We start from the raw sequence: 49,539 nt of genomic DNA on the forward strand, positions 1-49,539 counted from the left end.
CGAGGTCGATCACCTTGGCAACCCCGTCATCGACGATGACGCGATCCATCAGCTGCATCTTGCCATAGGTGTCGATCACGTCGGCGGTCTCCGTGATCTTCGGCAGATAGTCGAGCAGCGACGGCTCCTTCAGGTTGACGTCGAAGGCCACGACGTTGCCGTTCTTGAGCAGCAAAAATTCGCTCAAAAGCCGCGCCAGCAGGGTCTTGCCGACCTGCGGGCGGGGCGAGCAAATGATGTAGAGGGGCGTCGCGGACATCGATAGCTATATCAGTCGAACTCGGCGACCAATCCAGCCGTATCCGCCCGGCTTGCGCAACTATTTTTCGCTGTTGCGGGCCCCGGATTTCGTCGAGCCGACGATATCGGTCAGCCGGATCCGGTCGAACTCACTCCAGACGTTCGCAAGCCAGTGTCGGACATAACCGCGCAGCACGAACGAGTAGTTCGCGGCCTCGTCGTTGATGCCCTTGTTGGCGACGAATTTCAGGAATGGGACGGAGGACACCTCGACCTGCTCATAGGCCATTTCGTTGAGCTTGGGGATGGTCAGCTCGGTCGCGTCCTTGATGCGGTTGAAATACGATTGGTATGTCGCCTGATCCCACTGGAAGAACTGGGTATCGTTGATGAAGTTCTTCACCAGGAAGTATTTGGCGCCCCCCATGAAGCCCGCGGTCTCGGCGATCTCGTCCAGCGAGGCGATCGAGGGTCCGAGGATGTGAAACACGGCAAAGGTGATCTGGCCGGCCTTGGCGGCGTCGAGGAAACCGATGTCGCGCAAGGAGGCGAGCGCCGGCGAGAGCAGGCCGGCGCGGACGTCGATCACGGTGACCGACGGGCTCGTCGCGTTGAGCGTATCGAATATCTTCATCTGATCCGACGTCGTCGTCATGTCGACGATCTCGGTGATGTCAGGGTGGAAGCGCTTCAGGGTTCCGCGCGGCGATTCGGTGTCGAAGGCACGCGTCGGCACGTTGTTGGCGGAAAAATAATCGAGCAAGGTGCGCGACACGGTGGTCTTGCCGACCCCGCCCTTGTCCGCGCCCACCACAACCACTGCCGGCTTTGCCATTGCTGTCCCCTAACGCGCCCCCCCGATCGCGAAGTCGCAATCGGCCGGGCCCCAAATCGATGTCGCAAAGATGTCCCAAGTCTGCTGTTGGGCGCGAACATGGCAGAAACAAGGGAGAATTCAATTCCGCAGGCCCCAGTTACGGCAATTCCCGAGGTTTTTCCCAATCGCGACGAATCCTGCCGCGCGTGGCGTCAAATCGCCTCAATGGCGGCCCCAAGGACCCATGGGATTGCCCAAGGATTTGCCTATCGGGTTGCCGTTGCCGGTTCCGGCGGAGCTGGGTGCGGGCACTGGCGGCGGACCGGCCGCGCCGCCTGCGTCGTTCCGAGGACCTTGCCAAGGACCCTGGCGCAGCGGCGGTGGGGTGTTCTGCCGGTCGGCTTGCGTGTCCGGCTCCTCGGTCTCGTCGGCGGAAGGCGGCAGCGGGCCAGGATCATGGCCGCCGGCGAACTTGACCAACGCATCGACCCGCGACTGCACCGAGGGGTGGGTCGCGAACAAATCGGCGAAGCCCTCGCGCGGATTGTCGACGCAGAGCTCCATCACCGCCGATGTTGCGCCCGGCAGCTCGCCGCGGTTCTCGATCTTACGCAGCGCCGAGATCATGGCGTCCGGGTTTTTCGTCAGCTCGACGGAGCCCGCGTCCGCAAGATATTCGCGAGAGCGCGACAGCGCGAGCTTCACCACCTGCGACAACAGCCAGGCCACCACGATCAGCACGACCGCGATGATGATCACGATCACCGCGCCGCCCCCGGAACTCTTGCTGTCGCTCGACGACGAGGACGATCGTGACGACGAGGAGGAACCCGACGACCACGAGCCGCCGGAGCTCCAGCTGAAATTCGTGAACAGGCGGAAGAACAATTCGCCGAAGAACCCGACCACGCCCGCGATGATGACGGCGACCACCATGAGCTGCACATCGCCATTCTTGATGTGGGTCAGCTCGTGGCCGAGCACCGCCTCGATCTCCTTGTCATCAAGCGCATTGAGAAGACCGGTGGTGACGGTGACCGAATATTGCCGCGGGTTGAGGCCGGTCGCGAACGCATTCAGCGCCGGGCTCTCCATGATCTTCAGCTTCGGCATCGTGATGCCGCGCGAGATGCAGAGATTTTCAAGCAGATTATAGAGCCGCGGCTCTTCCTGCCGGGTGACGTCGTGGCCACCGGTCACCGCATCGATCATCGACTGGTGGAAGAAATAGGCGATCACGATCCAGGCCGCTGCCACGACGGTCGCAACCGGTGCGGCGACTTTCAGATCATAGAAGGCGCGTCTCAGATAATGGACGACGGTCTCGTCGCCATTGATGACGACTTCGGCGATCAGCGCGCCGGCATAGACCAGCACATAGACCAGCGCGAACAGGCCGGCGAGCAGCAGCATCGAACGCAACTTGTTCGAGGCGATGTGCGTGTAGAGACCATACGCGGCCATGACGCGATGCCCTGCCGGCCTATCGGCTCAACTCAGAACTTCACCTGTGGCGTGGCCTCGACCTCGGTACGGCTGGCGCCGAGATCGAAGAAGTCCTTCCTGGTGAAGCCGAACATGCCGGCGAACAGGGCGGCCGGCATCTGCTGGATGCCGGTGTTGTATTCCTGGACCGCGCTGTTGAAGAAGCGGCGGCTGGCCGCGATCTTGTTCTCGAGATCGGACAGCTCGCTGGCGAGTTGCTGGAAATTGGCGTTGGCCTTGAGGTCGGGATAGGCCTCCGACAGCGCGATCAGCCGGCCGAGCGCACCGGAGAGCTGGGTCTCGGCCGCAGACACCTGCGCCGGTCCCTGCGCCGACATCGCCGAATTGCGCGCCTTGATGACGTCGTCGAGCGTGCCACGCTCATGCGAGGCATAGCCCTTCACGGTCTCGACCAGGTTCGGGATCAGATCGTGGCGCTGCTTGAGCTGCACGTCGATATCGGCAAAGGCCTGGCCGACGCGCTGGCCCAGCGCCACCAGCCGGTTGTAGGCGGCGAAGGCAAAGAACACGAGGACGACGATAACGCCGAGAACGATCCAGCCGGTCGACATGGAGAACTCCTGAAGGGGGAAGAAGGCGGGCGCTAGGGTAGACCAAATTGGCGCGGAGCGAGAGCCCGGCGCAGAGGGGAGCTAGGATTGGTCGGATGAGGGACTATCCGAGTTCAAGGCGAAAGCGGCGGAGGAGGTTAACTTTCGGACAGGTCGGCATCACCCCAGCGCCAGCGGCGGGCGCTTGCATAGGCGGCCTTGTCGCGACGTGGGACCTTGGCGAGTTCGACGCCTTGCTCGCTGCAGAGCTTTGCCGTGATCTCGGCCTTGCCGACCTCCGGCGGCGCCAGCACGCGCGCGGCGCGGGTTGCGGGCGGCGTACGGGTCAGCGCCACGTAGATGTATCGCTCGTCCTCGAACGGCACCTCGGCACCCTTGATCTGGCGATGAGCCTGCGAGCGCGGCAAGCGCTGTGAGAAATGGCACCAGTCGGGAGCCGCCAGCGGACACGGCTTTTCGTGCGGGCAGGGTGCGGCGACATAGGCCCCCGCCGCGATCAGTTGCTGGCGCAAAGCGAGGATGCGCGCGTAGCCGGCGGGCGTGCCGGGCTCGATCACGACCAGCGCGTGGCGCGCTTTCGCCCACATCGTTTCCGCGAGCTTGCGTCGATCGCCCTCTCTGAGCTCGCCAATGACATAACTCGCGACGACGAGATCCGCTGGCGAAACTTCGGCGAGGTTCGCGCCGGCATCGCCGGGCAGGTAGCGGCAATCCGCCAGACGCGTGCTGTCGCGCGCCAGGTCGAGCGCGAGACGGCTCAGCGTGGCGTTGGCGTCGAGCAGGGTGAAATCTTGCAGCGATGAAAACGCCTCTGCCGCGGCCCAGCTCGCGGTGCCCGGACCTGCGCCGACGTCGAGCAGCGTTTCCGGAGCGAGGTCCGGTACGATCTCAGTCAGCGCATTCAGACTTGCCGCCACCGCCGCGTAGGTCGCCGGCATGCGCGCGAGCGCATAGGCGAGCGCGTCGGCATCGGACTTGATCGTGCCGGAGCCGCCGCCTGCGCGATAGGTGGTGGAGATTTTCTGCGATCGCTGCGCAGCGTCGGTGCGCGAGAAGCCCTGGAGCTTGCCGTCGAGGGCCGCCTTTAGCTCAGCGGGAAGCGTGGGCGAGATCATCTTAATTCGCCGTCATTCCGGGCGGGCGTAGCGCGAACCCGGAATCTCGAAATGGTGGCGCGAGATTCCGGGTTCGATGCTGCGCACCGCCCCGGAATGACGGCCAAAAAATCACGCCACGTTCTGGTCGAGAATGTCCACCGCCTCTTGCAGGTTCACCGACACCAGTTGCGAGACGCCGCGTTCCGCCATGGTGACGCCGAACAGGCGGTTCATCCGCGCCATCGTGATCGGGTTGTGGGTGATGATGATGAAGCGCGTGTCGGTCGAGGCGGTCATCTCGTGCAACAGATTGCAATAGCGCTCGACGTTGTGGTCGTCGAGCGGCGCGTCGACTTCGTCCAGCACACAGATCGGCGAGGGATTGGTGAGGAACACCGCGAAGATCAGCGCCATCGCCGTCAGCGCCTGCTCACCGCCCGAGAGCAGCGACAGCGTCTGCGGCTTCTTGCCCGGTGGCTTGGCGATGATTTCGAGGCCGGCTTCGAGCGGATCATCGCTCTCGATCAAATGCAGCGCGGCTTCGCCGCCGCCGAACAGCTCGACGAACAGACGCTTGAAGTGGTTGTTGACGACCTCGAACGAGGTCAGGAGCCGCTCGCGCGCCTCCTTGTTGAGGCTCTGGATGCCCTGGCGCAGCCGCTTGATGGCTTCGACGAGGTCATCGCGCTCGGTGACCAGGCCGTTGTGCTGGGTCTCGACCTCGCGCAGCTCTTCCTCGGCGCGCAAATTGACCGCACCCAGGCGCTCGCGATCGCGGCGCATTTTTTCGAGGTCTTCCTCGATATCGTGCAGCGGCGGCAGCTCCGTGCCGGGTTCGATCTCGGCGAGGCCGGCAACGGCCTGCGGTTCGACTTCCAGCATGTCGCGGATCTCGCGCTCGATGTCCTCGAGCCGGCGTCGCGCGCCTTCCATGCGCTCCTCGGCGCGGGCGGTGGCCTCGCGCGAGCTCGAGAGCGCCTCCAGCGTCAGCTTGGCGACGCGATCGGTTTCGGCCATCGCGGTCTCCGCGCTGGCGAGCGCGTCGGCGGCCATGCGGCGGTCGTTTTCGGCGTATTCGATCTCGGTGATCAGCGCGCTGCGCTTCTCCGCGAACACGGCCGGCGCGTTCTCGAGATCGCTGCGCTCGATCGAGACTTCGGTGATGCGGGTCTGGATGGTGTCGATGTGGGAGGCTGCGCTCTCCTTGCGGTTCTGCCACTCGGTGCGTTCGGCGAGGATCGCCTGCACGCGGCGGTCGGCCAGCTCGGCTTCGCGCGCCAGCGCCTGGGCCTCGGCGCGGACCTGCGCGGCCATGCGGCGATGGCCTTCGATGTCGCTGCGGACGGCGGCGAGACGGGTTTCGGTGTCCTCGCTCGACGGCAACTCGGAGATCCCGGCTTCGGCGTATTCGTAGGCGGCTTCGGCCTCGGCGCGGTCGGCGGCCAGACGGCTGTGCGCTTCCGACAGCGTCGCCTTGCGCGCGGCGTGGCGGCTGATCTCGCGCTCGACCGTGGCGTGGCGCTCGCGCGCGACGTTGAGCTCGCGCTGCGCGGCGCGCCAGGCTTCGCGGCTCGCGCCTTCGGTGCTGGCGGCCATCTGCAGCTCGGCCTCGGCGTTCTCCAGCGCCTGACGCTTGATCTGCGCGTCGATGCGGGCCTGCTCCAGCTCGTTCTCGATGTCGATCAGGCGGGCGCGCTCGGCAAGCCGCCGTGCTGCGCCGGTCGGCGCGTGGGCGGCTGCGACAAAACCGTCCCAGCGCCAGACGTCGCCTTCGGGCGAGACCAGCCGCTGGCCGGTCTTGAGCTGCGAGATCAGCTCGGCGCCGCGCTCACGCGGCACCACGCCGATCTGCGCCAAGCGGCGGGTCAGCTCGGCCGGGGCCTGCACGTGGCTGGCGAGCGGCACGACGCCTTCGGGCAGTTCCGGATCGCCGTCGGTGACGCCAGCGTTGGTCCAGCGCATCGGCGCGGACGGATCGACCGGCGCGTCGAGATCGTCGCCGAGGGCTGCGCCGATCGCCTTTTCAAACCCCTTGTCGACCGTGATGCCGTCGATGATCGGCGGCCACAGATTCTTGGTCTCGCCGTTGAGGATCTTGGAGATCGTGCGCGCCTCGGTATCGAGCCGCTGCACGCGCTTGTCGGCTTCGACGAGCGGCGAGCGCGAGGATTCCAGCGTCTGCCGCGCGGCGACGTGCGCGGCTTCGCTGGCCTGAGCGGCGGCTTCCGAGGCTGCCAGCGTCTGCTCGGCGTTCTCGACCGTCGCGGTCAGCTCGTCGAGATCGCCGAAGCCGCCGGTCTCCTGGGTGAGCTTCTGCTCTTCCGTCGCGACATTCGAAATCTCCTGGTCGAGCCGGGCGAGCTTGTCGCGGTGGGTCCGAACGTTGGCTTCGAGCTGATTGCGCTTGGCGGTGAGATCGGCGAGCGCGGTGGTGAGCTCGGCGAACTGCTGCTCGGTCTCGGTCAGAACCGCCTCGGCTTCGGCGACACGCTCGTCAACGCCGGAGCGCTTCTCGACGCGCGACTTGATCTCTTCCTTCAGCTCGGCATCTTCGGCGTCGAGGCGCTGCAGCGCGACATCGGCGTCCATGGTCTGCTGCTGGGCACGCGAGATGTCGCCTTCGAACTGGGCAAGGCGCCGCTCGAGTTCCGCGACGCGCTCCTTGGCGCGCTCTTCCTCGCGATCGAGCAGCTCGCGGGCGTTTGTCAGGCGCTGCAGCCCCGCCGCGGCGCGCGCTTCGGCATCGCGCAGCGCCGGCATTTCGGCAGCGCGAATCGCCTGGATGCGTGCGGCTTCGGCCTGGTGCTGAGTACGCTCAGCCATCTCGCGGACGGCGAGATCGTGGGTGTGGCCGGATTCGTTGACGTCGGCATGGGCGCCGATCCAGCGCAGATGGAACAAGGTCGCTTCGGCCTTGCGCACCTTGGCCGCAACTTCGCGATAGCGCACGGCCTGGCGCGCCTGCTTCTTCAGGCCTTCCATCTGCCCTGCGAGCTGGCCGATCACGTCCTCGACGCGGGTGAGATTGGTTTCGGCCGCCTTGAGCCGCAGCTCGGCTTCGTGGCGTCGGGCGTGCAGGCCGGCGACGCCGGCGGCGTCTTCCAGCACGCGGCGGCGCTGCTCGGGCTTGGCCTGAATGATCTCGCCGATCTTGCCCTGGTGGACGAGGGCCGGCGAGCGCGCGCCGGTGGCAGCGTCGGCGAAGAGAATCTGCACGTCGCGGGCGCGCACATCGCGGCCGTTGATGCGGTAGACCGAGCCGGCCTCGCGCTCGATGCGGCGGGAGATTTCAAGCAGCTGGCTGTCGTTCATTGCCGCCGGCGCGGTGCGATCGGAATTGTCGATCGTCATCGTCACTTCGGCGTGGTTGCGCGCGGGGCGATTGCCGGAGCCGGCGAAGATCACCGCATCCATGTCGGCGGCGCGCAACGACTTGTAGGAGGTCTCGCCCATCGCCCAGCGCAGCGCCTCGACGAGATTCGACTTGCCGCAGCCGTTGGGGCCGACCACGCCGGTCAGGCCGGGCTCGATGACGAAGTCGGTGGCCTCAACGAAGGACTTGAAGCCGTGAAGGCGCAGGCGGGTGATTTTCATAAGCACGCATCTCTGTTGGCAGGCGCGAATCCCCCTGCCGGGACAATACCATGAAAGGCAATGTCGCTATCCGGGCGAGTCGCGCGAGGCGCCTCATGCGGTCGGACAATGGCCGCGGTGCGCCGCGAGGGCAACCGGCGAAAGCCGCTTTTCCCAAGGGATTTATGTCGGGAAAGATACGGTTATCGAGATGCGAATCAGGATTGTGCCGTGCGAATCAGCTCTTGAGCAGCGGATTGATCTTCTTGGCGAATTCCTCGAACGAGGTCTCGCCCTTGATCTTCTCGCCGTTGACGAAGAATGTCGGCGTCGAATCGACCTTCAGAACGTCGCTGGCATATTTCTGGTCGGCGGCGATCTTGTCGAGTAGCGCCTGGTCCTTCAGGCAAGCCTCGACCTGCTGCTGGGTGAGACCGGCCTGCTTGCCGATCCGGGTCAGGGTCTCCGTGGTGTTCTTCACCACCCAGTCGTTCTGCTGGCGGAACAGCATGTCGGTGACGGCAAAGTATTTCGGCGCGTCGCCATTGGCGATGCAGCGTGACAGCATCGAGCCGGCGGCGGCTTTGATGTCGAGCGGGAACTCGCGGAAGACGTAACGCACCTTGCCGGTGTCGATGTATTCCGACTTGATCTTGGGAAACACCTGCTCGTTGAAGGCCGCGCAATGTGGGCAGGTCATCGAGGCGTATTCGGTGATAGTGACGGCGGCGTCCTTCGGGCCCAGCGCCATGTCGGGCAGCGACACCGGCTTGGCGACGTCGCCAGCGGCCTGCGCGATAGCTTCCGAGATGAACCGCAGCGGTGAGAGCCCGGCGACCGCGGCAAGCCCGGTCAGCGACAGCATCGTGTTGAAGGCGCGGCGGGTGATGATCAAGGTCGGCTCCCGGATTGGCGTGGTGTCGCCCGAAATTCCTATTCAGACGGCCTGTCGCTAGCTTGAAACGTCGTTTGAGGCAATGGCGAGCGGCAAGGACAGGTCCAGTTTGGCCGCAGAATAAGGCTCAATTTCGCTTGATGGCGGCCCCGAGGCGCGCCAGCGCCGACCTCAATTGTTCATCTTCGATGTCGCCCAGGCGCTCAGCCACCTCGGCCACCGATTTGGCGTCCGGCGGGCTGGGCCGGGTTGGCCGTCGGGCGCGCGAAAGCGGAGCCTGGCGGAAGGCCAGCTTGCCGACCGCGCTCCAGCCGAAGAAGCGGTTGACCCGTTGCAGGATCACATCGGCGGAGTGCTGGATCTCCAGCGCCATCGGACCTTCGACCCGCAGCACCAGCGTGGCCGGCTCCTGCGGCTGACCCTCGACCGGCCGCGGCCATTGCATCTTGAGCGGCTCGGCATGGGCCGCGATCTCCGGCCCGGCAATCTGCGCCCACCGCGTTACCAGCTCGCGCGCGGCAAAACCCTGCTTGGCGTAGGCCTCGGCAAAGACGTCGTTGAGCAGGAGCGACAGCGGCTTGGCGCTGATGGGACCGGGTTTGATGGGGCGAAGCTTGGACATGGGACCTTATAGCACTCCGGAGCGTCGGCCACAGGCTCTTGGCCGCGAAGAAAGACGTGGACGCCCGCGCCCAGCGTGGGCATGACGTGGAGAGATCGGTGCATTGCCGCTACAGTGCGAGCATGAGCCCCAAATCCGCCCTCAGGGCGAAATCGGAACCAGTTCCGCCGGAGACCTCGTCGCGCCCGCTCGCGCTGCTCGATTGGTACGACCGCCATCGCCGCCGATTGCCCTGGCGCGCTGCGCCCGGCGCGGCATCCGACCCTTACCGCGTCTGGCTGTCCGAGATCATGCTGCAGCAGACCACGGTGAAGGCGGTCGGGCCCTATTTCGAAAAATTCGTCTCGCGCTGGTCTGACGTCACCGCGCTCGGGCGGGCCTCGCAGGAGGACGTGCTGCGGATGTGGGCCGGGCTCGGCTATTATTCTCGCGCCCGTAATCTCCATGCCTGCGCGGTCGCGGTGACGCACGAGCATGGCGGCACCTTTCCGGACACCGAAGCGGGCCTGCGCGCGCTGCCGGGCATCGGGCCCTATACGGCGGCAGCGATCGCCGCGATCGCGTTCGACCGCCGCACCATGCCGGTCGACGGCAATATCGAACGCGTGGTCTCGCGGCTCTTTGCAGTTGAAGAAGAGCTCCCGCAGGCAAAACCGCTGATCCAGCAGCTGGCGGCGACGCTACTCGCCGATTCTCGCGCCGGCGACAGCGCGCAGGCGCTGATGGATCTGGGTGCCTCGATCTGCACGCCGAAGAAGCCGGCCTGCTCGCTGTGCCCGCTGAACGAGGATTGCACGGCGCGCGCGCTGGGAACGCAGGACACGTTTCCGCGCAAGGCGCCGAAGAAGAGCGGCGCGCTACGGCGCGGCGCCGCCTTCGTCGTCACGCGCGGCGACGAGCTTCTCGTCCGCAGCCGCCCCGAAAAGGGCCTGCTCGGCGGCATGACCGAGGTGCCGGGCTCGGACTGGCTGGCCGGACAGGACGATGCCAAGGCCAAACAGCAGGCGCCCGAGTTGAAGGGGCTGTCGCGCTGGCAACGCAAGGTCGGCGTGGTCGCCCACGTCTTCACGCATTTCCCGTTGGAACTGGTGGTCTACACGGCGAGGGTGGAAGCGCGGACGCGGGCACCCGCCAGCATGCGCTGGGTGCCCATCGCCACCCTCGCCGACGAAGCATTGCCCAACGTCATGCGTAAGGTGATTGCGCATGGATTGGACCCCTAGCAGCCCATCCTGCTGACAACATGCTGGCAGCAGGCCTGCGTTAGCTGTGGCTGGCAACGGAGGGTCGCATGATCAAGACCGCGCTCGACAACTTTCCAAGGCCACCCTGTGCCGAGCTGCTCGGGTGGCGCCTGCTCGACGCCCGCCCCGGGGAAGGCTGGATCAAGCTCGCCTTCGACGGCAAGCCAGAGTTCTGCAATCCGGCCGGCTTCATCCAGGGCGGCATGCTCTCGGCCATGCTCGACGACACGATGGGCCCCGCCGTGCTGGTGATGAGCGAGGGCCGGCTCTACACCACCACCATCAGCATGACCGTGAATTTCCTGGCTCCCGCAAAGCCCGGACCGATCATCGGCGAGGCCAAGGTGACGCAGCTCGGCAGGACGATTGCGTTCGTCGAGGCCAGGCTGACGGCGGAAGACGGGACGCTGCTGGCGACGGCAAGCGCGAGCGAGCGGCTGCTCGAAGCGGCGAGGGTGGTGAAGTGAGGCGGGCACCTCCCTCTCGCTCCCTCGCCCCGTTCTTACGGGGAGAGGGTGGGGTGAGGGGCCTCTCTCCCCGGATGCGATTGTTGTGAGACCTGTACCCCCTCACCCGGATCGCAAGAGCGATCCGACCTCTCCCCGCAAGCGGGGCGAGGTGAAAGAAGACCGTGCGGCTCGATGACGAGCTAACTTTCAACCAACTTCGCGCGCGCACCCGCGCTCACGATCGGCGGCTTCGCGTTCAGCGCTTCCACCTGGAAGCCGGCGACGCGCTTGTAGTTGGCGGCAACATCCTCCAGCTCCCGTTGCGACAGCACGTCAGTGACGACCTTGTAGCCGTCGGGCGCGCGCTCCTCGACCAGCTGCATCACCTGCTCAGGGCCATTCTTGCGGTTGAGCAGGACGAGACTGGTGGTTGCAGGCCGCCGCTCCGCCTCATAGGCGAGCAGGGCCGCTTGCGTCGGGCCGTGCGCCAGGATCTCGCGGGTGATGGTGCGGGCATCGAGGATCGCCTGCGAGGCGCCGTTGGACCCGATCGGATACATCGGATGTGCTGCGTCGCCCATCAGCGTGACGCGGCCGAAAGTCCATTGTGACACCGGATCGCGATCGACCAGCGGATATTCATAGGCGTGCGGGCAGTTCTTGATCAGGCCGGGCACGTCGAGCCAGTCGAACTGCCAGCTCTCGAACCAGGGCAAGAACTCTTCCAGCCGGGCGGTGCGGTTATAGTCCTCGCGCCGCCATTGATAGGTTGGCGGCATGTGGCGCTCGGCAACCCAGTTGATCAGATGGTTGCCCGCGGCGTCCGGTTCCTTCGAGATCGGATAGCAGACGAATTTCAGGATCTCGTGGCCGGCCATGATCATGGTACGGCCGGTGAGGAACGCCTTTGCAGGCGTGACGCCGCGCCAGAGGATGCGGCCGTTCCAGATCGGCGGGCCTTCGTCGGGATAAAGTTTTTCTCGCGCGGCGGAATGGATGCCGTCGGCGGCGATGAGGAGCGCGCCGTCGTAAGTCCCCGCGGCCTTGCCGGTGGCCTTGTCGATGAAATCGGCGCGCACGCCATCGGCGGTTTTGCTCCAGCCGGTCAGATGATGGCTGGTGAGGATGTTGTCGCGGCCGAGGCGTTCGATCGCGGTGTCGAGCAGCAATTGCTGGAGCGTGCCGCGATGGATCGAAAACTGCGGCCATTTATAGCCGGCCTCCAGCCCACGCGGCTCGCTCCAGATCGGTTTGCCGTGCTTGGAGAAATAGGCAAGCTCGCGGGTGCGCACGCCGGCGGCATCGAGCTTGTCCATCAGGCCGAGCTCGATCAGCTCGCGCACCGCATGCGGCAGCACGTTGATGCCGACACCGAGCGGCCGCAGTTCGGCGACGCTCTCGAACACTTTCACGGGAATGCCGATTCCGTGCAGGCTGAGCGCAAGCGTCAGCCCGCCGATGCCGCCACCGGCGATGAGTACGGTCATGGGAAAGCCCCTCCAACTAGGGCGTCTTGGCACAGCCGGGCGCCGGTGGGCAACTGCGAAGAGCAAGAGCACTGGGAAGGCCGTGCTATGGACCTCGGGGCCGGCAGCCGTTACCTTCCGGCTTTCCCATGAGGTCCGACATGCTCAAGCTCTACTACGCCACCGGCACCTGCGCGCTCGCCACCTACATCACCCTGGAAGAAGCCGGCGCCGACTACGCGGCCGAGCGGCTGAGCTTCAAGACCAACCAGCAGAACAGCGCGGAGTATCTCGCGATCAACCCGAAAGGCCGCGTGCCCGCGCTGGTGACCGATCGCGGCGTCCTGACCGAGACCCCGGCGATGCTTGCCTATCTCGCGCAGACCTTCCCCAAGGCGAAGCTCGCGCCGCTCGACGATCCCTTCGACTTCGCCCAGGTGCAGTCGTTCAACTCCTATCTCTGCTCGACCGTGCACATCAACCATGCCCACAAGATGCGCGGCGCGCGCTGGGCGAGCGAAGAGAGCTCGTTTGCCGACATGAAGGCGATGATCCCGAAGACCATGGGCGCCTGCTTCTCCCTGATCGAGCAGAAGATGTACAAGGGGCCCTGGGTGATGGGCGAGCAGTTCACAATCTGCGATCCTTATCTCTACACCCTGTCGACTTGGCTCGACGGCGACAGCGTCGACATCAACGCGACGCCAAAAATCGCTGATCATTTCAAGCGCATGTCCGACCGCCCCGCCGTGCGCAAGGTGATGGACGCGCAGAAGGCGTAGGAGCGCGGCAACATATTCCCCTGTTGTCCCGGGCAAGCGTCAGCGCAGACCCGGGACCCGTAACCCCAGGGGGAAGTTGTGACGCAAGCTGACAATCGCGAGCCTTCGCCAAACCACGTCCTGTGGTTATGGGTCCCGGCCTTCGCCGGGACGACCCGTTTGTTTTGAAGCAGCGTCCTACCCAGCGCGCCCTTTCTTCTCCAATTGCCGTCCCGTCTCCAGCATCAGCCGCCTGAGCCAGATCGAGCCCGGATCCATCTGTGCGCGGGTCGGGTAGAACATGAACTGCTCGTCGATGCCGGGGTCGAGCGGTGGCGTCACCGTGACGAGGCCGAGCTGCTTGGACAGCGCCGCGATCAGCCGGCGCGGCACGAAGGCGACGAGGTCGGTGCGGGCGGCGACGTGCAGCGCTTCGAGATAACCCGGGACGACGAGAGCGATGTGCCGGTCGATGCCCTTGGTGCGTAGCCAGGTGTCGATCAGGTCCTCCGGCTGGCCGCGGATGATGACGCCGACATGGCGTGCGGCCAGGAACGTCTCGCGCTGCTTCAGCTTCGTAGCCATGGGGTGGCCGCGCCGCACGGCCAGCGCGTCGCTGTCGGTGTAGAGCAACTGGCGGTGAAACCCCTTGAAGGCGTTGCCGATCGAGATCACGAGATCGATTGTGCGGGCGAACTCGGCGTGGAAGATCGCAGGCCCCCGCCACGGCACCACGTCGATTCGGACATTGGGCGCGGCCTGCGTCACCTTTTCCATCAAGGGCGGCATCAACAGCTCGACCGCGAGATCCGGCATCATCAGGCGGAATTGCCGCTCGCTGCGCGCCGCGTCGAATTCATCCGATAGGAACAGCCCGCGCACCTGATCGAGCGCCTGCGCCAACGGCGCGCGCAAGGCTTGCGCCCGCGGCGTCAGCTCCATCCGCGCGCCAGTGCGTACCAAGAGCGGATCGCCAAGGATGTCGCGCAGACGCTGGAGCGCATGACTGGCCGCCGGCTGCGACAGCCCGATCCGCAAGGCGGCGCGGCTGACGCTGACCTCGCGCAACAGTGCGTCGAGCGCGGTCAGGAGATTGAGGTCGAGCGAATTCAAATTCATGAGGCGAATAGATATCATACCCACTATCGATTTGAAGAATTTAGAGCCGGCGGCGATGATCTCGATTGTTCTCACCAAGGGAGATGCCGCCATGAACGCGAGCGCCAACAAGAAGCTGATGCAGGATATCTTTGCAGCCGCCGCCAGTCCCGATCCGGCTGTGCGCGACCGCGCCTTGTTCACCGAAAGTCTTGCCGACGACGCCAAATGGATCGTGACCGGCCAGTACTCCTGGTCGCGCACGTTTTCGGGCAAACATGCGATCCTCAACGATCTGCACGGCTATGTGCGGACCCGCCTTGTCGATCGGACGCGGACGGTCGCCCATCGCTTCATTGCCGACGGCGATGTCGTCGTCGTCGAAGCGAAGGGCGACAACGTCACGCCCGAGGGCGTGCGCTACGACAACGAGTATTGTCTCGTGTTTCGTCTCGAGGACGGCAAGATCAAGGAGATCCGGGAATATTGCGACTCGGTGCTGACCGAGAAGGCCCTCGGTCCGTTTCCGCAAACGCTCGTGAGGGCCGCGAGCTGAGCGGATCGAGCGACGTCGCGTCGACCGGTGCCGTCCGCCGCGGCCGGCGATGCTCGTGTCGGTGGCGCTGGCCGGACAAGCTGCAGCGGCCTGCATGGCGCTGCGGGCTTCTCGCCAAAACCTTGCTCACCTGCTGATAAAATCAGCAGATGTTGTGCCATCTGACGCGTGCGCGCGCGAACAATTTGAAGGTTCAATTAACGAGTGTCCCCCATTGTGTCGCGGTGCAGCGTGGGTCGCGAACAACGCGACGCGCGGCTGCCAGGGTGGCCGGTGACGATCGCCGGATTAGGCCGGCCGCTCGAATTGACATGCATCTGGGTGGACAGTGGGAATGCCGAGTTTTCGTTTGCGGATCAGGGGACGCCTGTACGCAGGTTTCATGGCCTTGGTGGCGGTTGGTCTTGTGATGGCGGTGGTCGCCATCTGGAATTTGCGGTCCGTCCAGGATCAGGTCGCAAAACTCTCCAAATTGTCGGACAGCACGGCGCGCGTCCTGGAGATATCGACCCATCTTCAGGCCATCCAGCGGGCCAATCTGCGCTACATTTACGACGCCAACGAGCCTGCGATGCGGGAGGCTGCCGAGCGAGAGACCGCGGCGACCGGGCTGTTGCAACTCGGAGCAAAAGGCACCCTCTCGGAGGAGCGGCGGAAGCTCTACAACGATCTGATCGCCGACATCGCCAAAATGAAAAGCCTGCGTGACAATCTCGGCGACGCCGTCAACGAGGCGCGGACGGGCAAGGCGACGTTGTTGCCGAGTGGCGAAGAGCTGACCGTCAAGATGGCCAAGCTGGTCGATGTGGCCCGCGCCGCCGCCGACGACGACACGGTGTCGCTCGTCGCGGACCTCGAGTCCCGGGTCCTGCTGGTTCGAATCGCGAACTGGCGCTTCCTCGCCCTGCGCGACACCAACGGGCCCACCGCCTTCAGAACCAATGTCGACAGAGCGGTGCAGCGCCTGGCGGCCGTCGAAAGGAGCCCGCAGGCGGGGGACCTTCGCTCGTCTCTGACGCCTGTGAAGACCGCCCTCGGCATCTACAAATCCGCGTTCGAAACGACCTCCGCCGCGATGCTGCGGTCCGACGAGATCTACCACAAGGATCTCGCACCGCTTATCTCCGCGAGCATCGCCAAGCTCAAGGTCGCGGAAACCGCCTTGAAGGCGGATTACAAGGATTCGCGCACCGCGGCCGATGTTGTGATCGACGGCACGACGTCGCTACAGGGTATCGCGGGCGGCCTCGCCGTCCTGTTCGGACTGATCGTCGCCTTCCTGACCGCCCGCAGCATCGTGGGGCCGCTGACCTCGATGACGCGCGCAATGGGGTTGCTTGCCGGGGGCAATCTGGCCGTCGAGATCCCCTCGCGCGGCAAAGCCGACGAGATCGGCGACATGGCCAAGGCGATCGACGTCTTCAAGACCAACATGATCGACACCGAAAGGCTGCGCCATGAGCAGACCGCAACCGAGGCCCGGCAGGCCGAGAGCCGCAAGGCCGATATGGCCCGGCTCGCCAGCCAGTTCGAGCAGGCGGTGGGCGAGATCGTCGACACCGTATCCTCGGCATCGCACGAGCTCGAGGGCTCGGCCGGCACCCTGACCGCGACCGCGAGGCGCGCTCAGGATCTCTCCACCGAAGTGCAATCCGCCTCCCAGGAAGCCTCGGCCAATGTGCAGGCGGTCGCCTCCGCGACCGAGGAGCTGTCCTCCTCGGTGACGGAGATCGCGCGCCAGTTGCAGGAATCGGCGCGCATCGCGGGCGAAGCCGTCGGTCAGGTGAGCAAGACCAACGCGCGCGTCAGCGAGCTCTCCAAGGCTGCTGCCCGCATCGGCGACGTGGTCGAGTTGATCAGCACCATCGCCGGCCAGACCAACCTCCTGGCGCTGAACGCCACCATCGAGGCGGCGCGCGCGGGTGAAGCCGGCCGCGGTTTTGCCGTGGTGGCCTCGGAGGTCAAGGCGCTTGCCGAGCAGACCGCGCGGGCCACCGGTGAGATCGCCCAGCAGGTCTCGGGGATCCAGGCTGCGACGGAGGAGTCGGTCGGCTCGATCAGGGAGATCAGCGGCACCATCGAGCGGCTGTCGGAGATCTCGTCGACGGTCGCCGCTGCCGTGGAGGAGCAGGGTGCTGCGACGCAGGAGATCTCCCGCAACGTGCAGCAGGCCGCCCAGGGAACGCAGCTTGTGTCGTCCAACATCGGCGACGTGCAGCGCGGGGCGTCCGAGACCGGCTCGGCCTCCTCGCAGGTGCTCTCGGCGGCACGCTCGCTGTCGGCCGACAGCCACCGCCTGAAGCAGGAAGTCGCCAACTTCCTGAACTCGGTCCACGCCGCCTGAGCCTCGAAAGCAAAGGCCACGCGCATGCGCGTGGCCTTGCGTTGTGACCTGACGCGATCAGGCGACTTTCGTCGTCATGTGCCTGAACATGTTGCTGCGGGCCTCGTCGTCCATCTCCGCCTTGAAGGTGAACTTGTCCTTCAGCGCGATCGCGCGCGTCGCCGCGGGCCGCGCCGAGATCTCGTCCACCAGCCGCTTCACGTTCGGATATCGCGCGAAGGCGTCGTCGCCGAGCTTGAACGGCACCATCCGCGCCCAACCCCACAGCGCCATGTCGACGATCGAATAGCTGTCGCCGACCATGTAGCGGCGGCCTTCGAGGTGACCGTCGAGAATCTTGTAATGGCGATCGGTCTCGAACTGGTAGCGGTTATGCGCGTAGTCGTGGTTCTGGTCTTTCGGCGCAAAGTGCTTGAAGTGCACGGCCTGACCCGAATACGGCCCAACGCCGGTGGCGACGAACATCAGCCATGACAGCATCTCGCCGCGAACATTGCCGGCGGGCAGGAATTTGCCGGTCTTCTCGGCGAGATACAGCAGGATGGCGTTGGAATCGAACACGATGGCGCCGTTGTCGTCGATCGCCGGCACCTTTCCGTTCGGATTGATCTTCAGATAGTCCGGCGTGAACTGCTCGCCCTTGCGGGTGTCGATCTTCACCGGCTCGAAGGGCAGGCCGGCCTCTTCGAGATAAAGCGCGACCTTGGTCGGGTTCGGCGAACCGTTGAAATAGAATTTGAGCATCGGGCATCTCCCCTGTGTTTGTTGGCTGAGAGTGGAGGCAGCAACATGTCCGCAAGCGGCCTTGTCTTGCCTGAACCTTATCGGGGAGGGCAACCGGCGAGTTTGCCGGGCGGTATCTGCGCGTCACGCAGATCAGCCGGCGTAACAAAGGCCGATCGCCGCCGTAGTGACCATGGCCGCGCCCACGAGCTCCAGGCGCAGCCCGAGCCGGGTGGCGATATGCATGTCGGAGGCCCGCGCCGCGCGCTCCGATCCGCGCGCGTAGCCGTGAACGATGACGTCGTGATTGAAGCTGTCATGGGCCTCGTTGCTGCTGGCGAGCCCGACACAGACCACGAGCACGCCGAACAAGGCGAGGCCGAAAAATCCCAGCAGCGCGATCAGGAACATCGGAAACATGCCGACCAGAAAGATCGGCAGCAGCGGCACCAGCAGCAATGTCTCGGACTGTCGTCGCATGGCTCGACCGGTCAAGACGGGGCGTAGGCGGTCAATCTAGTCCCGCCGGCCGCTGTGTTCAACCAGTCTCGTCATTCCGGGGGCGCGCCTGAAATGACAGGGCGGCTACCCCGCCGCCATGCCGGCGCGAATCTCGGCGCGGAGCTCGTCGATCAGCTTGAGACCCTTCTTGGTCTCGATGTGCCAGAAGGTCCATCCGTTGCAGGCTTGCGCGCCTTGCGCCACCGCGCCCATGCGGTGGATGGAGCCGACCTTGTCGCCGAACATGATGGCCCCGTCGGCGCGGACCAGCGCGCCGAGCTTCTTCTTGGCGTCGAACAGCTTGGTGCCGGGCATGATCATGCCACGCTCGATCAATTCCGAGAACGCAACCCGCGGCGCCTCGCGCGCCGTCATGAACGGGGCGAGGCTTGCCTCCGGCAACGGCTCGACCGCGGCGATGCGCGCTTGTGCCGCTTTCGCATAGGTCTTGTCGCGCTCGAAGCCGATATAGGAGCGGCCGAGGCGCTTTGCGACCGCGCCGGTGGTGCCGGTGCCGTTGAAGGGATCGATCACGAGGTCGCCGGGTTTGGAGGACGACAGCAGCACGCGCGCGAGCAGGCCTTCCGGCTTCTGCGTCGGGTGCACTTTCTTGCCGTCGGCGCCCTTGAGGCGCTCTTCGCCGGTGCAGAGCGGGATCAGCCAGTCGGACCGTGCCTGCACGTCCTCGTTGGCGGCCTTCAAGGCTTCGTAGTTGAAGGTGTAGCCCTTGGCCTTTTCGTCGCGCGCGGCCCAGATCATGGTCTCGTGCGCGTTGGTGAAGCGGCGGCCGCGGAAATTCGGCATCGGATTGGTCTTGCGCCAGACGATGTCGTTCAGGAGCCAGAAGCCGAGGTCCTGCATGATCGCGCCGACGCGGAAGATGTTGTGATAGGAGCCGATCACCCAGATCGTCGCCGACGGCTTCATCGCGCGGCGGGCGGCAAGCAGCCAGGCGCGGGTGAAATCATCGTAGGCGGAGAACGAATCGAACTTGTCCCAATCGTCGTCGACCGCGTCGACATGGGATTCGTCGGGGCGCTTGAGATCGCCCTTGAGCTGAAGATTGTAGGGTGGATCGGCGAACACCAGGTCGACCGAACCAGCCTGAAGCTTCGACATCTCGGCGACGCAATCGCCAAGGACGATGCTGTGCGAAGGAGACTCAAAATTTGTGCGGGGCGCCCTTGCAGACGCCCCGCGACGCGACTCTACCATGACTCAAGAACTCTGACTCAGGCGACGCTGTCGGCGACGCGGGACCAAACAACCGACTGACCGTTACATTGAAGCGGCAAAGTAAAAATCGACTTAACCCGCCGCTTTCGTGAGCAGCCCTCACGTCGCACCTTGCACGCGGTTCGCTCCGCGCATTCTCCATGTTTTGCAGTGTATTTCGTGTTTCTTCCCGTTGCGGCTGTGATCGGAGCGCAAAAAGAATCGAAATTCCTCTCGGAAAAAATTGCTCGATGCCCGGAAAAAATTGCTGGCATTGCCATGCTGTCGCACTAGGCAATAATTGCCGAGCGGGATATTGATTAACGCAATGGAAATTTTAGGTATGTGGCGCGTTGAGCTTTCGCGCTCTTGCGCCGAGTTGAGCCAGGACCGAGGGAAGCCGCCATGCGCTACGATGATTTCCGCCGCAGCGACGACATCGAGGATCGTCGCGACGATGGTGGCGGCGGCGGTGGAGGAGGCGGGTTCGGCCTCCCCATAGGCGGCGGCGGGCTCGGGATCGGCACCATCATCGTGCTCGGCCTGGTCGGCTACGCCTTCGGCATCGATCCGCGCATCCTGATCGGCGGCGCCGAGATCCTCACCGGTGGCGGCCAGGCGCCGTCCTACCAGACCGATCGCCAATCGTCCTCCAACGCCAAGCGCGGCGCGCCGACCGACGAGATGGGCAGCATGATCTCCGGCATCCTCGGCGAGATCGACGATCGCTGGAGCGAGATCTTCCAGGCCTCGGGCCAGTCCTTTACCGGTCCGAAAGTCGTGCTGTTCCGCAACGTCACCAATGGCGGGCGCTGCGGCCGGGCGGAGTCGGCGATGGGACCGTTCTATTGTCCGCCCGACAAGACGATCTTTCTCGACACCGGTTTCTTCCGCGAGGTCGAGACGCGTTTTCGCGGCTGCTCCGGCAAGTCCGCTTGTAACTTCACCACCGCCTACATCATCGCCCACGAGGCCGGCCATCACATCCAGAACCTGCTCGGCATCATTCCGCGCGTGACGCGGCTGCAGCAGCAGGCCGGCAGCAAGGCGGAATCGAATGCGCTCCAGGTGAAGGTCGAATTGCAGGCCGACTGCCTGTCCGGTGTCTGGGTCAATCGCGAGGCGAAGAAGCGGCCGAACTTCCTGGAGCCGGGCGACATCGACGCCGCACTCACCACGGCGAGCGCGATCGGCGACGACACGCTGCAGCGCCAGTCGACTGGCCGGGTCGTGCCGGATTCCTTCACCCACGGCTCGGCGGCGCAACGCAAACAGTGGTTCATGACCGGCTACCAGCAGGGCACCGTCCAGGCCTGCAACACGTTTGGTGGCGGACAGTAGGGGTTATCCGTCATCCTGAGGTGCTCGCCGATTGGCGAGCCTCGAAGGATGGCGAGCCCGTGGCGCATCCTTCGAGGCGCGCAAGTGCGCGCACCTCAGGATGACGTCAGTGGTCTGTGAAGAAGGTGTGTTGCAATGACCTCCATCGACGAAGCAAAGCAGTTCGTCCCGCTCAACATCGCGGTGCTCACCGTGTCTGACACGCGCGCGCTGGCGGATGATAAATCCGGCCAGACGCTCGCCGACCGTCTCCTTGCGGCCGGCCATCATCTCGCCGCGCGCGAGATCGTCACCGACGACGTCGAGGCGATCCGCACCGTCATCCGCCGCTGGATTGCGGACGCGGGCGTCGACGTCGTCATCACCACCGGCGGCACCGGCTTCACGGGGCGCGACGTCACGCCGGAGGCGATCGAGCCCTTGTTCGAGAAGCGCATGGACGGTTTCTCGATCGCATTCCACATGCTGAGCCATGCCAAGATCGGCACGTCGACGATCCAGAGCCGCGCCACCGCCGGCGTCGCGGGCGCAACCTACATCTTCTGCCTCCCAGGTTCGCCCGGTGCCTGCCGCGACGGCTGGGACGGCATCCTCAAAGCCCAGCTCGACTACCGCACGCGGCCCTGCAATTTCGTCGAGATCATGCCACGGCTGGACGAGCACCTGCGCCGGCCGAAGGCCCAGGGCGCGACGGTGTGAGCGCTTGCTTCCCCTTCCCCCCTTGTGGGGGAAGGTGGCATAGGCGGCCTTGGGCCGCCGTTCTCAAAGAACGCCGAAGCGAAGCTTCGGCTATGGCGCCGGATGAGGGGTATCTATCGGCACGGAATGTGCCGAAGACGACCCCTCACCCAAGTGAGCTTATGTCTAGCAGCGTCGCTGCCCTCTCCCGCAGGGGGCGAGGGCACATTCATGCGCATCTCGCCCGCTGTTGCAGCATCAGAGATCCCGCTCCCACGTTTCCCCAATCAGATCCTGCCCGAAGCTGTGATGCGGCTCGGTCTTCACGAGCTTGAAGCCTGCACTTTGATAGATGCCGCGTGCGGCGACCAGGATGCTCTGCGTCCACAGCGTCATCTTGCCGTAGCCCCTCTCGCGTGCGCCCTGGATGCATTGGTCGACCAGCGCGCGGCCGACACCGAATCCCCGCGCTTTCTTTTCCACCTGCAACAGGCGCAGCTTGGCGATCTCGTCCGTGGCCTTGACCAGAAAGATCGAGCCGACCGGCTCGCCGCCCACTTCCGCAATCCAGCAGTGCTCGCGCGCGGCGTCATAATTCTTGATGAACTGTGCGCAGATCTCGGCGACCAGGGCCTCGTAGCTGATATCCCAGTTGTAGTCGGCCGCATAGGCGGCGGCCTGCCGGGAGATGACCCAGCCCATGTCGCCAACGCGATGGCTGCGCAGCATGAAAGCCGCGGGCTGGCTTCGACGCTCCAGCACAGCCTCGATGGTCGCCATAGCCTGCGTGAGCCGCGTTGCATCGCTGGCCGAAAGCTGAGCCAGCATTGCGGCGACCTCATTTTGCGAGCCCAGGTTCAGCTTGGCAAAGGTCTGGCGCCCCTTGGCGGTGAGGCTGAGCTGGTATTGCCTGCGATCCGCGGGCAGGGGCCTGCGGGTGATCAGGCCCTTTTCGTCGAAGCTTTGCACGATCCGGCTGAGATAGCCGGGGTCGAGGGCAAGCTCGTTGCCGATCTCCTTTGCGGCAAGGTCATCCCGTTGCGCGAGCTCGTAGAGTACGCGGGCCTCGCTGAGCGAGAACGGGCTTTTTCCGAGGTGCTGGTCGAGCACGCCAAGCTTGCGGGTGTAGAAGCGGTTGAAGGCGCGGACCGCTGCGATGTGGTCGTCGGTAGGATTGAACGACATGGGTCACCTCGATATTTGCCATTGTCAAATAATTATTTGACTTTAGCAAGTATCGAGGTGCCTCAGCCGACCATGACGATCCGGCTGCGCAGCATTATCCGCGACGAGCGGCCGAGCCGCCGGAGCAGCCGCGCCTCGGAGCGGCGGGCTTGGGGCGGGTAGCCGCCGATGCGGTCGTAGTGATCACGCGCGATCAAAAGTCCCTGATCGCCGAAGGGACCGACGAGCTTGCGCATCAGGGCCCGGAGGATATCGCGGAAGCCGGCATCGGCGTAGGGCGAGCGCGCATAGCGGAAGACGGCCGCACGATCCCGGCCGCTGGTCGAGACCGACTGGATGAACTGGGTGGTTTCCTCGATCCACCCGGTTTCCAGAACGGCGCCCGCAGGGAGGAACATCAGCCAAGACGAACGGGCCTGGAGTGCGCCGGCGGCAAGCGCGGCGCCTTGCGTTGATCCTTCGAAGCCGATGAATCGGCAGCCCGCGACGTCGGCAACGCGCTCGATGACGCCATTGCGGGTGCCGTCGACCAGGAGCACTTCCCGGATGATGCCTGCGGCAGCACCGGGTACCAGCGCGGCCAGAGTTGCGACCGCCGTCTGCTCGACGCCTTCGGTCGGAATGATGACGCTCAGCATGATTGAAGCTTCACTGTCCACACTTCGGGAGAAGCGTAGCTCATTATGAGGGCGTCATAAAACATGTGGCGCTGCCGAGTGCAACTTTCCGGCCGCGCTTCGGTATACGATGGTAAACCGCTGCGGCTCTCTCATCCAAATATGTCGCGTACGGGGCCGCGATATTGCCAATGTGTCGCCCCAAGCCTGTCCTGTCCGTATTAGTCCGGAGATGAGCCGCAACATTGCGCGGCGCGCCGGCCGTTCGCAACCTTGCAAGAGGAGGATGCGATAGCGGACGAGCGCGAGAACGGGAAAACCGTGCAATGGTGCTGCTGAAGAGGCTTCGAATGAACGCCGATCAACTTGCTGTTAACTCGCCCGCAACATCTCCCAGGCCGGACGGCGCGCCGACCTTGCGGATCCGCGCCCTGATGCTGGGTGAACGCATCAATCCCTCCGGACTCGAAATGGGCGCGACAGTCTCCTCGACGCCGGCCGCCTTCCGCGTCCATGCCGGCCTTGCGGTCATCTTCCGCTACGGCGTCGTGGTGCTGATCGGTCTCCTCCCTTCGGAGGAGAAGGTGCTGATCGACAGCCTGAAGTCCCGCGTGATCGGCGAGTTCAGCCCCTACGAGGAGGAGATCGCACATGCGCAACTCTGCAAGGACGAAAGCGCCGAGGCTATCCAGCCGGGCGGCCCGATCTGCCTCGCCAAATTCTCCGACGACCGGCTGCTGCTGATCGCGGACGCGCTGGCCAAGAGCACCTCGCTCGCACGTGACGAGCGCCGCGTCGCCGCGGTCTTCGACGTGATCGAGCCATTTGCGCGCAAGCTCGCCGAGCAGGGCCGCACGCCGCCCCGGCGCAAGGGCATCTTGCAATTGATCGGCAATGCGCTTCTCGTCCAGCAGCGCGTCGCCGGTCGTGTTGCGGTGGCCGAGAAACCCGACGTGCTCTGGGAGAAACCCGAACTCGACCGGCTCTATGCCCGCCTTGAAGACGAGTACGAACTGAAGGAGCGCCTGGACACGCTCGAGCGCAAGCTCACCGCCGTGTCCGCGACCGCCAACGCGCTCACCGACATCATCGATACCCAGCGCTCGCTCCGGCTCGAAATCGCGGTGGTGGTGCTGATCGTGATCGAGGTCGCGATCGGGTGTTTCCAGATTTGGTCGGGGACGCATTAGAATGCGCGGGCCACTGGATCAATTTACCCTGCAGTTGAGATGCTCGTGACTGCGCCCTCGCCCCTTGCGGGAGAGGGCAGCACCGCGAGGAGACACAAACTCACAGGGTGAGGGGTATGTCTCCGCATACTCACATGCATACGTGAGCGACGACAAAACCCCTCATCCGGCACTTCGCGCCACCTTCTCCCGCAAGGGGAGAAGGGAAGTAAGATTGCCATCGTGCTCAAATCGTTCGCAGCACCGCCGCACAATGTCGTGCGATCATCAGTTCCTCATTCGTTGGAATGACAAAGACATCGACTGCGCTATCGCCCCCGTTGATACGCTCGCGCGCCGCATCATTCGCAGCGGCATCGATGCGCACACCGAGCCAGTCGAGACGCTCACCGATGGCGCTGCGGATTTCCCTGGCATGCTCGCCGATGCCGCCGGTGAAGACCAGACAGTCCAGCCCGGCAAGCGTTGTCGCCATCGCCGCCACCTCCTGCGCGGCGCGGAAGGTGAAGAGCTCGACCGCCTCCCGCGCCGCAGCTTCGCTGCTCGCAAGCAGCGTGCGCATGTCCGAAGCGATGCGGGAGACGCCGAGCAGGCCGGATTCGTGATAGAGCAGGTGCTGGACATCTTCGACCGACATCTTCTCGTGCTGTTGCAGATAGAGCAGCACGCCCGGGTCGATCCTGCCGCACCGCGTGCCCATCACCAGCCCGTCGAGCGGCGTCAGTCCCATCGTGGTGTCGATGCTGCGGCCGTCGCGCAAGCCGCACAGGCTCGCGCCGTTGCCGAGATGCGCGATCACAGTGCGCTTCGCCACGAGCTGCGGCGCGATTCGGGCGAGCCGTCCCGCGACATATTCGAACGAGACGCCGTGAAATCCGTAGCGCCGGATGCCGCGCTCTTCATAACGTCTTGGAATGGCGAAGCGGCTGGCGGGCGGCGCAATGCCGTGATGGAAAGCGGTGTCGAAGCAGGCGACCTGCGTCAGGTCGGGCCTGAACGCCCTGATGGTGCGGACCGGCGCCATGCACCGCGGCTGGTGCAGCGGCGCCAGCGGCGTCAACGCCTCCAGCTTTGCGGTGACATCCTCCGTCAGCTCGACTGGAGCGGAATAGTCCGGACCGCCATGGACGATCCGATGGCCGATGGCGCGCAAGCGATGGTCGCCGAAGCGATCCTCGATCAAGCCGAGCACGTCGGCGAACAGATGATCGCTGGCCGCACCCGATGCTTCCCTCCGTTTCTCGAACAGGTCTTCGCCCGCGGGGCTCTTCACGACGAGCCGCGGCTTCGTCTCGTGCTCGTCGAGCAGGCCCTTGCAGAGCAGGGTGGGCTCGGCCGCCGAGATTTCGAACAGGCCGAATTTGATGCTCGACGATCCCGAGTTGAGAACGAGAACCATGTTCAACATGGCTGCTGTCAGTCGCCTGCCTCTGCCGGCGTCTTGCCGCCGGCGCTGTTCTGCCAGACCCATTCCTGGATTTCCGGCATGTCCTCGCCGTATTCGCGTACATAACGCGAATGCTCGATCAGCTTGTCACGGAATTGCTGCTTCACCTGCGCCGCCCTGGTCGCGAGCCCCTGCACGCGCTGGATCACCTCGATCGCGAGGTGATAGCGGTCGAGCTCGTTGAGCACGACCATGTCGAACGGCGTCGTCGTGGTGCCTTCCTCGGCAAAGCCGCGGACGTGCATGCCGGCGTGGTTGGTGCGGTTATAGGTCAGCCGGTGGATCAGATAGGGATAGCCGTGATAGGCGAAGATCACCGGCTTGTCGCGCGTGAACAGGCCGTCGAAGTCGCGGTCCGACAAGCCGTGCGGGTGCTGCTCCCTGGGTTGCAGCGTCATGAGGTCGACGATGTTGACGACGCGGATCTTCAGCTCGGGCAGCGCCTTGCGCAGCAGGTCGACGGCGGCGAGCGTTTCCAGTGTCGGCACGTCGCCGGCGCAGGCCATCACGACATCGGGCTCGCCATTCGCATCTTCCGTGCCGGCCCAGCTCCAGATGCCGATGCCGGCGTCGCAATGCGTGGCTGCCTCCTGCATCGACAGCCATTGCGGCGCCGGCTGCTTGCCGGCGACGATCACGTTGATGCGATTGTACGTCCGCAGGCAGTGGTCGGCGATCCACAGCAGCGTGTTGGCGTCTGGCGGGAAGTAGATGCGGACGATGTCCGCTTTCTTGTTGGCGACGAGATCAACGAAACCGGGATCCTGATGGCTGAAACCGTTGTGGTCCTGACGCCAGACATGCGACGTCAGCAGATAGTTGAGCGAGGCAATCGGGCGCCGCCACGGCAGATGCCGGGTCACCTTCAGCCATTTGGCGTGCTGGTTGAACATGGAATCCACGATGTGGATGAACGCCTCGTAGCAGGAGAAGAAGCCGTGCCGGCCCGTGAGCAGGTAGCCCTCCAGCCAGCCCTGGCAGAGGTGCTCGCTCAGGACTTCCATCACGCGTCCATCCTGGGCGAGGTGCACGTCGTAAGGTTCTGTCGGCTCCATCCAGACGCGTTCGGTGGCCTCGAACACCGCATCGAGCCGGTTTGACGCGGTCTCGTCCGGGCCCATGATGCGGAAGTTGCGGGCCCCGGCGTTGAGGCGGATGACGTCGCGCAGGAATTTGCCGAGCTCGCGGGTTGCCTCCGCCACGACGCCGCCCGGCTGAGGGACCTCGACGGCGAAGCTGCAGAAGTCCGGCAGCTTCAGCTCCTTCTTCAGAAGGCCGCCATTGGCGTGCGGATTGGCGCCCATGCGGCGATGGCCTTCGGGCGCGAGCGCCTGCAGCTCGGCAACGAGCGCGCCGTTCGCGTCGAACAGCCTTTCCGGCTCGTAGCTGCGCATCCAGTCTTCGAGAATCTTCAGATGCGCCGGGTTCTCGCGACAGTTCGCGACAGGTACCTGATGCGCACGCCAAAATCCCTCCACCTTCTTGCCGTCGACTTCCTTGGGGCCGGTCCAGCCCTTCGGGCTGCGCAGCACGATCATCGGCCAGCGCGGGCGTTCGACGCTCTTGCGGCCGTCGCGGGCGTGCTGCTGGATCGACCGGATGCTGACGAGCGCGACGTCGAGCGCGTCTGCCATGGTCCGGTGCATCAATTTGGGATCGTCGCCCTCGACGAACAGCGGCTCGTGGCCGAGCCCGCGGAAGAGATCGCGGATCTCGTCGTCGCGCATCCGCCCGAGCACGGTCGGATTGGCAATCTTGTATCCGTTGAGATGCAGGATCGGCAGCACCGCGCCGTCATGCGCGGGATTGAGGAACTTGTTGGAGTGCCAGGACGCCGCGAGCGGGCCGGTCTCGGCCTCGCCGTCGCCGACGACACAGGCGACGATCAGGTCGGGATTGTCGAAGGCCGCGCCATAGGCATGCACCAGCGCGTAACCGAGCTCGCCGCCTTCGTGGATCGAGCCCGGTGTTTCCGGCGCCGCGTGACTCGGGATGCCGCCGGGGAAGGAGAATTGCCTGAACAGCTTGCGCAAGCCCTCGGTATCGCGCGCGATATCGGGATAGATCTCGCTGTAGCTGCCTTCGAGATAGGTGTTGGCGACCATGCCGGGACCGCCGTGGCCGGGACCGCAGACATAGATCACGCTCAGGTCCAGCGCGCGGATGACGCGGTTGAGATGGGCATAAATGAAATTCAAACCGGGCGTCGTACCCCAATGGCCGAGCAAACGCGGCTTGATGTGCTCGGGCCGCAACGGCTCGCGCAGCAGCGGATTGTCGAGGAGGTAGATCTGCCCGACGGAGAGATAGTTCGCGGCGCGCCAATAGCGATCAAGCAGATCGAGGTCGCTGCTCGCTGCGGCCAATTGTTGTTGATTTGTCATGTTCCTGCCGACCTTCACCCGGGATCGTCACCAACCGAGTTCCGGCGAGATCGATCCTTCGGCAGCATCAAACGGGATCGCCGTGACGCCACTGTTGCGTGAGGTCAAAAGCGGGCGCGCGAAGTTTGGGCAGATCTACCGTGCATGGGGTTGTTTTCACGTTTTTTGTTTGCGTTCTTGATTTGTTCCTTTGGCGTGCTATCTTGTCTTCATGAGTCCAGCATCCTCTCATGCTCTCAAGCACCCGCCGGTCACGGCGCCCTCCGAGCCGGCGGGTGCGCCTTCTGACTTCCCTGAGCTGGCGGTCGCCATCGACCGCCAGCGCAGGCGAGGCCGGGGCGCGCAGTCCAACGCCAGCGGCCGGTTTGAGGCCGAGGCGCGCGTCACATTCGACGATGGCTGGCAGAGCCTTGAAGAACTGCCTCCGTTCAAGACCACGGTCGGGATCGACACCTCGCGCAAGGTGATCACCCGCAACGAATCTCCCGACATCGGCTTCGATCGCTCGATCAATCCCTATCGCGGCTGTGAGCACGGCTGCGTCTATTGCTTCGCGCGGCCGACGCATGCCTATCTCGGCCTGTCACCGGGACTCGACTTCGAGTCGAAGCTGTTCGTGAAGCCCGAGGCGCCGGCGCTGCTCGAGAAGGAGCTTGCGGCGCCTGGCTACGAGCCGCGGATGATCGCGATCGGCACCAACACCGATCCGTATCAGCCGATAGAGCGCGAGCGCAAAATCATGCGCGGCATTCTGGAGGTGCTGGAGCGCGCCGGCCATCCCGTCGGGATCGTCACCAAGTCGGCGCTGGTGACCCGCGACATCGACATTCTTGCGCGCATGGCCAAGCGCAATCTCGCCAAGGTCGGGATCTCCGTGACCTCGCTCGATCCGAAACTGGCGCGCACCATGGAGCCGCGAGCGTCCACTCCGTCGAAGCGGTTGGAGGCGCTGAAGCAGCTTTCCGAGGCCGGCATTCCGACCACCGTCATGGTCGCGCCCGTCATCCCCGCGCTGAACGATTCCGAGATCGAGCGAATCTTGGATGCCGCCGCCCATGCCGGCGTCAAGGAGGCCTCCTATGTATTGCTGCGGTTGCCGCTCGAGGTGCGCGATCTCTTTCGGGAATGGCTGATGGCGAACTATCCGGACCGCTATCGTCACGTCTTCACGCTGATCCGCGACATGCGCGGCGGCCGTGACTACGACGCGAAATGGGGCGAGCGCATGAAGGGCACCGGCCCGATGGCCTGGACCATCGGACGCCGCTTCGAGATCGCCTGCGACAGGCTCGGGCTGAACAAGAGGCGCTCCAAGCTGACGACGGATCATTTTGCCAAGCCGAAGCGGAACGGCGATCAGCTCAGCCTGTTCTGAGGGACGAAGTGGGAGAGGCGTCGCATGAGTCAGGAACTGCCGGCTCCAATCCCGCGACTTACCGTCATCACGCTGGGCGTGAACAACATCCGCACCGGTATTGCCTTTTACGACGCGCTTGGTTTCTCGCGCCGGCTCAAGGTGACCGGCGAGGCCGTGGCATTCTATGACACCGGCGGTCCGGTGCTCGCGCTGTTTCCCTGGGATCAGCTCGCGGTCGACGCCAAATTGCCTGATCATCCGAGGCCATCGACGTTTGGCGGCGTGACGCTCGCCTGGAACTGTCGCGCGCGTGAGGAGGTGGATGCGGTGCTGGCGTTCGCCGTCGCCAAGGGAGCCGCGCTGCTGAAGGCCGCGCATGAGACCGACTACGGCGGCTATTCCGGCTATTTCGCCGATCCTGACGGCCATCCCTGGGAAGTCGTGGTCGCGCCCGGCATCGAAGTCGGCGAGGACCGACGGGTGCATCTGGCGGAATAGGGCAGCTGACTTGAATAACGGGAATTGTCCGAGGTTCCCGGTTGCGCAGGCCATGCCGCTTGCGCACGATCCCGGCCATGATTCGGGATCAGTCCGCCAAGAAGCCGGCCAAAGGCGCGCCCAAGAAGGCTGCGCCTGAGAACAAGAAGGCTGCGCCTAAAAAAATCGTCAAGGCGCTGGCCGGCGCCAAGGGCACCATCATGGTCGCCCCAAGCTTCCGTCGCGAGCGCGCGCTGATCAAGCGCGGCGTCTGGCCGGTGGCGGGCTGCGATGAGGCCGGCCGCGGGCCGCTGGCCGGTCCTGTGGTGGCGGCGGCGGTGATTCTCGATCCCGACCGCATCCCGCGCGGCATCGATGATTCCAAGCGACTGACTGCCGAGGAGCGCGAAAGGCTGTTCGACAAGATCTGCGCCACAGCGCAGGTCTCGGTGGCCGTCGCCTCGCGCGCCCGCATCGACCGCGACAACATCCTGCGCGCCTCGCTATGGGCGCTGAAGCGCGCCGTGGTGGCGCTGCCCGAGCAGCCCCGGCACGTCTTCGTCGACGGCCGCGACCGGCTCGACACGGCATGCGATTGCGAGGCCGTGATCGGCGGCGACGGCATCGTCCTGTCGATCGCAGCGGCCTCGATCGTTGCCAAGGTAACGCGGGACCGCCTGATGTGCGCGCTGGCTCAGGACTGTCCCGGCTACGGTTTCGAGCAGCACAAGGGCTACGCCGTGCCCGAGCATCTCGACGCGCTCAACCGACTCGGTCCCACCGTCCACCACCGCAGCTTCTTCGCCCCCGTCGTCGCCGCCCGTGCCAAGCACATGCCCTGGACGGTCGAGCCGGCACAGGACCTGTTTGCAGTGACCGAGATCGAGCTGCAGGTGGACACGAGCCTGGAAGTCGACGCGTCGGCAAATCTCTAGACGAGACTCGGTTGCCACGACGCGCCGCGCCCTCTATCAAAATAGTCGTGAGCGAATAGGGCCGGCTGCACGGGTTGGCTGCATCTTTCGGACGTTGCATGCGGTTTACCTCCCTGGTCATCGAGCTCATTCGCGCGCGGCCGCGGCTGATCGTCTGGATCGCCGTGCTGCTCCAGGCGGCGATGTGGCTGTTCGTGGCGCTGGTGTTTTATCGCAGCCCGCCCGGCAGCCTCGCGACGCTGCTGGCCTTCGGCCGCGAATACCAGGTCGGCACCGATCTCGGCCCGCCCTTGCCGGTCTGGCTCGCCGACATCGCCTATCGCGCCGCCGGCGGCCACGTGTTCGGCGTCTACGTGCTGGCCGAGCTCTGCGGGATCGCGACGCTGATCACGCTCTATCACCTGTCCCGCGCGGTGGTCGGCCCCCAGCAGGCAGTGCTGGCCGTGCTGCTGACCATGACGCTGCTGGCCTTCTCCTCGCCCGCACTCGACTTCGGCCCCCTAGTGCTGGCGCGGCCGCTCTGGGCGCTGCTGCTGCTGCATTCCTGGCAGATCATCGGGCAGCGCCGCGGCAACGCCTGGTTCGCCTGGTCGATCGAGGCCGGCCTCTTGCTGCTGACGACCCCGGCTGCGATCTTCCTGCTGCTGCTGATCGTCGTCTTCGCGCTCGCAACCGCGGACGGCCGCCGCACGTTGCGCGCCTTCGACCCGCTGTTTGCGCTGGTGGTCGTCGCCGTGCTGGCGTTGCCCTATGCCGTCTGGCTGATGCGCGCAGAGGTGCTCGTCCTGCCGGCCTTGCCTGAGGTGGCCCAGTTCAATGCCCGCGCGCTGCACGCGGCCTGGCTGCTCGGGGGGCTCCTGTTCGGTGCGGCGGCGATCCCGGCGCTGACCGTCCTCAACACCGGCCTGTTCGTTCCCAAGAGCGAGGAGGCGCCGATCATCTACCGCCCGCCGGTCGAGCCGCTCGCGCGCAATTTCGTCTATTTCTTCGCGCTGGCGCCGGCGCTCGGCGCGGTGCTGATCTCGGGTCTGCTGGGCCTCGACGCCGTCGTCGGCGGCGCCGGCGTCGTGCTGGTGTTGTCGGGACTTGCCGTGGTCGTGGGGGCCGGCGATCTCATCGCGATGCGCCGCGCGAGGATGCTGCGGATGGTCTGGGCGGCCGCCGTCATCGCGCCCGCAATCGGCGTCGTGCTCGCCGTCCTGCTCCTGCCGTGGACCGGTGCCAATGAGATCGCGACGTCGATGCCGGCGCGCGCGATTTCGGACTTCTTCGACGAGAGCTTTGCCCGCCGCACCAATCATCGCCTGCGCGCGGTCGCCGGCGAGACCCAGCTTGCGAGCTTGATCACGCTGCATTCCGGCCGGCCGCATCTCTTCATCGATGCCGAGCCTGCGCGTACGCCGTGGATCAATCAGGCCAAGTTCAGCGAGACCGGCGGCGTCGTGGTCTGGCGCGCCTCCGATACCGCCGGCACCCCGCCGCCAGACATTCTCGCGCGCTTTCCCGGCATCGTCCCGGAAGTCCCGCGCGCCTTCGAATGGCTGGTGACCGGACGCCAGCAACTCCTGCGCATCGGCTGGGCCATCGTGCGGCCGAAGGGGACGTAGTCCTTCTTTCCGTCGTCATTGCGAGGAGCGAAGCGACGAAGCAATCCAGTGCACCTCCGCGGAAAGATTCTGGATTTGCTTCGCTGCGCTCGCAATGACGGGGAGAGGCCGTACGGCTCCTCACGCGCCTGCCAGCACCTTCGCGATCGCGCGCAGATCCTGCCAGGCCAGCCGCTTGTACGACGGCGAGCGCAGCAGATAGGCGGGGTGGAAGGTCGGCAGCGCGCGGATGGTGCGCCCGCCTGTCTCGTAGTCGAACCAGCGGCCGCGGGTACGCATGATGCCTTCGCGGGTCGACAGCAGCGTCTGCGTGGAGGGATTGCCGAGCGTCACCAGCACGTCCGGATTCACCAGCTCGATCTGGCGCTGGATGAATGGCAGGCAGATTTGCGTCTCCTGCGGCGTCGGCGTGCGGTTGCCGGGCGGCCGCCAGGGGATCACGTTGGCGATGTAGGCGGTGGTGCGGTTGAGGCCTATGGCTCCCATCATCAAATCGAGCAGCTTGCCGCTGCGTCCGACGAAGGGCAGCCCCTCGATGTCCTCGTCGCGGCCCGGTGCCTCGCCGACGAACATGATGCGCGCCTGCGGATTACCGTCGGCGAAAACCAACCGTGTCGCCGTGTGCTTCAGCGCGCAGCCCTCAAAGCTCTGCATCAACTCGCGCAACGCCTCGAGCGTCGGCGCGGTGCGTGCGGCCTCGCGCGCCGAGGCCATTGCGACGTCGGGCGCCGGTGCCGCCTCGCCGCGCAACACCGCGGGCGCGGCGGCCGGCCGTGGGGCCTCGACCGGAGGCGGCGCGCGCGGGGCCGGAGGTGGAACATCCAATTCCGCCAGGCGGTCGATCGGTTCCTCCGCGAGCGTGCAATCGACTCCGGCCTCCAGATAGAAGGCGATAAGCTCTCGGACCGTGGGTGCGGGTTCTGGGATCATCGGAAAGTCCGACTATTAGTCCAGTTTGGGGTGCCTTGCACCCCGGCGAAACGCATTTCCGAGGTTGTCCTACCCGGAAAAATCGGAAACAAGAGGGCGCAATCGACCAAGGACCGTCTCAAGGGCTGAGATCAGATGAGCACCGAAGAACTTCCCCCGCGCGAATCCATGGAATTCGACGTCGTCATCGTCGGCGCCGGCCCCTCGGGCCTGGCCGCGGCGATCCGGCTGAAGCAGATCAATGCCGATCTCAATGTCGTCGTGGTGGAGAAGGGCTCCGAGGTCGGTGCGCATATTCTCTCCGGCGCCGTGATCGACCCGGCCGGGCTCGACAAGCTGATCCCGGACTGGCGCGAGGATTCCGATTGTCCGCTCAAGACGCAGGTCAAGGACGACCGCTTCTTCTGGTTCACCGAGACCAGCGCGATCAAGCTGCCGAACTTCATCATGCCGCCGCTGATGGACAACCATCACTGCTATATCGGCTCGCTCGGCAATGTCTGCCGCTGGCTGGCGCGCAAAGCGGAAGCGCTAGGCGTCGAGATCTATCCCGGCTTTGCAGCGGCCGAAGTGCTCTATGACGACAATGGCGCAGTGCGCGGTATCGCCACCGGCGACATGGGTATCGGCCGGGACGGCCAGCCGAAGGACTCCTTTACCCGTGGCATGGAATTGCTCGGCAAGTACACGCTGTTCGCCGAAGGTGCGCGCGGCAGCCTGACCAAGCAGCTGATCTCGAAATACGCGCTCGACACCAAGAGTGAGCCGCCGAAATTTGGCATCGGGCTGAAGGAAGTCTGGCAGATCGATCCGGCCAAGCATCAGAAGGGCCTCGTGCAGCACGCCGTTGGCTGGCCCTTGAACAACAACACCGGCGGCGGCCTGTTCTTCTACCATTATGACGAGAACCTGGTGTCGATCGGTTTCGTCGTTCATCTCAACTACAACGACCCCTATTTGTCGCCATTCGACGAATTCCAGCGCGTCAAGAACCATCCGGCGGTCCGCGCGACGCTTGAAGGCGGCAAGCGGCTGGCTTACGGCGCGCGCGCCATCACCGAAGGCGGGTACCAGTCGGTGCCGCGGCTGAGCTTCCCGGGCGGTGCGCTGATCGGCTGCGCGGCCGGCTTCGTCAACGTGCCCCGGATCAAGGGCGTGCACAATGCCATGGGCACCGGCATGCTCGCGGCAGAACATGTTAACGCAGCTCTCGCTGCGGGCCGCGCCAATGATGAGCTGGTCGAATACGAGAACGCTTGGCGCGATTCCGTCGTCGGTAAGGACCTCTATCCTGTCCGCAACGCCAAGCCGTTGTTGTCGAAGTTCGGCACCTTCATCGGCGCCGGGCTCGGCATCTTCGACATGTGGTGCAACACGCTGTTCGGCGGCTCGCTGTTTGGCACCCAGTCGCACGCGAAGCCCGATCGCGCGACGCTCGATCCGGCCAAGACCCACGCGCCGAGGACCTACCCGAAGCCGGACGGCAAGATTTCCTTCGACAAGCTCTCGTCGGTGTTCCTGTCCAATACCAATCATGAGGAGGACCAGCCGGTCCATCTCAAGGTCACGGACATCAACCTCCAGAAAACCTCCGAGCACGACGTGTTCGCCGGTCCCTCGAATCGCTATTGCCCGGCCGGCGTCTATGAGTGGATCGAGGAAGGTTCGGGCCCGCGCTTCCAGATCAATGCCCAGAACTGCGTTCACTGCAAAACCTGCGACGTGAAGGACCCCAACGGCAATATCACCTGGGTTCCCCCGGAGGGCGGCGGCGGTCCGAACTACGAGGCGATGTAGGCTGGGGTCAGTAAGCCACGATCCATGTGACCAAGGCCCAATGTGACCAAAGTTGCGTGATCTTCGCCCTGTGACGCACGTTCGCGTGAGAACCCGGCCGCCTTCGCGGGTCGTGGTCACGATAAGGCCATACTGGCGGCGTCTTGGGGCGCTCTTGACCGGTCACTTGGTCGATTTGGGCCGTGCGGAGGGGATCGCCCGGCCCGAATCCTTGCGGTGAAGCGCCAAAAGCGGCATTGTCGGCCTGACGGTTCCGGGTCCCCATGCCACCGGCCGCGTTCGCATGCGATACGGCCTTCTGCAAACCCAGGCACTACCAACTCAAGGCGAGCCCTGATGCTTTCAAATCGTTTCAACCGTTGGACTGTTGCCGCCATTGCCCTCATGGGCTCAGCGATGGCGACGGTCCCCGGCGCGGTCCGGGCGCAGACGCCGGACCATCCGTCCGACACCGCGGCGCAGTTTCCGACCCGAAACGATCTGAAGGCGCTGACCACCTCCGGCAGCTATCTCGCCGCCCGCCACGCCAGCGTCGAGCGCGACGCGGCCTCCGCTGCCGCGTTCTATCGCTCGGCCCTGCGCACCGATCCCAAGAACAACGAGCTGCTCGACCGCGCCTTCATCTCCTCGGTTGCCGACGGTGACATTGACGAAGCCGTCAAGCTCGCTGAGCGCATCCTGACCATCGACAAGACCAACCGCGTTGCGCGCCTCGTCGTCGGCGTGCACGATCTCAAGCTCAAGAAGTACGCGGCCGCGCAGTCCAACATCAACCAGTCGATCCGCGGTCCGATCACCGATCTCGTCGCCACGCTGCTATCGGGTTGGGCTGCCTATGGTGCGGGCGATGCCAAGGGCGGCGTCGCCACCATCGACAAGCTGGCCGGTCCGGAATGGTATCCGCTGTTCAAGGATCTCCACGCCGGCATGATCCTCGAACTCGCCGGCAAGGAAAAAGATGCCGGCACCCGATTCGAGCGTGCCTACAAGCTCGACGATTCTATGCTGCGCGTCACCGAGGCCTATGCGCGCTGGCTATCGCGCAACAAGGACTCGGCCGCCGCGACCACGGTCTACCAGGCTTTCGACAAGAAGCTCGCCCGCCATCCGCTGATCATGGAAGGGTTGCGCGACACCAAGGCCGGCAAGAAGATGCCGCCGCTGGTCGATAGCGCGCAAGCCGGCGCCGCAGAAGCACTCTACGGCATCGGCGCCACACTGACCCGCCGCGGCGGCGAGGATCTGGCGCTGGTCTATCTCCAGCTCTCGCTCTACCTCCAGCCCACCCATCCCCTGGCGCTGCTCTCGCTCGCCGATCTCTATGAATCGGTGAAGCGGCCGCAGATGGCGATCAAGGTCTACGAACGGGTGCCGTCGTCCTCGCCGCTCAAGCGCAACGCCCAGATCCAGCTCGCCATCGATCTGGATTCCGCCGACCGCACCGACGAGGCGATCAAGATTCTCAAGGGCGTCACCACTGAGGATCCCAAGGATCTCGAAGCCATCATGGCGCTCGGCAACATCGAGCGCGGCCGCAAGAAGTTCGGCGAATGCGGCGCGACCTATTCGCAAGGCGTCGACGTGCTGCCGGCCGGCAACGACAAGGCCAACAGCGTCTGGTATTATTATCGCGGCATCTGCGAGGAGCGCTCCAAGCAGTGGGGCAAGGCCGAAGCCGACATGAAGAAGGCGCTCGAGCTGCAGCCCGACCAGCCGCACGTCCTGAACTATCTCGGCTATTCCTGGATCGACCAGGGCATCAATCTCGACGAAGGCATGAAGATGATAAAGCGGGCGGTCGAGCAGCGCCCGGATGACGGCTACATCGTCGACTCCCTTGGCTGGGCCTATTACCGCATCGGCAATTACGAGGACGCGGTGAAGAACCTCGAGCGCGCCATTGATCTCAAGCCCGAAGATCCCACCATCAACGATCACCTTGGCGACGCCTATTGGCGCGTCGGCCGCACGCTGGAAGCCAAGTTCCAGTGGGCGCACGCCCGCGATCTCAAGCCCGAAGCGGATGAGCTTCCGAAGATCGAGGCCAAGATTGCAAACGGTATGACCGACGACAATTCGAACTCCTCGGCTGCGCAGGCGGAGAAGGAGAAGAAGAAGGACGACGGCAAGGGCGGCTGAGTTGAGCGCATGATCCGGAAAAGTGTGTAGCGGTTTTCCGGCAAGATCATGCGTAGGAAGAACTAAGTTCTGGGGGCGTGTCGCCAATGCCGGCGTTGATTGAAGAAGGGCGCGCGAAGGTCAATCTGAGCCTTCGCGTGGTCGGCCGTCGTACCGACGGCTATCATGATCTCGAAAGCGTGGTCGCCTTTGCCGACTGCGCCGACCGGCTCACGCTGGAGCCCGGCGGCGAGCTGAAGCTCACCACGACGGGGCCGCTCGCGGCGGCCTGCGGCGATATGGCCGACAACCTCGTGTTCAAGGCGGCCAAGCTCCTGGCCGAAGCCGTCCCGAACCTGAAGCTGGGCGCCTTCGCGCTCGACAAGGTGCTCCCGGTCGCGGCCGGAATCGGCGGCGGCTCTGCCGACGCCGCGGCGGCGCTGCGGTTGCTGGCGCGTCTCAACAATCTGTCGCTCGACGACCCGCGGCTGCAGAAGGTTGCACTTGCGACCGGTGCCGACGTGCCGGTGTGCCTGTTCTCGCGCGCCTGCGACATGACGGGTGTCGGGGAGCAGCTGCTGCCCTTGATGCTGCCGAGCATGCCCTGCGTGATGGTCAACCCGCGCGTGCCGGTCGCCACCAAGGACGTGTTCCAGGCGCTGGGCCTGCGCAATGGCGAACTTCTGGTTGGCGCCACCTCCGTCCTCGACGCCCCGGCCTGGCCGGGCGAGGCCGCCTCCATTGCCGATTGGGTCGACACGCTCGAGACCGTCGCCAACGATCTCGAAGCCCCGGCGATGCGCATCGAGCCTGTCATCGGCGACGTGCTGGAAGCCTTGCGTGGCTCCGCCGGCGTAAAGCTAGCCCGCATGTCCGGCTCGGGTGCGACGTGCTTTGCGATCTATGTCACGTCCATTGACGCGCATGCCGCAGCCGAAACGATCCGCCGCGATCACCCCGGCTGGTGGGTGCATGCGGGGACGTTGAGCTAGGTACGACCGCCGTATAGGGTGGGCAGAGCGAAGCGTGCCCACCAATTGTTCAGTCAACCGGATGCATGGGGGGCACGGCGCTGTCGCGCCTTTGCCCGCCATACGATAGCGCGGCCAGCCCAAGCTGCGTAGCCCGGATGAGCGAAGCGATATCCGGGACCTTGCTTGCCGCGTCCCGCATGTCGCTGCGCTCATGCGGGCTACGAGTTCTCAGCCAGCCCGAGAAACCGCCGAATCTCGCCCAGCACCTCCTGCGGCTTGTCATGTTGCAGCCAGTGTCCAGCCCCGGCGATGGTCTCGACGCGCGCCTGCGGAAAATAGCGCTCCAGGCCCGCGGCCCTCGCGCCAGCCAGAAAGCTTTCGCCGGCATTCAAGAGCAGCGTCGGACAGGTGATGCGCGACCACAGCGCGATGTGATCGTCCGGCCAGAGCCGGTGCGGCGCAGAGGCGCGCTGGTAGGGATCGAACTTCCAGCTATAGGTGCCGTCCTCGTTCTGCCGCGCGCCGTGGGTGGCGAGATGCAGCGCGAGGTCGCGGGACAGCCGCTTGTTGTGAAGCACCATCTGCGCCGCCGCATCTTCGAGCGTCGAATAGCGGCGCGGTGCGCGGTCGTGCAGCTTGTCCAGCTGACCGACCCATTTGCCGATCCGGTCATGCACCGGCGGTTTTGGTGTATCCGGCAACATCGTCACGCCGTCGAGCACGACCAGCTTCGAGACCTGTTCGGGGAATGACCCTGTAAAGATCAGGCTGACCATGCCGCCCATGGAATGGCCGATGAGAGTCACTTGAGGCGCCGCGATGGCACGAACGAGCTGGGTCAGATCGTACACATACTCCGTCAGCGCGTAGCTGCCGCCTTTGGTCCAGTCGGAATCACCGTGACCGCGCAGGTCGGGTGCGAGCACGTGAAAATGCGGCTGCAGCGACCGGGCGATGACGTCCCAGCTCCGGCAATGATCGCGGCCGCCGTGAACCAGGATGGCGACCGGCGCGCCATCGTTGCCCCAGTCGACATAGTGCAGCCGCAGGCCGTGAGACTCGTAAGTGCGGCTTTGCGGGGCAAGCATGGCGGCGCTATCCATTCACGGGCCGCCGCGCCAGTGCGAGCGACAGGCCGAGCCCTGCGATGAAGACACCGGAGCCCTGGGTGAGGCGTCGCATCAGGTGCGGCCTTCCGATCAACTGCGTGCGTGTCGCGGAGGCCATCAGCACCACCACGATGTCGGCGAGTGTGTTCAGCGTTACCGAGATCGCGCCCAACATGATGAACTGCAGCGTCGGGTTCGATCCCGCCGGGTCAAGGAACTGCGGAATGAAGGCGAGGAAGAATGCGGCGGTCTTCGGATTCAGCGCCTCGACCAGCACGCCGTCGCGAAAGGCGCGCTTGTCGCCGACGGGCTCGTTGCCGAATGACAGCGCGTGGCCGGCGCTGCGAAAAGTCCTGATGCCGAGCCAGACCAGATAGAGTGCGCCGACGAATTTCACGGCGGCAAACAGCTCGGCGCTGGCAAGGATGATCGCGGAGATGCCGAGGCTGCCCGCGACCACATGAACCAGCCCGCCGAGCGCGGTGCCCGCGGTCGATGCAAAACCGCTGCCGCGCCCTTCCGACAAGGTCCGTGCCGCGACGTAGAAAATGCCGGGGCCGGGAACGGCGGCGATGAGACAAGCAGCGGCCAGGAACAGCCAGAAATTCGTGTTGATCATCCTGCTTTGGTAGCGATGCTTGCCGCGATTGCAAGGCCCGTCGTTTGCAAGGCCCTCGTTTACAAGGCCCGTCGTTTAGCCGATCCGGCGGAAGATCACGCTGGCATTCACCCCGCCGAAGCCGAACCCGTTCGAGATCGCGTGCTGCATCGGCATCGGGCGCGCCGTGCCTGCGACGATGTCGATGCCGTCCGCGCCCGGATCAGGGTTCTCGAGATTGAGGGTCGGCGGCGCGATCTGATCGCGCAGGGCGAGCACGGTGAAGACCGCTTCCAGCCCACCCGCGGCGCCGAGCAGATGGCCGGTGGCCGATTTGGTCGCGCTCACCGCGATGCTGCGGTGGCGGCCGAACAGCGCGGCAATCGCGCCAAGCTCGCTCTCGTCGCCGGCCGGCGTCGACGTCGCATGCGCGTTCAGATGCTGCAAATCCGCAGGCGCAAGCTTCGCCTGCCGCAGCGCGATCTCCATGGCGCGCCGAGCGCCGTCGCCGTCAGGCGGACCCGAGGTCATGTGATAGGCGTCCGCGGTCGTGCCGTATCCGACGATCTCCGCGATCGGCGTCGCGCCGCGCGCCAACGCATGCTCCAGCTCCTCGATCACGAGGATGCCGGCGCCTTCGCCCATGACAAAACCGTCGCGGTCGCGATCGAACGGGCGCGAGGCACGCGCGTCATTGAACCCGCTCGACAGGGCGCGGGCCGCGGCAAAGCCGCCGAGACTGACGATGTCGATGCAGGCTTCCGCGCCGCCGCAGATCGCGACATCAGCCTCGCTTGCGCGGATCATGCGCGCGGCATCGCCGATCGCCTGAACGCCGGCGGCGCACGCCGTGACCGGTGTGCCCAGCGCTCCCTTGTAGCCGTATTTGATCGAGACGTGGCCGGCGGCGAGATTGGCGAGGAAGGAGGGGATCGTGAACGGCGACAGCCGGCGCGGGCCACGCTGTTCGGTGATGCGCACAGCCTCCGCCATTGCCGGAAAGCCGCCGACGCCGGAGGCGATGATCGTCGCAGTTCGTTCCTGTGCTGCCGCGTCCTGCGGCGCCCAGCCGGCCTGCGCAACCGCTTCTGCGGTGGCGAGCAGCGCGAACAGGATGAAGCGGTCCATCTTGCGCTGGTCTTTCGGCGCGGCGGCCTGCGCGGGATCGAAGCCACCGTCGGCGTCCTCGGCCTTGTCGGGCACGAGGCCGGCGATGCGTGCGGGCAGCGCCTGCGACCATTCCGGCAGCGGGCGCAGCCCGCTTTGGCCCGCCAGCAGCCGGCGCCAGGACAGTTCGACACCGCAGCCAAGCGGCGACACCGCGCCCATTCCCGTCACGACGATACGACGCATGTCAGTCTCCAGCCGGCGCGACGGCCGGGTTCATGGCTTTGAGCGAGGTCAGCCGTTTGCGCATGAGACGGCTGGCGCGGGGACCGGCGATGATGACCGCATTGGCGAGCGTGATCGGCTGCATCTCGGCGGCATCGACCACGACCGGATTGAACGGACGACGATCGTGCCGGTTCGCGAGCAGGATCGCTTCGCCCTTCGGTGCGAGATGCTTGTTGCCCCAGGCGAGCAGGGTCGCGACCACGGGGAAGAAGTCCCGGGCCTTGTCGGTCAGCACATATTCGTAGCGCGGCGGCCGTTCATTGTAGCGACGGCGGACGAACATGCCGCTTTCGGTGAGATGGGCCAACCGCCGCGACAGGATGTTCGGCGCGATCCCGAGGCTTTGCGAAAATTCGTCGAACTTCGTTGCGCCCTGGAACGCATCCCTCAGGATCAAAATGCTCCACCATTCGCCGACCGTCTCCACGGCGCGGCCAACCGGACATTCCTGGATGGACGGGGACTTGGGCTGCATGGTTCGAAAGTAGGGATGTAACTTTCAAAATGCAAGTGACAAGGGGCGACTTCCCCGCACGGGGGGACGAGGTGCGGGACTGTAAAACTGTCTCTGTGATCCGGGATGCGAGTTGGCGAGCGACGCCTGCGCTCCTTGCTCCGTCATTGCGAGCTGAGCGAAGCAATCTAGAGTACTTCTGCGGGAAGATTCTGGATTACTTCGCTGCGCTCGCAATGACGCTGTTGATGCAGTGGTGGCGCGTACCTCAACGATGTCGTCGCGGCGAAGGCCGGGACCCATACCCACGACTGTTGTTGTGGTGCAGGATGGGGGCCAGAGCCGTTAAGACAACGCTGACCGGGGTAATGGGTCCCGGCTCTCGCCGGGACGACACTGAGGGTGTGGCTACCAGCAAGCGCTAGGGATGCGAGAAGCTAATGCGACCGAGCCAGGCAGAACGCCACGACCTGCTCCAGCGCGCTCTTCATCGGCGAGGACGGGAACAGCGCCAGCGCGTCCACGGCCATGGCGCCGTAGTGCTGGGCGCGGCTGCGCGTGTCTTCGAGCGCACGATGCTTGTTCATCAGCCCGATGGCGTGGTCGAGGTCGGTGTCGCCGATCTCGCCGCGCTCGAGCGCGCGGATCCAGAAGGCACGCTCGGTGTCGTTGCCGCGGCGGAAGGCGAGCACGACGGGCAGCGTGATCTTGCCCTCGCGGAAATCGTCGCCGGTGTTCTTGCCGAGCTTGGCGCTCTTGCCGCCATAGTCGAGCACGTCGTCGACGAGCTGGAAGGCGATGCCGAGATTCATGCCGACCGAGCGGCAGGCGGTCTGCTCTGCCTTCGGGCGGTTGGCGATCACGGGGCCGACCTCGCAGGCGGCCGCGAACAGCTCGGCGGTCTTGCCGCGGATCACGGCCAGATATTCGTCTTCGGTGGTCGCGGTGTTCTTGGCGGCGGCAAGCTGCATCACCTCGCCCTCGGCGATGGTGGCGGCAGCCGCGGAGAGAATGTCGAGCGCACGGAGCGAGCCGACCTCGACCATCATGCGGAAGGCCTGGCCGAGCAGGAAGTCACCGACCAGCACGCTCGCCTCATTGCCCCAGAGCATGCGTGCCGACAGCTTGCCGCGGCGCATCTCGCTTTCGTCGACGACGTCGTCATGCAGGAGCGTGGCGGTATGCATGAACTCGACGCTGGCGGCGAGCTTGATATGGCCGTCGCCGGTGTAGCCGGCGAGGTTGGCCATGGCCAGCGTCAGCATCGGCCGCAGGCGCTTGCCCCCGGAGGAGATCAAATGGTTGGCGACCTCCGGGATCATGGTCACGTCCGAACCGGTCCGCGACAGGATCGTGGCGTTGACGCGCTCCATGTCACCGGCGACAAGGGCAACCAGCTCTTCGATCGACGCGCCGGGAGTTTCGAAAGGTACGATGACGGCCACGCCGGTCTCCAATATTTGCCCCGGAAGGGCTATTCTGATGGAAAGACAATAGAAACTGGACGGGGATGCGGCAAGGGCCGTGGAACCATTGACATTTGCCGCTTAATCCCCGTCAGGCAGGAGGCCTGTGTTTTGCGAGAACTGGTTCGGACCAACGATATGGTGCTGGTGTCGGCGATCGGCGCGCTGCTCGACGGCGCCAACATCCATCATTTGGTGCTGGACCAGAACATGAGCATCATCGAGGGCTCGCTCGGCATTTTGCCGCGGCGGATCCTGGTCCACGAGGACGACGCCCTCGAGGCCCGGCAGCTACTGACCGAGGCCGGCCTCAGCCACGAACTGCGCGGCGATGAGTGAAGCCCTGGCAGACCTCACCGAGGACGCCTTCCTCGGCGGACAATTGCGGCTGAAGCAGAAGCGGTCCGGCCATCGCGCCGGGCACGATGCCATTCTGCTCGCGGCGGCGACGGAGGCGAGGGCGGGCGACCGCGTCGTCGATCTCGGCGCAGGTATCGGCACGGCCGGGCTTGCGTTGGCGCGGCGCGTTGCCGGGATCAGGCTCGGCCTGGTCGAGATCGATCCTGAACTGGCGGAGCTTGCGCGCGCCAATGCGGCAGCGAATGCGATTGCCGCCGAGACGATCGTGCTCGACGTCACCGCGGACGCGCAGGCCTTCGCGGCCAGCGGGCTCGCGCCGGACAGCGTCGACGTGGTGCTGATGAACCCGCCCTTCAACGATCCCGCTCGCCATCGCGGTTCGCCCGATCAGGCGCGCCAGATCGCGCATGTGGCGACGGATGAGACGCTGAATGCCTGGGTGCATGCGGCGCGGCGCATCCTCCGATCGCATGGCGCGCTGACATTGATCTGGCGCGCAGATGGGATTGCGGACGTTCTGGCGGCGCTGTCTCGCGGCTTCGGCAGTCTCGCGATTCTGCCGGTTCACGGTGAAGCCGGGCGGCCCGCGATCCGCGTGCTGGTGCGCGCGATCAAGGGCGGGAGGGCTCCGACACGATTGTTGCCGGGCCTCATACTCAACGAGGAGTCACGCGTGCCTAAAAAAGAGGTGATGGATATTCTGGAGGGAAGGGCGGTTCTACCCCTGGTGGAACCGTGCTGAGCTATTGCGGAAGCGATTCCGACTGCTGCTCTTGTGGTGTCGTCAGGCGGATCGCCATGAACAGCGCACCGATCAGCAGCATCAGCAGATAGATTTTCATGGTGTTCTCCGCCGGCCCATTGCAGCCTCTCAACGGGGTTTCTGCAAAACACGTTCCGGGCCCTTCCAATGACAGTCGCGTGATAAGAAATGGTTAATCAGAGGTAACGGCATGGCCGAACAATTGAACGATCGTGAGAGTTCCGGCCTGGCCGACAAGCTCATGCAATATCTGCCGGCGCGCTTCCGTCCCGGCACGGCCGTGGTGCCGGTGGTGCGGCTGTCCGGTGTGATCGGCGCAGTGACGCCACTGCGACCGGGCATGACGCTCGCGACCGTTTCGCGGGTGCTGGAGCGGGCGTTTTCGATGCGCAACGCCAAGGCGGTGGCGCTGGTGATCAATTCGCCCGGCGGCTCGCCGGTGCAGTCGCGCCAGATCTACCTGCGCATCAAGCAGCTTGCGGCGGAGAAGAAGCTGCCGGTGCTGGTGTTCGTCGAGGACGTCGCGGCCTCCGGCGGCTACATGATCGCCTGCGCCGGCGACGAGATCATTTGCGATCCGTCCTCGATCCTCGGTTCGATCGGCGTGGTCGGCGGCAGCTTTGGTTTCCAGGAGGCGATCAAGCGGCTCGGCATCGAGCGGCGTCTCTACACGGCCGGCGCGCACAAGGCGATGCTCGACCCGTTTCTCCCTGAAAACCCCGACGACGTCGCCAAGCTGAAGGCGCTCCAGCGCGAGATCCACCAGATCTTCATCGCGCTGGTGAAGGAGAGCCGCGGCGCGCGCTTGAAGGGCTCCGACGACACCCTGTTCACGGGCGAATATTGGGCCGGCGAGAGTTCTGTCGCGCTGGGGCTTGCCGACAGCATCGGCGATCTCCGCTCAACTCTTCGTGCCCGCTTTGGCGACAAGGTTCTCACCCCCGTGATTGCTCAGCCGACCGGTCTGCTCTCCAGCCTTTTGGGCCGGAAATCGCCCGGCGCGGGGCAGCTTTCGGTCCTGGAATCAATGGCCGGCCTGCCGGACGACCTGATCTCGGCGGTCGAGACGCGCGCGATCTGGGCGAAATTCGGGTTCTAGACGGAGCCCCTCCGCGCCATTTGGTCCCAAGCAGACTTGAAGCCGTGCCAATTGCGGCGCGGCTCGGTCTGCGCAAGAATGCGCGTGGGGGCTGAGCACTAGACAAGGATCGACCGATGCCGCCGTTCGTCGCATTCGCGGGCGTCCTGGGCGGGCTTGCCGTGGTCCGCTGGGCCTACAAGACCGCTGTCAGGATCAACCAGGAGCTGGAGGAGATGCGCCTCTCGCGCGTCGCTGAGGCCGCCCATAGGGGGGCCGTCCAGACGCTGAAGCAGGATCCCGTGACCGGAGCCTATCGGCCGGGTTAGCCGGGCGTCTTTTCATACGCGGTCATTCCGGGGCGATGCGAAGCATCGAACTAGGGTGCGCAGTTGCGCACCTGAGAAGCTCGAGATTCCGGTTCGCCCTTCGGGCGCCCCGGAATGACGGCCATTCCACCCCCTTTGCCTTGATTCCCACCCCTGCCGTCGATACGGTCCCGCGCGATTCAACCCCCCGCGAGAGCCCGATCTGACGATGGACGCCTCCTTGCCCGCCCATATGCGCCCGGAACGCTCGTTCCAGGGCTTTATCCTCGCGCTCCAGCGTTTCTGGGCCGAGCAGGGCTGCGTGATCCTGCAGCCTTACGACATGGAGATGGGTGCGGGTACCTTCCATCCTGCGACCACGCTGCGCGCGCTCGGGCCAAAGCCCTGGAATGCGGCCTATGTGCAGCCCTCGCGGCGACCCAAGGATGGCCGCTATGGCGAGAATCCGAACCGGATGCAGCACTACTACCAGTTCCAGGTGATCATGAAGCCGTCGCCGCCGAACCTTCAGGAGCTGTACCTGAAGTCGCTTGCCGCGATCGGTATCGATTCCGCCGTGCACGACATTCGCTTCGTCGAGGACGATTGGGAGAGCCCGACGCTGGGCGCCTGGGGCCTCGGCTGGGAGTGCTGGTGCGACGGCATGGAAGTCAGCCAGTTCACCTATTTCCAGCAGGTCGCGGGTGTCGAATGCGCACCGGTCGCGGGCGAGCTCACCTACGGGCTCGAACGGCTCGCGATGTACGTGCAGGGCGTCGATCGCGTCTACGACCTCAACTTCAATGGCCGCGATGGCGACGCCAAGGTCACCTATGGCGATGTCTTCCTGCAGGCCGAGCGGGAATACTCGAAGCACAATTTCGAACTGGCCGACACCGCAATGCTGTTCGAGCAATTCAAGATGGCGGAATCTGCCTGCCGGAAATACCTTGAATCCGGCTGGAAGGACGGCAAGCGCGAGGCGCATCTGATGTCGCTGCCGGCCTATGACCAGTGCATCAAGGCGAGCCATGTCTTCAACCTGCTCGACGCGCGCGGCGTGATCTCGGTGACGGAGCGGCAGAGCTACATTCTTCGCGTGCGCGAACTGGCAAAGGCTTGCGGCGAGGCCTGGATCCATACTGAAGCGGGCGGAGCGGCCTGATGCCCGATCTTTTGCTTGAACTGTTCTCCGAAGAAATCCCCGCGCGCATGCAGGCCAAAGCGGCGGAAGACCTGCGCCGCATGGTCACCGACAAGCTCGTCGCCGAAGGTCTCGTCTACGAAGGCGCAAAGGCGTTCGCGACGCCGCGCCGCCTCGCTCTCACCGTGCACGGCATCCCCGCGCGCCAGCCTGACCTGAAGACCGAACGCCGCGGACCGAAGATCGGCGCGGCCGATGCGGCCGTGCAGGGGTTTCTGAAAGCGACGGGATTGACGTCGCTGGACGAGGCCAAGATCCAGCGCGACCCGAAGGGCGACTTCTACATCGCGCTGATCGAGAAGCCCGGCCGCGACGCCATCGACGTGCTCGCGGAAATCCTCCCCGTGATCATCCGCACGTTCCCCTGGCCGAAATCGATGCGCTGGGGCGCGCGCTCCGGCAAGCCAGGCTCGCTGAGCTGGGTGCGCCCGCTGCACGCGATCACCGCGACGTTCGGGCCTGAGACCGAAGAGCCCGATGTCGTCAAATTCTCGGTGGACGGCATCGAGTCCGGCCAGACCACCTACGGTCATCGTTTCATGGCGCCTAGCGCGATTTCCGTGCGCCGCTTCGAGGATTACGAAGCCAAGCTGAAGGCCGCAAAAGTCATCCTCGATCCGCAGGCGCGCAAGGACATCATCTTTGCCGACGCCAAGGAGCTGACCTTCGCGCAAGGGTTCGAACTGGTCGAGGATCAGGTGCTGCTGGATGAGGTTTCGGGCCTGGTCGAATGGCCGGTCGTCATGATGGGATCGTTCGAAGCGGAATATCTCGCGATCCCCGACGAGGTGATCCGCGCCACGATCCGCAACAACCAGAAATGCTTCGTCGTCAAAGATCCCAAGACGGGCAAGCTGACCAACAAATTCGTCCTCACCGCGAACATCGAGGCGCCCGACGGCGGCAAGACCATCGTCGCCGGCAACGAGCGCGTGATCCGTCCGCGCCTGTCCGATGCGAAGTTCTTCTATGAGACGGACCTGAAGACGAAGCTGGAAGACCGCCTGCCGAAATTCGAGCAGATCGTGTTTCACGAGAAGCTCGGGACCCAGGCCGCGCGCATCAAGCGGATCGAACGCCTCGCTGCCGAGATCGCCCCCCTGGTCGGCGCCGATGTCGCCAAGGCGACGCGCGCCGCGCATCTAGCGAAGGCGGATTTGCTGACCGAAGTCGTCGGCGAGTTTCCCGAGGTGCAGGGCCTGATGGGCAAATACTACGCGCTGGCCCAGGGCGAGGATGCTTCCGTCGCGGCGGCTTGCGAGGAGCACTACAAGCCGCAGGGGCCTGCCGATCGCGTGCCGACCGATCCGGTCAGCGTGGCAGTGGCGCTCGCCGACAAGCTCGACACGCTTATTGGCTTCTGGGCCATCGATGAGAAGCCGACCGGAAGCAAGGACCCATATGCACTGCGTCGTGCGGCGCTGGGCGTGATCAGGCTGATCACCGAGAACGGACTGCGTCTATCCCTCATGAAGGTGGCGGCGTCCGCGCTCGCCGGCTTGTCCTTGAAGCCTGCCGATGCGCAGAAGCTTCCGAGCGACCTGCTTGCCTTCTTCGCTGACCGTCTGAAAGTCCAACTCCGTGAGCAGGGCGCGCGGCACGATCTCGTCGATGCCGTGTTCGCGCTCGGCGGCCAGGACGATCTTCTGATGATCGTTCGCCGCGTCGAGGCGCTCGGCAAATTCCTCGAGTCCGAGGACGGCAAGAATTTGCTCGCCGGCATCAAGCGCGCCAGCAACATCCTCGGCATCGAGGAGAAGAAGGACAAGCGCAGCTTTGAAGGCGCGCCCGATGCTGCGCTCTACGGCCTTGCCGAGGAAAAGGCGCTGGCCAAGGCGATCGGCGAAGTGCAGGCGGAAGCCAGCGCTGCCGTCGCCAAGGAAGACTTCGCGGCTGCGATGAGTGCGATGGCCAAGCTGCGCCCGCCGGTCGATGCGTTCTTCGAGAAAGTTCGCGTCAACGACGAGGATGCGAAGGTGCGCGAGAACCGGTTGAAGCTGCTCAACGAGATCCGCAGCGCCACGCGCGCGGTGGCGGATTTCTCAAAGATCCAGGATTGAGCGCGGTCTTGCGGCCGCCAACACTGTCATTCCGGGGCGCGCGAAGCGC

Annotated in this window: 45 protein-coding genes (1 of these 45 only partly in view); 22 read left to right on the forward strand and 23 right to left on the reverse strand. The window is 65.0% G+C overall.

Going from position 1 to position 49,539, the window contains the following annotated elements; all coding sequences use genetic code 11:
• The 8 genes from AC0L2J_RS01530 to AC0L2J_RS01565 all read right to left on the reverse strand — a co-directional run.
• Nucleotides 1-259, reverse strand: the beginning of a protein-coding gene (locus AC0L2J_RS01530) for a hypothetical protein (protein WP_063993484.1). 410 nt of this gene lie to the left of the window's left edge; the window shows 259 of its 669 coding nt (coding positions 1-259); it begins with the start codon at nt 257-259; its stop codon lies off the left edge, out of view.
• A gap of 60 nt (nt 260-319) precedes the next feature.
• Nucleotides 320-1,075 (reverse strand): P-loop NTPase family protein, encoded by a 756-nt coding sequence (locus AC0L2J_RS01535; RefSeq protein WP_007607084.1) that lies wholly within the window; start codon nt 1,073-1,075, stop codon nt 320-322.
• A 204-nt stretch (nt 1,076-1,279) separates the two neighbouring features.
• Nucleotides 1,280-2,521 carry a M48 family metallopeptidase gene (locus AC0L2J_RS01540; protein WP_473386751.1) on the reverse strand — a complete coding sequence of 414 codons (1,242 nt, stop codon included), beginning with the start codon at nt 2,519-2,521 and terminating at the stop codon, nt 1,280-1,282.
• 32 nt (nt 2,522-2,553) lie between these two features.
• Nucleotides 2,554-3,114, reverse strand: coding sequence for a LemA family protein (locus tag AC0L2J_RS01545; RefSeq protein WP_063993482.1), 561 nt, complete (start codon nt 3,112-3,114; stop codon nt 2,554-2,556).
• Between the two features lie 137 nt (nt 3,115-3,251).
• Nucleotides 3,252-4,229: a small ribosomal subunit Rsm22 family protein gene (locus tag AC0L2J_RS01550; RefSeq protein WP_473386753.1), complete on the reverse strand. Its 978-nt coding sequence runs from the start codon at nt 4,227-4,229 to the stop codon at nt 3,252-3,254.
• 111 nt (nt 4,230-4,340) lie between these two features.
• Nucleotides 4,341-7,805, reverse strand: coding sequence for a chromosome segregation protein SMC (smc, locus tag AC0L2J_RS01555; RefSeq protein ID WP_473386756.1), 3,465 nt, complete (start codon nt 7,803-7,805; stop codon nt 4,341-4,343).
• Between the two features lie 217 nt (nt 7,806-8,022).
• Complete coding sequence (locus AC0L2J_RS01560) at nt 8,023-8,679, reverse strand: DsbA family protein (protein ID WP_007607089.1); 657 nt, start codon at nt 8,677-8,679, stop codon at nt 8,023-8,025.
• A 127-nt stretch (nt 8,680-8,806) separates the two neighbouring features.
• Nucleotides 8,807-9,301, reverse strand: coding sequence for a DUF721 domain-containing protein (locus tag AC0L2J_RS01565; protein WP_473386758.1), 495 nt, complete (start codon nt 9,299-9,301; stop codon nt 8,807-8,809).
• 122 nt (nt 9,302-9,423) lie between these two features.
• Between AC0L2J_RS01565 and mutY the strand changes: the two genes are divergently transcribed.
• Both mutY and AC0L2J_RS01575 read left to right on the forward strand, forming a co-directional pair.
• A complete protein-coding gene (mutY, locus tag AC0L2J_RS01570) occupies nt 9,424-10,524 on the forward strand; it encodes an A/G-specific adenine glycosylase (protein ID WP_473386760.1) in 1,101 nt (366 codons plus the stop codon).
• A gap of 68 nt (nt 10,525-10,592) precedes the next feature.
• Nucleotides 10,593-11,012 (forward strand): PaaI family thioesterase, encoded by a 420-nt coding sequence (locus AC0L2J_RS01575; protein ID WP_473386763.1) that lies wholly within the window; start codon nt 10,593-10,595, stop codon nt 11,010-11,012.
• Nucleotides 11,013-11,194: 182 nt separating this feature from the next.
• On the opposite strand, the gene AC0L2J_RS01580 is transcribed toward AC0L2J_RS01575, so the two are convergent.
• Nucleotides 11,195-12,481: a flavin-dependent oxidoreductase gene (locus AC0L2J_RS01580; RefSeq protein ID WP_473386765.1), complete on the reverse strand. Its 1,287-nt coding sequence runs from the start codon at nt 12,479-12,481 to the stop codon at nt 11,195-11,197.
• A gap of 140 nt (nt 12,482-12,621) precedes the next feature.
• On the opposite strand from AC0L2J_RS01580, the gene AC0L2J_RS01585 reads away from it, so the two are divergent.
• Nucleotides 12,622-13,242, forward strand: coding sequence for a glutathione S-transferase family protein (locus tag AC0L2J_RS01585; RefSeq protein ID WP_473386767.1), 621 nt, complete (start codon nt 12,622-12,624; stop codon nt 13,240-13,242).
• Between the two features lie 177 nt (nt 13,243-13,419).
• On the opposite strand, the gene AC0L2J_RS01590 is transcribed toward AC0L2J_RS01585, so the two are convergent.
• The gene (locus tag AC0L2J_RS01590; RefSeq protein WP_473386768.1) at nt 13,420-14,340 is read right to left on the reverse strand and encodes a LysR family transcriptional regulator; all 921 of its coding nucleotides are present in this window, start codon (nt 14,338-14,340) and stop codon (nt 13,420-13,422) included.
• Between the two features lie 91 nt (nt 14,341-14,431).
• On the opposite strand from AC0L2J_RS01590, the gene AC0L2J_RS01595 reads away from it, so the two are divergent.
• A complete protein-coding gene (locus AC0L2J_RS01595) occupies nt 14,432-14,875 on the forward strand; it encodes a nuclear transport factor 2 family protein (RefSeq protein ID WP_063996636.1) in 444 nt (147 codons plus the stop codon).
• A 334-nt stretch (nt 14,876-15,209) separates the two neighbouring features.
• A complete protein-coding gene (locus AC0L2J_RS01600; protein WP_473386770.1) occupies nt 15,210-17,219 on the forward strand; it encodes a HAMP domain-containing methyl-accepting chemotaxis protein in 2,010 nt (669 codons plus the stop codon).
• Between the two features lie 57 nt (nt 17,220-17,276).
• Here the strand turns inward: AC0L2J_RS01600 and AC0L2J_RS01605 are convergent, their stop codons facing one another.
• The 3 genes from AC0L2J_RS01605 to AC0L2J_RS01615 all read right to left on the reverse strand — a co-directional run bounded on the left by AC0L2J_RS01605 (nt 17,277) and on the right by AC0L2J_RS01615 (nt 19,658).
• Nucleotides 17,277-17,963: a glutathione S-transferase family protein gene (locus AC0L2J_RS01605; protein WP_473386771.1), complete on the reverse strand. Its 687-nt coding sequence runs from the start codon at nt 17,961-17,963 to the stop codon at nt 17,277-17,279.
• Between the two features lie 132 nt (nt 17,964-18,095).
• Entirely contained in the window at nt 18,096-18,422 is a 327-nt protein-coding gene (locus tag AC0L2J_RS01610) for a hypothetical protein (protein ID WP_473386773.1), read from the reverse strand.
• A 105-nt stretch (nt 18,423-18,527) separates the two neighbouring features.
• Nucleotides 18,528-19,658 (reverse strand): site-specific DNA-methyltransferase, encoded by a 1,131-nt coding sequence (locus tag AC0L2J_RS01615; protein ID WP_007607106.1) that lies wholly within the window; start codon nt 19,656-19,658, stop codon nt 18,528-18,530.
• 405 nt (nt 19,659-20,063) lie between these two features.
• Between AC0L2J_RS01615 and ypfJ the strand changes: the two genes are divergently transcribed.
• Together ypfJ and moaB are read left to right on the forward strand one after the other, a co-directional pair.
• Entirely contained in the window at nt 20,064-20,999 is a 936-nt protein-coding gene (gene ypfJ, locus AC0L2J_RS01620) for a KPN_02809 family neutral zinc metallopeptidase (protein WP_473249372.1), read from the forward strand.
• Between the two features lie 135 nt (nt 21,000-21,134).
• Complete coding sequence (gene moaB / locus AC0L2J_RS01625) at nt 21,135-21,698, forward strand: molybdenum cofactor biosynthesis protein B (protein WP_063993472.1); 564 nt, start codon at nt 21,135-21,137, stop codon at nt 21,696-21,698.
• Between the two features lie 237 nt (nt 21,699-21,935).
• Here the strand turns inward: moaB and AC0L2J_RS01630 are convergent, their stop codons facing one another.
• Nucleotides 21,936-22,862: a bifunctional helix-turn-helix transcriptional regulator/GNAT family N-acetyltransferase gene (locus AC0L2J_RS01630; RefSeq protein ID WP_473386776.1), complete on the reverse strand. Its 927-nt coding sequence runs from the start codon at nt 22,860-22,862 to the stop codon at nt 21,936-21,938.
• Nucleotides 22,863-22,924: 62 nt separating this feature from the next.
• On the reverse strand, nt 22,925-23,500 hold the full coding sequence (locus AC0L2J_RS01635) for a glycosyltransferase family protein (RefSeq protein ID WP_007607113.1): 576 nt from the start codon (nt 23,498-23,500) through the stop codon (nt 22,925-22,927).
• Nucleotides 23,501-23,829: 329 nt separating this feature from the next.
• Between AC0L2J_RS01635 and AC0L2J_RS01640 the strand changes: the two genes are divergently transcribed.
• Nucleotides 23,830-24,669, forward strand: a complete 840-nt coding sequence (locus tag AC0L2J_RS01640; protein ID WP_473386778.1) for an RMD1 family protein — start codon at nt 23,830-23,832, stop codon at nt 24,667-24,669.
• Between the two features lie 226 nt (nt 24,670-24,895).
• Here the strand turns inward: AC0L2J_RS01640 and AC0L2J_RS01645 are convergent, their stop codons facing one another.
• Nucleotides 24,896-26,077, reverse strand: a complete 1,182-nt coding sequence (locus AC0L2J_RS01645; protein ID WP_473386779.1) for an acetate/propionate family kinase — start codon at nt 26,075-26,077, stop codon at nt 24,896-24,898.
• An 8-nt stretch (nt 26,078-26,085) separates the two neighbouring features.
• Nucleotides 26,086-28,500 (reverse strand): phosphoketolase family protein, encoded by a 2,415-nt coding sequence (locus AC0L2J_RS01650; protein WP_473386781.1) that lies wholly within the window; start codon nt 28,498-28,500, stop codon nt 26,086-26,088.
• Here AC0L2J_RS01650 and AC0L2J_RS01655 point away from each other — a divergent pair.
• The 5 genes from AC0L2J_RS01655 (at nt 28,499) to AC0L2J_RS01675 (ending at nt 32,876) form a co-directional block, all read left to right on the forward strand.
• Nucleotides 28,499-28,681 (forward strand): hypothetical protein, encoded by a 183-nt coding sequence (locus tag AC0L2J_RS01655; protein ID WP_473386782.1) that lies wholly within the window; start codon nt 28,499-28,501, stop codon nt 28,679-28,681. The genes AC0L2J_RS01650 and AC0L2J_RS01655 overlap by 2 nt on opposite strands.
• 30 nt (nt 28,682-28,711) lie before the next feature.
• The gene (locus tag AC0L2J_RS01660; RefSeq protein ID WP_473249378.1) at nt 28,712-29,875 is read left to right on the forward strand and encodes a PA0069 family radical SAM protein; all 1,164 of its coding nucleotides are present in this window, start codon (nt 28,712-28,714) and stop codon (nt 29,873-29,875) included.
• A gap of 24 nt (nt 29,876-29,899) precedes the next feature.
• Nucleotides 29,900-30,355 carry a VOC family protein gene (locus AC0L2J_RS01665; protein ID WP_473386784.1) on the forward strand — a complete coding sequence of 152 codons (456 nt, stop codon included), beginning with the start codon at nt 29,900-29,902 and terminating at the stop codon, nt 30,353-30,355.
• A gap of 77 nt (nt 30,356-30,432) precedes the next feature.
• Entirely contained in the window at nt 30,433-31,269 is an 837-nt protein-coding gene (locus AC0L2J_RS01670) for a ribonuclease HII (protein ID WP_473386785.1), read from the forward strand.
• 98 nt (nt 31,270-31,367) lie between these two features.
• The gene (locus AC0L2J_RS01675) at nt 31,368-32,876 is read left to right on the forward strand and encodes a glycosyltransferase family 39 protein (protein WP_473386786.1); all 1,509 of its coding nucleotides are present in this window, start codon (nt 31,368-31,370) and stop codon (nt 32,874-32,876) included.
• A gap of 120 nt (nt 32,877-32,996) precedes the next feature.
• Here the strand turns inward: AC0L2J_RS01675 and AC0L2J_RS01680 are convergent, their stop codons facing one another.
• Nucleotides 32,997-33,806 (reverse strand): uracil-DNA glycosylase, encoded by an 810-nt coding sequence (locus AC0L2J_RS01680; protein WP_063993467.1) that lies wholly within the window; start codon nt 33,804-33,806, stop codon nt 32,997-32,999.
• 135 nt (nt 33,807-33,941) lie between these two features.
• Between AC0L2J_RS01680 and AC0L2J_RS01685 the strand changes: the two genes are divergently transcribed.
• The 3 genes from AC0L2J_RS01685 (at nt 33,942) to AC0L2J_RS01695 (ending at nt 38,713) form a co-directional block, all read left to right on the forward strand.
• Entirely contained in the window at nt 33,942-35,603 is a 1,662-nt protein-coding gene (locus tag AC0L2J_RS01685) for an electron transfer flavoprotein-ubiquinone oxidoreductase (RefSeq protein ID WP_063993466.1), read from the forward strand.
• A gap of 336 nt (nt 35,604-35,939) precedes the next feature.
• Nucleotides 35,940-37,742, forward strand: coding sequence for a tetratricopeptide repeat protein (locus tag AC0L2J_RS01690; protein WP_156526787.1), 1,803 nt, complete (start codon nt 35,940-35,942; stop codon nt 37,740-37,742).
• 86 nt (nt 37,743-37,828) lie between these two features.
• On the forward strand, nt 37,829-38,713 hold the full coding sequence (locus tag AC0L2J_RS01695; protein ID WP_473386788.1) for a 4-(cytidine 5'-diphospho)-2-C-methyl-D-erythritol kinase: 885 nt from the start codon (nt 37,829-37,831) through the stop codon (nt 38,711-38,713).
• A 200-nt stretch (nt 38,714-38,913) separates the two neighbouring features.
• On the opposite strand, the gene AC0L2J_RS01700 is transcribed toward AC0L2J_RS01695, so the two are convergent.
• From AC0L2J_RS01700 to AC0L2J_RS01720, 5 genes are all read right to left on the reverse strand, one after another.
• Nucleotides 38,914-39,783 carry an alpha/beta fold hydrolase gene (locus tag AC0L2J_RS01700; RefSeq protein ID WP_473386790.1) on the reverse strand — a complete coding sequence of 290 codons (870 nt, stop codon included), beginning with the start codon at nt 39,781-39,783 and terminating at the stop codon, nt 38,914-38,916.
• 7 nt (nt 39,784-39,790) lie between these two features.
• Nucleotides 39,791-40,423: a LysE family translocator gene (locus AC0L2J_RS01705; protein WP_473386792.1), complete on the reverse strand. Its 633-nt coding sequence runs from the start codon at nt 40,421-40,423 to the stop codon at nt 39,791-39,793.
• A gap of 75 nt (nt 40,424-40,498) precedes the next feature.
• Nucleotides 40,499-41,755, reverse strand: a complete 1,257-nt coding sequence (fabF, locus tag AC0L2J_RS01710) for a beta-ketoacyl-ACP synthase II (protein ID WP_473386794.1) — start codon at nt 41,753-41,755, stop codon at nt 40,499-40,501.
• A 1-nt stretch (nt 41,756) separates the two neighbouring features.
• Nucleotides 41,757-42,272, reverse strand: coding sequence for a winged helix-turn-helix transcriptional regulator (locus AC0L2J_RS01715; protein ID WP_473386797.1), 516 nt, complete (start codon nt 42,270-42,272; stop codon nt 41,757-41,759).
• A gap of 416 nt (nt 42,273-42,688) precedes the next feature.
• Nucleotides 42,689-43,696 carry a polyprenyl synthetase family protein gene (locus AC0L2J_RS01720; protein WP_007594965.1) on the reverse strand — a complete coding sequence of 336 codons (1,008 nt, stop codon included), beginning with the start codon at nt 43,694-43,696 and terminating at the stop codon, nt 42,689-42,691.
• Nucleotides 43,697-43,828: 132 nt separating this feature from the next.
• Between AC0L2J_RS01720 and AC0L2J_RS01725 the strand changes: the two genes are divergently transcribed.
• From AC0L2J_RS01725 to glyS, 6 genes are all read left to right on the forward strand, one after another.
• The gene (locus AC0L2J_RS01725; protein ID WP_007594964.1) at nt 43,829-44,056 is read left to right on the forward strand and encodes a putative signal transducing protein; all 228 of its coding nucleotides are present in this window, start codon (nt 43,829-43,831) and stop codon (nt 44,054-44,056) included.
• Nucleotides 44,049-44,819: a tRNA1(Val) (adenine(37)-N6)-methyltransferase gene (locus AC0L2J_RS01730; protein WP_063993461.1), complete on the forward strand. Its 771-nt coding sequence runs from the start codon at nt 44,049-44,051 to the stop codon at nt 44,817-44,819. The genes AC0L2J_RS01725 and AC0L2J_RS01730 overlap by 8 nt, the downstream gene beginning before the upstream one ends.
• Before the next feature lie 211 nt (nt 44,820-45,030).
• Nucleotides 45,031-45,939, forward strand: coding sequence for a S49 family peptidase (locus tag AC0L2J_RS01735; protein WP_007607165.1), 909 nt, complete (start codon nt 45,031-45,033; stop codon nt 45,937-45,939).
• Nucleotides 45,940-46,055: 116 nt separating this feature from the next.
• The gene (locus tag AC0L2J_RS01740; protein ID WP_007607173.1) at nt 46,056-46,247 is read left to right on the forward strand and encodes a hypothetical protein; all 192 of its coding nucleotides are present in this window, start codon (nt 46,056-46,058) and stop codon (nt 46,245-46,247) included.
• A gap of 208 nt (nt 46,248-46,455) precedes the next feature.
• The gene (locus tag AC0L2J_RS01745; protein WP_473386799.1) at nt 46,456-47,391 is read left to right on the forward strand and encodes a glycine--tRNA ligase subunit alpha; all 936 of its coding nucleotides are present in this window, start codon (nt 46,456-46,458) and stop codon (nt 47,389-47,391) included.
• A complete protein-coding gene (glyS, locus tag AC0L2J_RS01750; protein ID WP_007607176.1) occupies nt 47,391-49,490 on the forward strand; it encodes a glycine--tRNA ligase subunit beta in 2,100 nt (699 codons plus the stop codon). Before AC0L2J_RS01745 ends, glyS begins: the two co-directional genes overlap by 1 nt.
• The last annotated feature ends 49 nt before the right edge of the window (nt 49,491-49,539 follow it).

The sequence above is a fragment of the Bradyrhizobium sp. MV1.5 genome (assembly GCF_055807615.1).

Coding starts and splice junctions, on each gene's coding strand:
- AC0L2J_RS01645 (WP_473386779.1), bottom strand. CDS start 26,077: ATGTTGAACATGGTTCTCGTTCTCAACTCGGGATCGTCGAGCATCAAA.
- AC0L2J_RS01675 (WP_473386786.1), top strand. CDS start 31,368: ATGCGGTTTACCTCCCTGGTCATCGAGCTCATTCGCGCGCGGCCGCGG.
- AC0L2J_RS01695 (WP_473386788.1), top strand. CDS start 37,829: ATGCCGGCGTTGATTGAAGAAGGGCGCGCGAAGGTCAATCTGAGCCTT.
- AC0L2J_RS01575 (WP_473386763.1), top strand. CDS start 10,593: ATGATCAAGACCGCGCTCGACAACTTTCCAAGGCCACCCTGTGCCGAG.
- AC0L2J_RS01540 (WP_473386751.1), bottom strand. CDS start 2,521: ATGGCCGCGTATGGTCTCTACACGCACATCGCCTCGAACAAGTTGCGT.
- AC0L2J_RS01705 (WP_473386792.1), bottom strand. CDS start 40,423: ATGATCAACACGAATTTCTGGCTGTTCCTGGCCGCTGCTTGTCTCATC.
- AC0L2J_RS01590 (WP_473386768.1), bottom strand. CDS start 14,340: ATGAATTTGAATTCGCTCGACCTCAATCTCCTGACCGCGCTCGACGCA.
- AC0L2J_RS01615 (WP_007607106.1), bottom strand. CDS start 19,658: ATGGTAGAGTCGCGTCGCGGGGCGTCTGCAAGGGCGCCCCGCACAAAT.
- AC0L2J_RS01715 (WP_473386797.1), bottom strand. CDS start 42,272: ATGCAGCCCAAGTCCCCGTCCATCCAGGAATGTCCGGTTGGCCGCGCC.
- AC0L2J_RS01680 (WP_063993467.1), bottom strand. CDS start 33,806: ATGATCCCAGAACCCGCACCCACGGTCCGAGAGCTTATCGCCTTCTAT.
- AC0L2J_RS01735 (WP_007607165.1), top strand. CDS start 45,031: ATGGCCGAACAATTGAACGATCGTGAGAGTTCCGGCCTGGCCGACAAG.
- AC0L2J_RS01605 (WP_473386771.1), bottom strand. CDS start 17,963: ATGCTCAAATTCTATTTCAACGGTTCGCCGAACCCGACCAAGGTCGCG.
- AC0L2J_RS01635 (WP_007607113.1), bottom strand. CDS start 23,500: ATGCTGAGCGTCATCATTCCGACCGAAGGCGTCGAGCAGACGGCGGTC.
- AC0L2J_RS01545 (WP_063993482.1), bottom strand. CDS start 3,114: ATGTCGACCGGCTGGATCGTTCTCGGCGTTATCGTCGTCCTCGTGTTC.
- AC0L2J_RS01700 (WP_473386790.1), bottom strand. CDS start 39,783: ATGCTTGCCCCGCAAAGCCGCACTTACGAGTCTCACGGCCTGCGGCTG.
- AC0L2J_RS01670 (WP_473386785.1), top strand. CDS start 30,433: ATGATTCGGGATCAGTCCGCCAAGAAGCCGGCCAAAGGCGCGCCCAAG.
- AC0L2J_RS01550 (WP_473386753.1), bottom strand. CDS start 4,229: ATGATCTCGCCCACGCTTCCCGCTGAGCTAAAGGCGGCCCTCGACGGC.
- AC0L2J_RS01640 (WP_473386778.1), top strand. CDS start 23,830: ATGAACGCCGATCAACTTGCTGTTAACTCGCCCGCAACATCTCCCAGG.
- ypfJ (WP_473249372.1), top strand. CDS start 20,064: ATGCGCTACGATGATTTCCGCCGCAGCGACGACATCGAGGATCGTCGC.
- glyS (WP_007607176.1), top strand. CDS start 47,391: ATGCCCGATCTTTTGCTTGAACTGTTCTCCGAAGAAATCCCCGCGCGC.
- AC0L2J_RS01595 (WP_063996636.1), top strand. CDS start 14,432: ATGAACGCGAGCGCCAACAAGAAGCTGATGCAGGATATCTTTGCAGCC.
- AC0L2J_RS01535 (WP_007607084.1), bottom strand. CDS start 1,075: ATGGCAAAGCCGGCAGTGGTTGTGGTGGGCGCGGACAAGGGCGGGGTC.
- AC0L2J_RS01600 (WP_473386770.1), top strand. CDS start 15,210: ATGCCGAGTTTTCGTTTGCGGATCAGGGGACGCCTGTACGCAGGTTTC.
- AC0L2J_RS01690 (WP_156526787.1), top strand. CDS start 35,940: ATGCTTTCAAATCGTTTCAACCGTTGGACTGTTGCCGCCATTGCCCTC.
- AC0L2J_RS01730 (WP_063993461.1), top strand. CDS start 44,049: ATGAGTGAAGCCCTGGCAGACCTCACCGAGGACGCCTTCCTCGGCGGA.
- AC0L2J_RS01610 (WP_473386773.1), bottom strand. CDS start 18,422: ATGCGACGACAGTCCGAGACATTGCTGCTGGTGCCGCTGCTGCCGATC.
- AC0L2J_RS01740 (WP_007607173.1), top strand. CDS start 46,056: ATGCCGCCGTTCGTCGCATTCGCGGGCGTCCTGGGCGGGCTTGCCGTG.
- AC0L2J_RS01580 (WP_473386765.1), bottom strand. CDS start 12,481: ATGACCGTACTCATCGCCGGTGGCGGCATCGGCGGGCTGACGCTTGCG.
- mutY (WP_473386760.1), top strand. CDS start 9,424: ATGAGCCCCAAATCCGCCCTCAGGGCGAAATCGGAACCAGTTCCGCCG.
- AC0L2J_RS01630 (WP_473386776.1), bottom strand. CDS start 22,862: ATGTCGTTCAATCCTACCGACGACCACATCGCAGCGGTCCGCGCCTTC.
- AC0L2J_RS01585 (WP_473386767.1), top strand. CDS start 12,622: ATGCTCAAGCTCTACTACGCCACCGGCACCTGCGCGCTCGCCACCTAC.
- AC0L2J_RS01685 (WP_063993466.1), top strand. CDS start 33,942: ATGAGCACCGAAGAACTTCCCCCGCGCGAATCCATGGAATTCGACGTC.
- smc (WP_473386756.1), bottom strand. CDS start 7,805: ATGAAAATCACCCGCCTGCGCCTTCACGGCTTCAAGTCCTTCGTTGAG.
- fabF (WP_473386794.1), bottom strand. CDS start 41,755: ATGCGTCGTATCGTCGTGACGGGAATGGGCGCGGTGTCGCCGCTTGGC.
- AC0L2J_RS01565 (WP_473386758.1), bottom strand. CDS start 9,301: ATGTCCAAGCTTCGCCCCATCAAACCCGGTCCCATCAGCGCCAAGCCG.
- AC0L2J_RS01665 (WP_473386784.1), top strand. CDS start 29,900: ATGAGTCAGGAACTGCCGGCTCCAATCCCGCGACTTACCGTCATCACG.
- AC0L2J_RS01655 (WP_473386782.1), top strand. CDS start 28,499: ATGTTCCTGCCGACCTTCACCCGGGATCGTCACCAACCGAGTTCCGGC.
- moaB (WP_063993472.1), top strand. CDS start 21,135: ATGACCTCCATCGACGAAGCAAAGCAGTTCGTCCCGCTCAACATCGCG.
- AC0L2J_RS01650 (WP_473386781.1), bottom strand. CDS start 28,500: ATGACAAATCAACAACAATTGGCCGCAGCGAGCAGCGACCTCGATCTG.
- AC0L2J_RS01660 (WP_473249378.1), top strand. CDS start 28,712: ATGAGTCCAGCATCCTCTCATGCTCTCAAGCACCCGCCGGTCACGGCG.
- AC0L2J_RS01745 (WP_473386799.1), top strand. CDS start 46,456: ATGGACGCCTCCTTGCCCGCCCATATGCGCCCGGAACGCTCGTTCCAG.